Here is a 57,671-nt window from a genome sequence, read left to right on the forward strand (position 1 = left end):
AATATATAGACTATTATAATAATGATCGAATAAAACTTAATCTAAAAGGAATGAGCCCGATACAATATCGAGCTCATTATTATCAAATTTAATTATAAATTCGTCTAAACTTTTGGGTGCAGTCCAACTTGTCGGGTTTATTTTTTATGTTTTATCCTTACTTCAACTTTAAACAAATATTAAATTTCAATCAATCAATATTTTACATATAAAAATATAGTATTTTTAGTCTAGTTTTTATCCATTGATATCAGAAACTTGCATATTATTTCAATTAACAAAAAATTAACATGACATTTGTATGTACAACTATTAAAAGATATACATTTGTATATACAAATTAGACACTTACGACTATGACAATTGAAGAGGTTATAAAAAGTACAGTTAAGATGGATAATGCGAAAAAAGTTATTCTGAATATCATGTACACGCAAAATGTAATTCAGGATCATTTCAACGAGTTGATAAAACCGTATGATTTATCCGGAGAACAATATAATGTGTTACGAATATTAAGAGGACAAAAAGGAAATCCTGCTAATATGTGTGTAATACAGGAACGGATGCTGGCAAAAACAAGTAATACAACCCGATTAGTAGACAAATTATTACTAAAGGATTTTGTTACAAGAAATGTTTGTCCTGGTAATAGACGTAAAATTGAAGTATTGATCACCCAAAAGGGATTAAATATTTTAAAAGAGTTAGACCCGAAGGTCGATGAGCACGAGCGCAGATTTGCCGGAAATATAAGTCAGCAAGAATTAGAATTATTAAATCAATTATTAGAAAAATACCGAACCCAACAAAATTAATATTATGAGCACATTATTAGAAAATCTAAACTGGAGATATGCTACCAAGAAATTTGATGCAACTAAAAAAATCTCTTCAGAAGATTTAAATACTTTAAAAGAAGCTGTTAGATTAAGCGCTTCTTCATACGGTTTACAACCTTACAAAGTTGTTATTGTAGAAAATGCAGAAATCAGAGAGCAATTAAAAGCTGCTGCATACGGACAAACTCAAATTACGGATGCATCTCAATTGTTTATTTTTGCAAATGACTTAAATGTTGGAGCAGAATCTGTTGATGCTTATATCAAAAACATTAGCGAAACAAGAGGTGTTCCTGCTGATGCTCTTGCTGGATTCAGCGATATGATGAAGGGTACAATTGCTAATTTATCAAGCGAAAATAAAAACATCTGGACAGCAAAACAAACTTACATCGCTTTAGGAACTTTATTAAGTGCCGCATCCGAATTAAAAATCGATGCAACTCCAATGGAAGGATTTAATGCCGCTGCTTTCAACGAAATCTTAGGTTTCGATAAACTAGGTTTAAACGCGTCAGTTATTGCTACTGTTGGTTACAGACATGGTGAAGATGATACGCAACACTACAAAAAAGTTAGAAAATCTCACGAAGAATTATTTATCACTATATAATTATTATTAATCTAAAATCAATTTTTACAACATGAAAAATTTTAAAACAATTGCAATAGCATTATTCGTAGCAGTAGCTAGTATTTCAGTAAATGCTCAAACAAAAAAAATCGACGTAGCGTCAAGTACTATCAAATGGGTAGGTAAAAAAGTAACTGGAGAACACTCTGGAACTGTAAACTTTAAAGACGGATCTATTATTTTTAAAGGAAAAAAATTAACTGGAGGAAGCTTTGTAGTTGATATGACTTCATTAACTTCTACAGATTTAACTGGAGAATACCAAGGAAAATTAAACGGTCACTTAAAAGCTGATGACTTTTTTGGAACTGATAAATTCCCAACTGCAAAATTAGTTTTCAAAAAAATTGGTACTACTAAAACTGCTAATGTTTATGCTGTAACTGCTGATTTAACTATCAAAGGAATTACTAAACCTGTAACTTTTGATCTTACTGTTAACCCAAACAGTGCTACAACAGCTTTCAAAGTTGACAGAACTAAATATGATATCAAATACAACTCTGGTAACTTCTTTGAAAACTTAGGAGACAAAACTATCAATGACGATTTTGAATTAACTGTAGCTTTAAAATTCTAATATTTTAAAACATATTAATTCTTATAAGATAAACCCCAATAGTTCAGTAACTATTGGGGTTTCTTTATATAATATATTTCCAAAAAGATAACATACTTAATATTCACCTAACACTTTCGTAATATCATACAATGGTTTGATTAACATTCGGCTTCTAATTTTGGGATTATTTAAAAATCAAAAACTAGAAATCAAAATTATAGTTATGAAAACAAAAATACACATTGCGATTATTGCTCTTATAAGTACTTTATTGCTACAAGCCCAACAGCCAAAAGGAATTATTGGCAACAATAACTGGATGAACAACTGGACCAATTTTAAGCCTGCAAATACTGAATACGGCGAAGCTACTAATATCATTGCAGGCAATATCGATAAAGACACTAAATTAACTAAACGCAATACATATCAATTAGTTGGAGTAGTTTATGTAACTAATAATGCTGTTTTAACGATAGAACCCGGAACAGTTATTCGTGGCGACGACAAATCCTGCGGAACTCTTGTTATAACTAATGGTTCAAAAATTATGGCAGAAGGCTTAGAAACTGATCCAATCGTTTTTACTTCAAATAAAGAAATTTCAGAAAGAAAGCCTGGCGATTGGGGTGGAATTATCATTTTAGGAAAAGCTCCAATAAATACCATTGGCGGTATTCATACATTACCATTTGACTTAGAACCATTGTTAAACCATTATGGAGGTCAGGATTCAGAAGATAATTCAGGTATTTTAAAATATGTTCGAATTGAATATTCGGGAAGAAAATTAAGCGCTGCAAAGGAACTTAACGGACTTTCACTAGCCGGTGTTGGCAGAAAAACTATATTAAACAGCATTCAGATTAGTTTTTCAAACGATGATTCTTTTGAGTGTTACGGAGGGGATTTAAATATGACTAATCTTGTTTCGTACAGAACAACAGATGATGATTTTGATTTTACTCAAGGTGCTCAAATCAATATCAACAATAGTATTGCAATTCGTCATCCATTTTCGTCTGATGTTTCCGGTTCACGATGTTTTGAAGTAGATTCATATGACAAAATTGGAAATACGGATATGAGCAAAAAACTAACTAAAATAAATGCAAACAATATCACTTTAGTAAATTTAGAAGAAAACAATCAGGGACTTGTGAGAGAATCTGTTTATGTACGAGAAAATACTTTATTTAATTTAACGAACAGTATTATTTCTGGCTTTACTCCTTTTGCATTATTAGAAGGAAATATTGGAAATGGAGAAGTTAATTTAGCTAAAATTACATTCAAAAACTTAATCGTTAATAATTGTACTGGTGGCATTACGAGCGAAGCTGGAGGAGCTAATGCTATAATCGAAAAGTTCTACAGCAATCCTAATTTTGAAATTAATTTTACAAAAATAAAAAACAGTGAATTGTTTACAATCCCTAATATCAAAGGAAATCCCGACTTTAGAATTAACCAAAACAATACAATTGCGATTGGGAATTAAGTTATTAAAAATATGAATTTTAGCAAAATGTAACAAATTTCTATATTTAGAAAAGTTTTTTTTTAATTTTTATGTATTCTAATCCAAATTACATTTATATATTTGTGACATCAAAATAAGATATGAAAACAATAATGAACAATACTTGGTGGTGGAAGAATTTACGTCAAACGTCGTGAACTAAGCTTCCTATGGTATTTTCAAAACTATAAATATAAAAGGCTTGTCATCACGACAAGCCTTTTTTTTTGGTAAAAACTCAAGTGAAAAATTAAAATTTAAAAACTAAAACTTTGAAACCTTTTATACTCAACACACATTACAAACAAATTCTGGCAGATACTATTACGCCGGTTAGTATTTATTTTAAAATAAGAGATAAATTCCCCAATAGTTTATTACTTGAAAGTAGTGATTATCATGGAAATGATAACAGTTTCTCTTACATCTGCTGCAACCCTATTGCAACGATTAAAATCGAGAACGAAATCATTTCAAAAACTTTTCCTGATGGAACGACGGAACAAATTTCAATTGAGGCTTCAACGAATATCCCACAAGTAATTCAGGAATTTTCAAGTCAGTTTAAATCAGAAAAAAACGATTTTAAATTCATTAATAATGGTTTATTCGGATACATTTCTTATGATGCTGTTCGTTATTTCGAGAAAGTTTCAATTGCTAAAAAAGACAATGCAACTTCAATTCCTGATATATTTTATGCAGTTTATCAAAATATAATTGCAATTAATCACTTCAAAAATGAAGCTTATATTTTCTGCCATAGTCTAGATGGAAAAAATAATATTTCGGAAATCGAGCAATTATTACAATCCAGAAATATTGCCTCTTATAAATTTACCAAAGAAGGCGAAGGCTTCTCTAACTTAACTGATGAAGAATTCAAACACAATGTGGCTTTAGCCAAAAAACATTGTTTCCGTGGCGACGTTTTTCAATTGGTATTATCGCGTCGTTTTACACAGGGCTTCAAAGGTGATGAATTTAATGTTTATCGCGCTTTACGCAGCATTAATCCTTCTCCGTATCTGTTCTTTTTTGATTATGGGGATTTTAAAATATTTGGGTCTTCGCCCGAAGCACAAATTATCGTAAAAAACAGAAAAGCAGAAATTCACCCCATTGCAGGAACGTTTAAAAGAACGGGAAATGACGAACGAGATGCGGTTTTAGCCAAACAACTTTCTGAAGATAAAAAAGAAAACAGCGAACACGTAATGCTTGTTGATTTGGCCAGAAACGATTTAAGCCGAAATGGTCATGATGTAAATGTGGAGAAATACAGAGAAGTTCAGTTTTTCTCCCACGTGATTCACTTGGTTTCAAAAGTAACAGGACATTTACATGAAAAAGCGACCACTATGCAAGTTGTTGCAGATACTTTTCCTGCAGGAACTTTAAGCGGCGCACCAAAACACAGAGCGATGCAATTGATTGAAGATTACGAAAAAACAAACCGTAATTTTTACGGAGGCGCAATTGGTTTCATGGATTTTGAAGGAAACTTTAATCACGCGATTATGATTCGAACTTTCCTGAGTAAAAATCATCAGTTACATTGTCAGGCGGGTGCAGGAATTGTAGCAAGTTCAGATGAAGAAAGTGAAATGCAGGAAGTTTATAATAAACTAAGAGCTCTGAATACCGCGCTGGAAATGGCGGAGAAAATATAAATATAGTTTCACGTTTTCTTTGTTTCAGGTTTCAAGTTGGTTGGAACGTGAATTAAGAAAACTTGAAACCTGAAACTTGAAAAAAATTAACTAATCAAAAAACTTATGAAAAATTATATTTCCTTCATTATTGTTATCCTATTTTTCGCTTCATGCGAAAAGAAAGGTTCTGAGATTCTTCCGTTGGTTGGAACCTGGCGTTTGATATCAGCAGAAACGACAGAAAAAGATTCAACATTCTCGACTTTCAATCCAAAAACAAAAATGATTAAAATTATAAATGATACTCATTTTGCTTTTTTTAATCATGACTTGAATCATGGAAAAGACAGTTCGGCATTATTTTTCGGCGGAGCAGGGAAATATACTTTAAAAGATAGTGTTTATACAGAGCATTTAGAGTTTTTCAATAACAGGCAATGGGAGAATAATAAGTTTGAATTTATAGTAAAAATTAAAAATGACACTCTGATACAAAGAGGATTCGAAAAAATAGAAAAATTAGGCGTTGACCGAATTATTGTCGAAAAATATGTTCGAGAAAAATAGAAAAAAATTAGTTGCCAGTTTCAGTTTATAGTCTCAGTTTAAAAACTTAGTAACTCAGAAACTTAGTAACTTAGAAACTCAAAAAAAATGAAAAAAATATTAGTTATAGACAATTACGATAGTTTTACTTATAATTTAGTGCACTATTTAGAAGATTTAAATTGCGAAGTTACCGTTTATAGAAATGATGAATTTGAAATTGACGAAATCGCAATTTTCGATAAAATATTACTTTCGCCAGGACCCGGAATTCCGGATGAAGCAGGTTTATTAAAAGCAGTAATCGAAAAATATGCTCCAACAAAAAGTATTTTAGGAGTTTGTTTGGGACAACAAGCGATTGGTGAAGTTTTTGGCGGAACGCTTTCTAACCTTGACAAGGTGTATCACGGTGTTGCTACAAATGTAAAAAAAGTAGTTTCAGATGAGATTTTGTTTGAAGGTTTAGGAAACGAATTCGAAGTTGGAAGATACCATTCATGGGTTGTAGACGCAAATTTGCCAGACGTTCTTGAAGCGACTTCAATTGATGAAAATGGCCAAATTATGTCATTAAGACACAAAACGTTTGATGTAAGAGGTGTTCAGTTTCATCCCGAAAGTGTTTTGACTCCAAATGGGAAAAGGATATTGGAGAATTGGATTAAGAGTTAGTATAACTTTTAACAAAAATATTACCTTAAAAATCAATGCATATATTATAAATTTAACGTCAAGTATTAATTAAAACATTTAATCCTTGACGTTAAATCTAAAAACAAATAAAACAATGAAAAAAATTCTACTTATTTTACTGATTCTCTTATCAACTTATTCGTTTGCCGCTGATGTGAGCGGTAAAGTTTTTTTAGACAATACATCAAATTTTGAAAACTCTACAATTACTTTCACACCGGTTTCACCAAGTGCTGTACTAACTCAAACAACATCTCAAATAGATGGAGGTTTTACGGCTATTGTTGCTAATGGGATTTATAATATAAAATATGAAAAGAATGGCTACCAAACTTACGAACTATTAAATTATTTCATAAATGGTACTATTACATTAAATGATGTTACGTTATCGTCTAATAATTTAGTACTGGTAAATGGTAATGTTAGTGGAGCGTGGACCAAAGGAAATACTTATAAAGTAACAAGAGATATTATTGTCCCGTTTGGTCAAACATTAACTATCGAGAAAGGTGTTGAAATAAAATTTGATGGTTATTACTCACTAACTGTTAATGGGACTATAGTTGCAAATGGCTCTAAAGACAATTATATTAAATTCACATCTGCTAAAGCTATTCCAACAAATCAAGATTGGAACCAGATAACAATTAATAGTACAACAACATCAATAATGGACTATTGCATTATAGAATATGGTAAAATCTATGATATTAATAATAACAACGAATCCTTTATAAATATAAATGGTAACTTTAACTTGTCTAATTCTATTATTAGGAATTCAAATAAGGAAGCGATAAGAAATCTTAGTTCTTCTAATGGGAATGTTAATATAATTAACAATAAAATTTACAATTGCTCTTACGGAATTCTTTTTGGAGGGACTGGCAAAATAATAATTCGTAATAACGAAGTACATGATAATACATTATTCGGTATTTATATTGGGATGGATTCCAATTCTATAATTGTAGAAGGAAATACAGTTTATAATTGTAATTATATGGGAATATTAGTTCAATCTAATATAAGAGTGGAACGAAATATTGTATTTAATAATAAGTTTTATGGAATATTTGCTCAATATAGCAAACCAACTATTGTTAACAATACAGTAATGTTTAACCAAAATGGTATCGGGCTATATGATAATGAGACATTCAGGATAACAAATCCAATTATCAATTCCAACATTATAACTAATAATTTGTATTATGGAATTCATTCTCAAGGAGTAAACAAACCAGAATCCGTTTCCTATAATTTAATATATAATAATGGTTCGGGAGTTGGAAATGTTTTACCAGTTGGTGTTGGTCCGGTAATTACAGTAAATAAAAATAACACTCCATCTGATGCTTACTATAACATATTTGTTGACCCAGAATTTGAATCTACTATTCAAACAGAAAGCACTTTTTGCACTTTAAGAAGTGATTCACAAGCGGTTAATGCTGGGGATCCTTCAATAATTGTATCGAATGGAACAATCGCTGATATTGGCGCAAAAGAATTAGGAGGAAATTTATCTACAGGAGTAATTACAAAACCTAAAGTGACAAGTTTAAAAGTTTTCCCTAATCCAACTACCGATTATTTATCTTTTGAAACTAATGAAAATTCGCCATTTGATTCAATCAAATTTTTCGATATCAATGGTAAAAATATAGATCAAATTAAATTAAACGAATCAACATCATCTTATCAATGGAAAACACCTGCTTATCTTAATAAAGGAGCTTACTTCTATGTTATTATGAATGGTAAATCAGTTATAGATTCTGGAAAATTTATTAAAATCTAATTTGTATAACTAAATCTGGTAATTAATATTTCTAATCGAATTGAAGATGATTACAGACTGAAATTATTAATAGAATAAAAAAAATGAAAACTATATTAAACAAATTAATCAACCACGAAGTTCTTACAAAAGAAGAAGCAAAAAACGTATTGATTAATATTTCAAGCGGAAGTTATAATCCAAGTCAGATTTCGTCATTTTTGACCGTATTTATGATGCGAAGTATTACGATTGATGAACTTTCCGGATTTCGTGAGGCTTTATTAGAATTATGTGTTCGCGTTGATTTATCAGCTTATAACACCATCGATTTATGCGGAACCGGTGGTGACGGAAAAGACACTTTCAATATTTCAACTTTAGCTTCCTTTATATCAGCAGGGGCCGGAATAAAAGTGGCGAAACACGGAAATTATGGTGTTTCATCGATTTCAGGATCAAGCAACGTAATGGAAAAAATGGGAATCAAATTCAGCAATGATTCATCCTTTTTAGAAAAATGTATTGACAAAGCCGGAATTTGTGTTTTGCACGCTCCCCTATTTCACCCTGCGATGAAAAATGTTGGCCCAATTCGTAAAGAATTAGCTGTAAAAACGTTCTTTAATATGTTGGGACCAATGGTAAATCCATCGTTTCCCCAAAATCAATTGGTTGGAGTTTTCAATCTTGAATTAGCGAGAATGTATGCCTATTTATATCAAAATACCGATATAAATTTTACCATCTTACATTCGCTTGACGGCTATGACGAAATCTCCTTAACAGGTCCAACCAAAACGATTACATCCCACATGGAAGGTATGTTAAACCCTTCAGATTTTGGGGTTAGACTTTTATCACAAAGCGAAATCGAAGGCGGAAAAACCATCGAAGAATCAGCTGAAATGTTTACGAATATCATTTCCGGAAAAGGAACTGAAGCACAGAACAATGTAGTTTTAGCCAATGCCGCAATGGCAATTGCAACGGTTACAAAATGTTCTCCGTTAGAAGGATTTGAATTAGCAAAAGAAAGCCTGTTCTCTGGAAAAGGGCTAAAAGCATTAAATAAATTGAAAGATTTAATGATTTAAAAATTGAAGCATTATGACCAAATCTTTTGAAGAATTTGAAGTATACAAGAAAGGAATTCATCTTGCCAAATTAACTTTTGGATTAATGAATACTAAACCCTTTGAAAGAGAATTTGGATTCAAAGATCAAATAAAAAGAGCAGTTGTTACAATAACGAATAATATTGCTGAGGGATCAGAATACAACAATAACAAACAATTAATAAGATATCTAAAAATTTCAAAAGGAAGTTGTGCCGAAGTCAGAAGTATGCTGATTCTAGCAAGAGAACTTGAATTTTGCAGCCAATTAGAAATTCAAAAAAGTTATGATTTAAGTATTGAAATATCACAAAACTTATCAAACTTTATAAAATACTTAAATACCAAAATAGAAGCTTAATTTAATAGATTATTTTTTTAATCTTTAAATTTTTCAATCTTTAAATTATAATTAAATGAATATTTTAGACAAAATAATATTTGATAAACAACGAGAAGTCATCCTGAAAAAATCAATCATTCCGGTTTCGCAATTGGAAAGCTCCGTGTTTTTTGGAAGAGAAACCATTTCTTTAAGTCAAAAACTAAAAACAAGTTCAACTGGAATTATTGCAGAACACAAACGTCGCTCACCTTCAAAATCAGTAATTAATCATAATTTTACGGTTGAAGAAGTAGTAAAAGGATATGAAAACGCCGGTGCTTGCGGAATTTCTGTTTTAACGGATGGAAAATATTTTGGAGGTTCTCTTGATGATTTACTTTTGGCAAGAGCGAGCGTAAATATTCCGCTTTTGCGAAAAGAGTTTATTGTTGATGAATACCAAATTCTGGAAGCAAAAGCTTTTGGAGCTGATTTGATTTTATTAATAGCAGCGGTTTTAACGCGTGAAGAAATCAAATCATTATCCCAATTTGCTAAGAAATTAGGTTTAGAAGTTTTACTTGAAGTTCACAACCAGGAAGAATTAGAAAAATCGATTATGCCAACTTTAGATATGATTGGCGTGAATAACCGAAACCTAAAAAATTTTGAAGTAAGCCTTGATTTCAGTAAACAATTAGCATCGCGAATTCCGGATGATTTTGTAAAAGTTTCAGAAAGCGGAATCTCATCAATCGAAGCAATTTCTGAACTTAAACCTTACGGCTACAAAGGATTTTTAATTGGAGAAAACTTCATGAAAACCGACAACGCCGGAAAAGCAGCAACAGAATTTATTAAAAGCTTAGAATAAAACACGAATTTCACGAATTAACACGAATTGAATCAGTGTAATTAGTGGCAAAAAACTTAGTGTCTTTGTGCCTTTGTGGCAAACAAAAACACAAAGCTTTGTGAACTTTGTACTTTTAAGCGTAATCAATATAAAAAATCCTTAGCGCCCTTTGCGGTAAAAAAACAAAAACAAAATGAAACTCAAAATATGCGGCATGAAATATCCCGAAAACATTCTCGAAGTAGGCGCACTCCTACCCGATTATATGGGATTTATTTTTTATGAAAAATCCGCTCGATATTTTAACGGAACGATTCCGGAATTGATTAAAACAATTAAAAAAGCAGGTGTCTTTGTAAATGAATCGGTTGAAAATATAATAAACAAAATCAATGAACATAATTTACAAGCTGTCCAATTACACGGAGAAGAATCTGTAGCATTCTGTCAGGAATTAAAAAACAAGATGGATAATAAAATCGAAATCATAAAGGTATTTTCAGTTGGAGATGATTTTGATTTCGAAGTTGTAAAACCTTTTGAAAATGTTTGCAATTATTTTCTATTCGACACAAAAGGAAAATTACCTGGCGGAAACGGAACAACTTTCGACTGGAAAATATTAAAAAATTATAAATCCGACAAACCATTTTTCTTAAGTGGTGGCATCGGACTTGAAGAAATAGCAGCGATTAAAAATCTTAAATTGCCTGTTTATGCCATCGATGTAAACAGTAGGTTTGAAATTGAATCTGGATTAAAAAATAAAAATTTATTAACCAATTTCAAGCGAAAACTTGAAATTGTCAACCTTTAAAATTTCAACAAAATGAATTTTAACGTCAACGAAAAAGGATATTACGGAGAATTTGGAGGGGCTTACATTCCTGAAATGTTATATCCAAATGTAGAAGAATTACGCCAGAATTATTTAAAAATCACAAGCGAACCAGATTTTAAAGCCGAGTTTGATCAATTGCTAAAAGATTACGTTGGGCGACCAAGTCCGCTTTATTTTGCAAAGCGTTTATCTGAGAAATACAATACAAAAGTTTACTTAAAAAGAGAAGACTTAAACCATACCGGCGCACATAAAGTAAATAACACTATTGGGCAAATATTGGTTGCAAAACGTTTAGGCAAAAAGCGTATTATTGCCGAAACCGGAGCAGGTCAACACGGTGTTGCAACGGCAACAGTTTGCGCTCTCATGGGTATGGAATGTATCGTTTATATGGGCGAAATTGACATTGCCCGCCAAGCACCAAACGTAGCACGTATGAAAATGTTAGGTGCTGAGGTTCGTCCGGCACTTTCAGGTTCAAGAACTCTAAAAGATGCTACAAACGAAGCGATTAGAGACTGGATCAATAATCCGGTTGACACACATTATATTATTGGATCTGCAATTGGACCGCATCCTTATCCGGATATGGTGACACGTTTTCAAAGTGTAATTTCCGAAGAAATAAAATGGCAGTTAAAAGAAAAAGAAGGTCGCGAAAATCCTGATTATGTAGTCGCTTGCATTGGTGGCGGAAGTAACGCTGCCGGAACTTATTATCACTTTTTACACGAGCCTGACGTTGGAATTATTGCCGTTGAAGCTGCCGGAAAAGGCGTCGACAGCGGTCATAGCGCCGCAACCAGCAAACTAGGAAAAGTAGGCATTATTCATGGTTGCAAAACACTTTTGATGCAAACACCAGACGGACAAATTACGGAGCCATATTCGATTTCTGCAGGTTTGGATTATCCGGGAGTTGGTCCTATGCATGCACATTTAGCACAAACAGGTCGTGGGGAATTCTTTTCTGTAACTGATGATGACGCGATGAATGCAGGTTTACAATTGACTAAACTGGAAGGAATTATTCCGGCAATTGAGAGCGCACATGCCTTTGCCGTTTTGGATCAAAAGAAATTTAAACCAACAGATATTGTGGTTATAAGTCTTTCAGGTCGTGGCGATAAAGATTTAGACAATTATATCGATTATTTTAAATTATAAAAAGAGTAATTTGGGCGTTCCCTACGGTCGGGCTTTCGGCTATATCTTTTGCTTTGCTTCGCCAGCAAAAGGATACCGCCTCTATCCCTAACGCAAACAAATAACGAGAAAATAAGAATTATGGAAAAGTTATTCTCATACGGAACATTAAGGTCGAAACAAATTCAAATGCAGCTTTTTAATAAAATATTGACCGGAACTCCGGATCAACTTTTTGCTTATAAATTAAAAAGTCTACAAATTGAAGAAGAATTTGGAATGGCAGATTATGTTGTAGCTGTACCCAGCGCAGATTCTTCAGATCCTATACACGGTATTGCTTTTAATATTTCGACTACGGATTTAGCCAAAGTGGATATATTCGAATCTAATGCCTATAAAAGAGTTCAGGTCACTTTGAAGTCGGGAACAGTTGCCTGGGTTTATATAGAAAATTGATTTTCTGATAAAAACTGAATGTAAAATGTCAAAATATAATGCCCCAGATTAAAATTCTCACTGATTATTCTGGAGATTTATTTCACGCAGATTTAAATTGATTTAAGCCGATTAAAACAGATTTAATTTAAAAAAATCTGCCTGAATTTGCCAAATCTGCGTAAGATAAAAATTTAATAAAATCTTTTTAATCTGTGGCTCATAATAACATACCTAACAGGTTTTATCCCAAAGCTTCGGAACTGTTAGGAAAAAAAATAAAAACAATGAACAGAATAACTCAAAAATTACAAGAAGATAAAAAGATACTTTCTATTTATTTTTCGGCTGGATATCCTAACTTAACTGATACAGTCCAGATTATTCAGGATTTAGAAAAAAATGGTGTTGATTTAATCGAAATTGGTTTACCTTTTAGCGATCCTTTGGCTGACGGACCAACGATTCAGGCAAGTTCTACTCAAGCGCTTAAAAACGGAATGACAACTCAAATTCTATTCGATCAGCTGAAAAACATTCGCGAAAGTGTGAAAATTCCGTTGATTATTATGGGATATTTTAATCCAATGTTACAATACGGAATTGAAGAATTTTGTAAAAAATGTGCCGAAATTGGTATCGATGGATTAATAATTCCAGACCTTCCAGTTGATGTTTATGCAGACGAATACAAAGCAATTTTTGAAAAATACGGATTAATAAACGTATTCCTAATCACACCACAAACTTCTGATGAGCGCATTCGTTTTATCGACAGCGTTTCAAACGGATTTATTTATATGGTAAGTTCTGCAAGTGTTACGGGTTCTCAATCTGGTTTTGGAAATGTTCAGGAAGATTATTTTGAAAGAATCTCCAATATGAATCTTAAAAATCCACAAATTATCGGTTTCGGAATTTCGAATAAAGAAACGTTTAATCAGGCAACAAAATTTGCAAAAGGAGCTATTATTGGCAGCGCATTTATCAAACATTTAAGCGAAAGCGGTTCTGGAAAAATTAGTGAATTTGTTGGAGAGATTCGATAAAAATTCTATTTTTATTTTAAAATACGTCATTATTGTCACAACAAGCCCTACAGGTTTTAAAACCTGTAGGGTTTACTTTTAGGAACAAAATCACTAACTTGATTCTCCTTCAGAATAAACTAAGAAACACTAAGTTTAATTAATTATCTTAAATTATCAATTCAGTTTCTTATTCAAATACTGTCAAAAACAACTACACGGTTTTCTGTTAATATTGTGTTAAAATAAAATTAAACGACTGTTTAAATTAAACGCTTGTTTAATTTTGTACCCAATTAGAAAAAACATCATGTCACACGTCGAATTAAACGATAAAAAAATTCAGATTCTGGAAGTGGCTGAAAAGCTCTTTTCAGATAAAGGGTTTGAGGGTACATCGATACGGGATATCTCAAAACATGCCAAAATAAACATTGCCATGGTATCGTATTATTTTGGTTCCAAAGAAAGATTATTGGAATCATTGATTATCTACAAAACTTCTGATTTAAAATTACAACTCGAAAATTTATTAAACGAAAACCTGGAACCGCTTGAAAAAGTGAATAAACTAATCGAAATTTACATCAACAGAATTAGTTGTAACAAAGGTATTTTTAGAGTTTTACATTTTGAAATCAACTCAAAGAAGAGAGAAAAAAGTATGATTGCCTTTACAGAATTAAAAAAAGGAAATCTAAAATCTGTAGAAAGTATTATTGCACAAGGTCAGGCAAAGGGCGTTTTTAGAAAAGATATTATTATACCGCTTCTTACCCCTACAATCATTGGAACCTTTTTTCATTTTCATATGAATAAATCTTTCTTCGTAGAATTACTGAATCTTAATACAGAAGAAATGTATAACGATTATATTAAAAACAGTCTTACAAAGCACATTCAACAAACTATAAAAGCTCTACTTGTTTATGAAAATTAATCAATTAATGCTCTTTGGGATTTTCTTTATTGGAATATCATCAATAGAAGCGCAAGAAAAAACGAGTTTAACCTTAGATGAAGCCGTGAAAATGGCTTGGGAAAAAAGTAACGAAGTTACGCTTGCCAATACTAAGGTAAACACAAAAAGATACGAAACGCAAGAGGTTAGAAACAATCAGTATCCGGATTTAAAAATTTCCGGACAATATCAAAGATTGACAAAAGCTTCAATAGACTTGCACAATAACGGTGATACGGCAAGTTCTGACCCTATGCCATCTCCGGATCAGGCAATGTTAGGAATGGCAAATCTTAGTTTGCCAATTTTTGCAGGATTTAAAATTCAGAACAGCATCAAAGCATCTGATAACTTATACGAAGCTGAAAGTGCTTATGCTGCAAAAACTAAAGAGGATGTGACTTTACGTGTAATTACGTATTACAGCGCTTTATACAAGGCACAAAAAACGTTAGATCTTTTAAACGAAAATCAAAAACAAGCGAAACAACGTGTTACTGATTTTACGGAATTAGAGAAAAACGGAATCATCCCAAGAAACGATTTATTGAAAGCACAATTATTGGTTTCAAAAACGCAATTATCTATTGATGAAGCGAATAACAACATCAATAATATCAACTTTTATCTAACGACTTTATTAAAATTAGATCCAAATGTAAAACTTGAGGTTAACGAAACTGATTTCTTTAATCTAAAAACAAGTAATGCGCCAACATCTGATATATTGGCCTTAGAAAACAGAAAAGATTTAGAAGCGATTCGTTTTCAACAAAAAGCCAGCGAAGCAAATGTAAAAATAGCTAAATCAGGTTATTATCCTTCTCTTTCATTATTAGGGGGTTATACTGCTTTAGATCTTAAAGATTTTATTACTGTAAAATATGCCATGAACTTTGGAGTTGGTTTATCTTATGATTTATCAGGAATCTTAAAAAACAGTGCAAATGTAAAAGCTGCTGAAAGCAGAGTATTAGAAGTTAAAAATACAGAAGCCGTAATGACGGATCGTATTAAAGTTGAGGTTCAAAAATCTATTGAAGATTATGACTTAGCGATCAATCAAAGTGTTGTTTATGATGAAGCTCTTTTACAGGCTGCAGAAAACTACAGACTTGTAAAAGACAAATTTGACAATGGCTTATCAGACACTAACGATTTAGTTGAGGCTGATGTAGAACATTTAAATGCTAAAATCAACACGGCTTTGTCTAAAGCAACTATTATTCAAAAATACTACGAATTACTTTCAGTATCAGGACAATTATCACAATCATTCAATCTTTCTAAAATATAATCGATAGCTCTCATGGAAAAGAAAAAAACAAATACTAAATTCATCATTATACTAACCGTATTGATTTTAGTGGGTGGAACTTACGGAATAACAAAATACATGCACTCTTTAGCTCACGAAGAAACAGATGATGCTCAGATTGAGAAAAAAATGAATCCAATTATTCCCAGAGTATCTGGATATATTAGCAAAGTGTATGTAAAAGATAATGATTTTGTAAAAAAAGGAGATACTTTATTTACTATCGACAAAAGAGATTACCAATTGAAGATTGATGAAGCTAATGCTGCATTATTAGGTGCTGAAGGTCAATACGAAGCTGCTAAAGCTGATATTGGAAGTGCATATGCAAGCATTTCAGTTTCTGATGCAAATATGAGATCAGCAGGTGGTTCTATCGAAAGTGCAAAAATCAGATTGAGACAGCTTACAAATGATTTCAATCGTTACAATAATTTGTATAAAACACATACTATTACAAAACAACAATTTGAGCAGGCTCAAAGTGCAAAAGATGAAGCCGAAAATCAAGTTCGTGTTTTAGAACAACAACAAAGAGCAAGTTCTTACCAAAAATCAGTAATTCAATCGAAATCAAAAGTTTCTGATAAACAAACTGAAGTTGCTGCTGCAAATATTAAAAGAGCTAAAACGATGCTTGATGTAGCACATTTAAACCTAACTTATACTGTAGTAACTGCTGCAATTGACGGACAGGTTTCTAAAGTTGATATTCAGCCTGGACAATTAGTTCAGCCGGGACAATCTTTATTTTACATCATCAATAATACTGAAGCTTGGGTTGTAGCCAACTTTAAAGAAACTCAATTAAACAAAATGATTGTGGGTCAAAAAGTAAGCTTAAAAGTTGATGCTTATCCTAACTATGAATTCAAAGGAACTTTAACTTCATTTTCTCCAGCAACAGGATCTCGTTTTTCATTATTACCTCCTGATAACGCAACAGGTAACTTCGTAAAAACAATTCAGAGATTACCGGTAAAAATTAGTTTAGACGAATCAAACGATCCTGAAAAAGTAAAATTACTAAGACCAGGAATGAATGTTGACGTAGACGTACATTTAAAATAATATAATGACAGCAGTACAAGGAGATGACGATTTAGTAGAATACGGTTACAGACGTGTGATTATTACAATTACTGCAGTACTTTGTGCACTGCTGGAAATTGTAGATACCACGATTGTAAACGTAGCACTAACTGACATGCGAGGTAGCCTTGGTGCTACTTTGACTGATGTGGCTTGGGTAATTACAGCATACGCAATTGCGAATGTTATTGTAATACCGATGACGAGTTGGCTTTCACAACAATTTGGAAGACGTAATTATTTTGTGGCCTCTATCATATTATTTACAGTCTGTTCCTTTTTATGCGGAAATGCCAGTAATATTTGGGAATTAGTTGCTTTTAGGTTTGTACAAGGTATGGGTGGTGGAGCTTTATTAGTAACAGCTCAAACTATTATCACCGAGAGTTATCCTATCGCTAAACGTGGTATGGCGCAGGCTATCTACGGAATGGGTGTAATTGTTGGTCCAACTTTAGGTCCGCCTTTAGGAGGATATTTAGTAGATAATTATTCTTGGCCTTATATTTTTTATATCAATATTCCGTTAGGAATTATTGCAACTATTTTGGCACTTACTTTCGTAAGAAGTCCGAAATATGGAGAAAAATTAAAAGCCAATCAGGTTGACTGGTGGGGAATTATATTATTAGCCTCTTTTATTGGATCATTACAATTCGTATTAGAGCACGGACAACAAGACGATTGGTTCAACGATTCGCTTATTGTAACCTTAAGTGTTGTAACTGTTCTGGGATTAGTATTATTTATCTGGCGAGAGCTGACGTATAAACATCCTATTGTAAACTTAAGTGTTTTAAAAGATGGAAATTTAAGAATTGGAACCGTAATGTGTTTTATTCTTGGTTTCGGTTTATACGGATCAACTTTGATTATTCCAATTTATACGCAATCTGTTTTAGGATGGACAGCAACTGATGCTGGATTACTATTGATTCCGGGTTCGATTACCACAGCGATCATGATGCCATTTGTGGGTAATATGATTCAAAAAGGAGTTCCGCAAGGATATATGGTTGGAGTTGGATTTTTAGTATTCTTCTTCTTTACATTTATGATGCAAACCCGCATGACGCCTGATACCGGTGTTGAACATATGTATTGGCCTTTGATTTTAAGAGGAATTGGTTTAGGATTACTTTTTGTACCTATTACTACACTTTCGCTTTCTACATTAAAAGGAAAACATATTGGTGAAGGAGCTGCTTTTACAGGAATGATGAGACAATTGGGTGGTTCATTTGGTATTGCAATTATTACCACTTTTATCACTCGTTTCAGTCAGGAACACCGAGTAGACTTATTGACTAATTTAGATCCTGCAAAATTCGATGTTCAACAACGTATTGCAGGAATGCAAAGAGCATTTGAAGCTAAAGGCTATAGTGCCGATGTCGCTCTTAAAAAAACCTATCAGGCTTTAGAATATTCTGTAATGAAACAAAGTACAGTAATGTCATACATAGATATTTTTATGTATCTGGGAATTATGTTCTTATGCTGTATTCCTATTATATTTTTCATTAAAAAAGGAAAAAACAAAATTAATCCTGCTGATGCAATGCATTAATAATAATTGATTTATAATACGAAAAAGCCGGGCTATTTATTTAGCCCAGCTTTTTGGTTTATAATTCTAACATCCGATGATTGTGGCGAAGGGATTGAAATCCGTACCCAGAATATATTCTAAATTTGAAGGGATTAAAATCCCTACCTACAATATGTTCCGAGTCTCCGACTCTCTATTGAAAACTTAGAAACTTAGTGTCTCAGATTCTTAGCCTCTTTAAAAAAACCTTTGTCCCTCTGAACCTTTACCTCTTTGAACCTTCCTAAAAAAAATTATCTCGTAAAAACCAAATGATTTCCTTCTGAAAGATTGGCATCAAAATGATAGCCTTCATAATCGAAGCCTTTTAAATCATCAACAGTTTCAGCATTTGTATCAATGATATAACGAACCATCATTCCCCTGGCCTTTTTGGCGAAGAAGCTGATTATCTTTAATTTCCCATCTTTATAATCTTTAAAATCAGGAGTAATTACGGGAACTTTTAAAGCTTTTACATCAACTGCTGAGAAATATTCGTTACTGGCTAAATTCACGAATAATTCTCCTTTTTCAAGTTCTTTATTTAAAGATTTTGTTACAGTTGGTTTCCAGAATTCATGAAGGTTTTTATATTCACCAACAGGTAATTTAGTTCCCATTTCTAAACGGTAAGCCTGCATTAAATCCAGCGGTTTTAAAACTCCGTAAAGTCCGGATAAAATTCGAAGTTTGCTTTGTAAAACCTCCAATTTTTCAAGCGGAATTGTATAGGCATCTAAACCTGTATAGACATCACCATCAAAAGTATAAATTGCCGGACGTGCATTTTCTGGTGTAAATGGTGTCTTCCAATCCTGGTTTCTTTTCCAGTTTAGGTCTGATAATTTATCTGAAATGGACATTAGTTCAGATAATTCAGCTGGTTTTTTATCTTTTAGAATTTTATGAACCTGACGTGCTTCTTTTAAAAAAGCTGATTCTGTATATTGTGTAGTTGGTAATTCTTTTTCGAAATTTAAGGACTTTGCCGGCGATATAACAATTTTCATGTGTGCGTTTTTATATGATTCAAAAATACAAATTGAAATCTTAAAAATAAGATATCGGAATTGATTTGTTCGATAGTGATATAAATACTTTTTAACCACAAATTTTACAAATTTTCGCAAATTATATTTAAAATTAAAAATAGAAATTTGCGAAAATTTGTGCAATTTGTGGTTGCTCTTTGCACTTTGACAAAATTCCACACTGAAAATTTTCAATTTCAATAAAAAAGTCAACAATACATTATAATAGGCATTTTCTATGTTGTAAATTTGCACACGTTTCATTCTTCTTAAAGAATAGAAATATATTATTTTAAATTAGTGAATTCGTGGCTATACAAACAAACTATAAAACAGCATTAGAACATAAAATCTTCGGAGTAATTTCGAAAGCATCTCAGGAACTTAACGTCGATAGTTATGTAATTGGCGGCTTTGTTAGGGATTTACTTTTAAACCGGGGTTCTAAAAAAGACATTGATGTTGTTGCCGTTGGTAGCGGAATCGAATTGGCACTAAAGGTTTCTGAACTACTTCCTAAAAGACCAAAAGTACAGGTTTTTAAAACTTACGGAACTGCAATGTTGCGTTTTGAAGATACTGACATAGAATTTGTTGGTGCCCGAAAAGAATCTTATAACTTCGACAGCAGAAATCCTATTGTTGAAAATGGAACGCTGGAAGATGATCAAAATCGTCGTGATTTTACCATCAATGCTTTGGCTTTATCTTTAAATGAAAAAACATTTGGAGATCTTTCTGATCCGTTTAACGGATTGGCTGATTTGGAAAATAAAACTATCAAAACACCTTTAGATCCAAGTATTACTTATTCTGATGATCCATTGCGAATGCTTCGTGCAATTCGTTTTGCAAATCAATTGGATTTCGAAATCGAAAAAAACTCACTTGACGCGATCACTAAAAACGCCGAAAGAATAAATATTATTTCCGGAGAACGCATTGTTGATGAATTGAATAAAATTCTTTCGACAGCTAAACCTTCTGTTGGATTTTTACTTTTATACCAGACTGGACTTTTAGATATTATTTTACCTGAATTAACTGCTTTGAATCAGGTGGAGGAAATTGAAGGTCATACACATAAAAACAATTTTTATCACACATTAGAAGTTGTCGATAATATTTGTCCAAACACAGATGATGTTTGGTTACGTTGGTCCGCATTATTGCATGATATTGGGAAAGCACCAACAAAACGTTTCAATAAAAAACAAGGCTGGACTTTTCACGGACATGAATTTCTTGGCGGAAAAATGGCGAAGAAAATATTTGAACGTTTACACATGCCTTTGAATCACAAAATGAAATTTGTTCAGAAAATGGTCATTATGAGTTCTCGTCCTATTGTTTTGGCGCAGGATATCGTCACAGACAGTGCAGTTCGTCGTTTGGTTTTTGATGCCGGAGAAGATGTTGAGGATTTAATGATTTTATGTGAAGCTGATATCACAACCAAAAACCCTTCGAAGTTTAAGAAATATCATAAAAACTTTGAAATCGTTCGCAAGAAAATTGTTGAGGTAGAAGAACGCGATCATGTTCGTAATTTTCAACCGCCAATTTCAGGCGAAGAAATTATGGCAATTTTTGATTTGAAGCCTTCCCGTGAAATCGGAATGTTGAAAGAAGCGGTCAAAGAAGCTATTTTAGAAGGTGATATTCCAAATGAATATCAGGCTGCTTATGATTTTATTATTAAAAGAGCAGAAAAATTGAATTTAACGCCTAAAAAATAATGAATCATGTAGTGCTGATTTACTGGATTATAATTGCCACAATAGTTATATATTCAAACTATATGTTTTTTAAAAAACTGAAAAATATTCAAACAAAACATTTAGCACATACATCAATCTATTTTTTGATTAGCATTATTTCACCTGTTTTAATTATGCTGTTTTTTATGCTAGTGGTAAAAAGTCCACGTTTAATTCAAATTTTGAACTTAAAAATTGATTACTATGACTACCCTTTTAGAATTATTTATGGTTGTGTAGTATTTCCTCTTGGCTTTTTTGCAAATATATATTTCGCGAAGTTCTATTTAAAAAGAATTTCCAAAACAAAAAATGAAATCGAATTAATTGGAAAAGAATGAAAAAAGAGAATAAATCAGTAATTATTTGGTTACTATCAGGTTGTGTTTTATTGTTTTTAATGGTTGTAGTTGGGGGAATTACCCGCTTAACAAATTCAGGTTTATCAATGACGGACTGGCATTTGGTAACCGATACTTTCCCGCCTTTGACGGATGCAAAATGGAACGAAGCTTTTGAGCAATACAAGAAATTTCCTGAATATCAAAAAATCAATATTCACAACGATTTTCAACTTTCAGATTATAAATTTATTTATTTCTGGGAATGGTTTCACCGTTTTATTGGTCGTATCATCGGGTTAGTTTTCTTTGTGCCGTTTGTTTATTTCTTAATGAGAAAAAAACTGGATCGTCCAACAATCAAAAAATGTATTGTTTTATTGGCAATGGGAGGATTTCAAGGTTTTCTTGGATGGTTTATGGTTCGCAGCGGATTAATCGACAATCCTGATGTAAGTCATTTTAGACTTTCACTACATCTTACTTTTGCTTTTATCACTTTTGCTTATACTTTATGGGTGGCGCTGGATTTAATTTATCCTGAAAGAACGATTACTAAAGTGATTCCTCTTCGAAATATTGCACGATTTGCTCTGGTTGCTTTATTGATTCAAATTATTTACGGTGGTTTTGTAGCAGGTTTAAATGCAGGATTGATTCATAATCACTGGCCTTTAATGAGCGACGGACAATTTATTCATGATTCTGTTTTTATCGAACAGCCAACATTGGTTAAAAACTTAATCGAAGGAAAAAGCGGCGTTCAGTTCGTTCACAGAACTTTTGCTTATGTCGTTGTAGCTTTTATTCTGTTTTTATATTATAAAAGCACCAAATTCTCGCTTACAAGAACGCAAAGTAACGGAATCAAAACTTTGGTTGTTTTTGTTTTTATCCAATTTGCTTTAGGAGTTTTTACTCTTTTATATAGTGTTCCATTGGCTTTAGGATTAATTCACCAAATTATGGCTTTCTTCCTTTTAAGTGCCATGACTTTTACTTTGCATAGATTGAGCAAATAAAACAAAATTTATAGAAACAAAAAAAATCCTTCGCTGAAGGATTTTTTTGTTTCTATTACGAACCTAAATCGTATTGAACATAAACCGGATTAAAATCCGGCCCTACAAAATAGATCGAGCCGATGGCTCTTTAATATTGGATTGAATTCCGTAGGAATGGTTTATATTGTAGGGCTGGATTTTAATCCAGTTTACATATAGTGAAAATATTATTTTTTACCCAAGCCAATTCTTAAAATCCTGCACCTTTTCGCGGCTTACAATTACTTCATCTTCTTTATATGTAGGTAAAATTACTTTAAGACGAGAGTTGGTATACACCTGAATTTCTTTTATTGCTGTAAGCGGAACAATGAATTTTCGGCTTACGCGAAAGAAATCTTTTTTATCTAATTCATGCTCTAAAATTTCAAGAGTCGAATCGATTAAATAATTTCTATTATCAAAAGTATGAATGTACGTTCCTTTGTTTTCACTAAAAAAACATTCGATTTCTTCTGTAGTAATTACTTTTAAATGTTGACCAATTTTAACTGTAAATCGCTTTTTATAGCTCTTTTCAAAAGGATTGGATAACATTTGGCGTATTTGTTCAAAATCAAGCTGAAGATTTTGATTTCCTGAATCTGCTTTAGGCAATCTTGTTTTAAATTTAGTAACAGCCACTTCAAGATCATCTTCGTCAATGGGTTTTAAAAGATAATCGATGCTATTAAGTTTGAAGGCTTTTAATGCATATTCATCGTAAGCGGTTGTGAAAATAATGGCGCTTTGAATGTCTATTTTTTCGAAAATTTCAAACGATAAGCCATCTGATAACTGAATATCAAGAAAAATCAAATCCGGATGTTGATTGTTGGAAAACCAATGAATTGATTCTTCTACCGAGTGCAACATAGTAGATACTGAGATATTTAACTTTTCGAGTTTTCGCTGCAATAACCTTGCAGCCGGTTTTTCGTCTTCTATAATTAATGTGGTCATTTAGCAGGATCCAAAAATTGAAAATTTAGTTTAAAATTACTCCCATTTATTTTTATTCTGAGCATCTTTATCCATATATTTTTGAATTTTCTTTTGCTCCCAATCTCTATTGAAAAAAATATCCGGTCCAAATACTGTAAATGCATGAATCAGTAAAGCAATTCCCCAGTAAAATAAGGTCGAATAACTTTGCCAGTTTTCAAAACCTCGCACTTCAATATGACTCCAGGTAAAATTTCTGCTAAAATTTGAGATTAGAATTATAGCATTTACAATGACAAAAATTCTCAAATGCGAATAAAATCCTTTAATTCGTTTCACTTTTTTGAATGCAATTTCATAACTTTCTTCTGTACTAAATTTGTGTGCATGTTCATCATACATCTGTTTTCTAAATCGTCCCATTTTATTTTGATTTAATTATTGCCATTTATTTTTTCCTTCTCTTTCTTTTTCCATCAGTTCTCTGATTTTTCGTTCTTCCCAATCTTTTCCAAGAACAGGGAATATTTCAAAAACTTTTAATCCATGAAAAACAACACCAACTCCCCACCACATTAATGGCCAATAAAACCACAAATGATCTGGCGATGTATATAGATTTACAAAGATCAAGACAATATTTACACCAATATATGATGTCAGGTTGGCATAAAATGCTTTGATATTTTCCACTTTCTTTTTTGCCAGGTAATATCTGTCTTCGTCATTTAAATTTGTATCCATTATTTCCAGGTTTGTTTGCTATTTTCTCTTTCTAAAATCTCTCTTATTTTTCGTTCTTCCCAGTCTGAGCTGTAACCATAAACTTTAAAAGCATGCATTACTACTCCAAATCCCCAACCTAAAGCCGAAAACCAAAACCATTGAAATCCTGGCGAAAACCTAAGGTTAATAAATATTAAAAACGGAATTATACAACAATATGATATTACATTAGCATAAAATCCTTTTAATTCTTCAACTCTTTTTTTAGCTCTGAAATAGGCTTTATTCTCATCGCTATATTCTGCATTTGTTTCCATAACTGATATTTGTTTGGTTAAAATTGGAATTTTAACTGTGAAATTTTGTTCGTTTTGTTCAATAACTACCTTTCGGTCTGTAATAATTCCATATCTATTCACGATATTTTGCAATCCTACTCCTTGCCTGTCCTGTAAAACTTCTTTTTTCTGAAAATCATTTTGAATCGCTAAATAATCTCCATCAACAAAAATTCTTATATGCAATGGTTTTTGTTCACTTACTACATTATGTTTAACCGTATTTTCAAGCAAAAGCTGTAACGATAACGGAACCACTTTTGCATCCGTATTTATGCTTGTTGTTGGCAATTCATAAAACAAACTATTCTCGAAACGCATCTTCAACAGATTCATATAGGTTTTGGCAAAAGCCAATTCATCTTCAACCGAAACCAACTCTTTGTCTTTTTGCTCTAAAACGTAGCGGTAAATTTTAGATAATGAAGTGGTAAATCGTTGTGCATTATCCGGATTTTCTTCGATTAAAGAGCTTAAAACATTTAGGCTATTAAAAAGAAAATGCGGATCGATTTGATTTTTTAAACTTTCAAATTTAGCATTTGCGGTTCCTGCGATAATCTTTTGTTGAGTTATTTCAAATTTTGATGCCTGTTTCCATTTTACCATAAAACTTCTGGCTTGCATAAAAGTCGAAACTCCTAAAGATAAAATGATGTAAAAAAGATGCACCCAAATCATTCTCTCGTTAAAAAACTTTTCTAATGGTAGGTTTTGGACTATTACAAAAATGATATAATTGATTCCTAAAACAGCTGGAACGGTATACAAAACAGTTACCAAAATCCCGTAATAGACTCTCAAATTTGTTTGTTCCAGCCAATCCCATTTTTTGTCTAAGAGAACATTCAGAAACCCATTTCCAAAACCGAGCCCAAACGAATACAGACAGCTCAAAAGAAATGTGAGTGCTACATTTTTTACATTTAAGTCGGCTCCTAAAAAAGCTGAAAATATAATCGTAAAAACCATAGAAATCTTGAAACAAATTATTGTTCCGCTTTTTAAACTAGAAAATGAGTTTCTATAATCTTTCATTATAATCTCCTTAAATTTATTTTATTTTTCACAATTTTTTTGAGTTTCTAAAGCTCTGTCTAATCCCCATTTTGGAGAAAAAGAAGTTTCAGGTTTAAAAGTAGCAAAAAGTTCAACAGCTTTATCAACCTGCGCACAAAGTGGTTTTGTATCAACTCCTGTCCATTTTGCGCCACCTAATTGATAATCAGCCTCGCCAAAAACAATTCTTGGATTATTTGGATCGATCGCTTTTCCTTTTGCGTAAGCTTCCATTACTTTAGCCGAATATTTCATTCCGTTTGTCATAGGATCTGCTACAACATAAGCTGTATATATCAACGCCTGAAGCGCATATAATTCAGCATTATTTTGATCTTTTATTAATTCAACATCAAGTGCTTCTTGTGCTTTTGTCAGTAACAAATCAATTTTTGTTTTATCTTTTTCGTTAAACGAAGATGTAGCGTTGATTAAAGCTACATAGTAATTGGGCAGATAACTCGTTTTTTCTGCAGCAGCAATTCTTTCAAATAATGCCGAAGCTTCTGTGTTTTTTCCTTCTTTCCAAAGTCCGAAAGCTTTTCCCATTCCCTGTTCAAATTGTGTTTGTGCAGAACTTATTACTACTACAAGGAATGCAGCCAAAGTGATGATTTTTTTCATTTTTTAAGTAATTTAATTGGTTATTTTTTAAGTGGATTAGTTACTAGTTATATTGTAATTTCAATTTTTGAATCTTTGCTAACAACAAATTTAGCATCTTGATAAGCAGGAGGCCCCATAAATCCTTTTGCATTGTTTGAAGCGGCATAATCTTCAGAAGGGATTCCCATCATATTTTTATCCAGTTTTCCGTTATTGTTTTCATCGTGATACGTTGAAATTGCATATTCTCCGGCAGGAATACCTTCAAATGTTACGGTAGCTTCGTTATTTTTAATTTTTGAAGCAACACTTTTGTAAATCGTTTTAAGAAATGTTCCATCTGAATTGTACAAACCTACTCTAACCATTCCGGTATTGTTTTTTAAGCCTGAAACCGAAACGGTAAGATTTACATTTTGAGCAGAGATCAAACTGCAGATAAATAAGGTGATTATTGTAATAATTTTTGTCATGATTTTCTTTTTTAAGGTTCTGAGGTTCTGAGTTGCTAGGTTCTAAGTTTTTTTGTTGATGATTAAAACTCTGATTGTTATTTTGAGTTTCTAAGTTTTTTTTCTTAGTTTCTTATAGTCTTAGCAACTTATTATTTATACTTCAAAAGTATGTTGGTTTTTATTGTTTTAAAACTAAATGATACTGAGTTGTTGAATTTGATGACTGAATTGTTTCTTTTTGAGGAGCAAAGGTTCAGAGTAACAAAGGTTCAAAGGTTTTCTTTTTAGTTACAAAGGCTCAAAGCGACAAAGGTTCAAAGCTTACAAACAAGTTATTTAATTCTAAAGCTTTGTTAAGTACTTATATATTTGTTTTTTTTAAACTCAATCCTGGAAAACCTTTGTCGCTTTGAACCTTTGCCTCTTTGAACCTTCCTCCTATAAATTCTTCAATTGATTCTCATTTTTATTATCACTAATCGTCCAGAAGAAACCTACGAAGAAAAATCGATCTGCGGTTGGTAAAACGGGTTGTCTGTTGTAAACTCCGTTTGCGTCTGGTAATTTTGCATAATCGTATCCAAAAACATTTTGAGTTCCTAATACATTCGAAACTGAGAAATACAGGATTTTTTGAGTAGTTAATAAATACGCCCAATTAAAACTCAGACTATTATATGATTTGGTTTTGCCGTTCATGAATTGCGTTTGGTTTGGATCATTATAAGGACGACCAGAACTATAACTGTTTGTGAAACCAATTTGCGATTTCCAATCCGTAATAAAATATTTAGTTACAATTGACAAACTGTGATTTGCGACGAAATTTGGAGTTGCCATGTTTGGAAAATTCTTGTATTGTCTTTCTGAATCGATATAAGAATATGAAATCCAATATTCTAAGTTTTTATACAAATTGTTGTCTCTCCAAAACAAATCCAATCCTTTTGCATATCCTGAACCGTTATTATTGAAAACCGAATTGTACTGAATGTCTCTGGTATTATATTGAACTAAATTACTGTAATCTTTGTAATAAGCTTCGGCTCTAAAAGTCTGACCCGGTTTTGTAAATTGATAATTTAAGATATAATGACTTGCTTTTTCACTTTCGAATTGATGGTATTTAGAATATTTAATATAATCAACAACGGGAGTTTGAGAAAAATCTCCGTAAGCAAATGAAAATTGACTGTTTTTAGATACTTTATATGCCATCGAAGCTCTTGGCGCAAAATTAGTTTCGTCTAATAAACTATTATTCGAAAGCCTTACTCCTACTTTCATTGCCAGCTTTTTCGAGAATAAAATATCTCCTTCGGTATAAAAAGCTGCGATATTAGAGTCGTAACCATTAGATGTTTTTATTGAAATATTATCATCAAAATTTTCATTGAATTTGGTAATAAAATAATCCGCTCCAAAAGACAATTTAAAATAATTTGAAATGTTTTTTCTCAATTTCAATTTCAACTGCGCTGCATTTTCATTAGAATCAACATCATTAATATCATATTTGACTTTATTTTTGCTGTAACCATAACTAATTCCTGATGTAAGTTGCCAGCCGGTTCCAAAATCTCCTTTGTAAGACGCATTCAGATAAAAATTATTATTGTTTAAATCAGTTCTTACCGGATCAACAAAATTCACATTTTTTTGATTTAAATCGAATTTTTCAGCGTCAAAAGCGGCATAAAATTTAAAAATTCCTCTTTCAAAATGATATCTGTAAACCGCCTCGCCACCTATTGATTGATATGGATTATTCCAATCTACATTTTGAGGAATTACCGCCTGATAAGGTGCCAAATTAATATAATTAGTATTGATACTGAACGAACTTTTTTTCCATTTTTGCGTATTTCCTATTCCTAAACCTACTGTCATTAAAGCAATATCGGTTTTATTCTGGTCAGGTTCATCTTGCGTATTCAAAAGTAAAACACTGGATAAAGCTTCGCCATATTCAGCAGAATATCCCCCGGTTGAAAATGCAATTCCACTAAACAAGAAAGGCGAAAACCTGCTTCGGGTTGGCAAATTGTTAGTAGATGCGCCATAAGGCTGCGCCACACGAAGTCCGTCAACAAAAGTTTGTGTCTCGCTGGCTTCTCCTCCACGAACAAATAAACGCCCGTCTTCGCCCACAGTTTGTGTTCCCGGTAAAGTTTGCAAAGCAGCGATAATATTTCCGGCAGAACCTGCTGTAGTCACAATATCTAAAGGTTTTAACACCGAAACTCTTGCTTTATCGCCAGATTCTAATGTTCCCGCAGTGATTACAACTGCATCAAGCGCATTGACATTTTCTCTCAATTTTAAGCTTTGGTCTTTGAAATTTGTAACATCAATTTCTTTCTTGAAAGTTTCAAAAAGTAAAAAACTAATCACTAAAGTCTGGTTTCCTGTTGCAGTAGTTTCAAAAGAAAAATCTCCTGTTTCAGAACTTGTTGCTCCATCATAAGTTCCATCAATGTAAATATTAGCGCCTGGAACTGGTTTTCCTTTTTGATCTAATACTTTGCCCGAAATTGTATTTTGAGCAAAAATGAAAGCTGTAAAAAGTAAAAAGGCAATTGTAAAAATTTTGGTTTTCATACCTGTTGGTTTAAATATTATTTTGTTTTGGTGAGACAAATGTATTTTAACAGTTTTAGTTAAAAAATATTAAATAACCCAATTGTAGAATTTCGAGGATGAGTTGTAAATTACTTATTTGTATCTTAGCTTTCGAGTTTTAAAACCATTCATTATGTCAGAAAGTAAAAGAATTTCGAATCTATACCAATCCATTTATAATGGAAATCCATGGCTGGAAGTCAACTTGACAAATACATTAGAAAATGTAACCGCAGAACAGGCTTACAGAAAAATTAATCCAAATTTAAACACTATTTGGGAAATTGTCAATCACCTTATTCAATGGAGAAGAAATATTTTAAGACGCGTTGAAGGAGAAGTAGTTAATCCGCCGGATCATAATTATTTTGTTCCTGTTTTAGATCCTTCAGAAGCTGCCTGGGAACAATCTCTACAAAATCTGGCAAAATCACAGGAATCATGGAATGTGTTTTTTGAAGATTTTAATGATGCCGATTTAGAGAAAATATACGTGAATAATGAACATACTTATTATGAACATATTCACGGAATCATTCAGCACGATGTTTACCATTTAGGTCAGATTGTTATTTTGAAGAAAATGCTATAAATAATTAATATTCATGACAGAAAAAGAAAAAATGATTGCCGGAGAATATTATATCGCTACGGATCCTGTTTTAATAAAAGAACGCCGAAAAGCTAAAAACTTATTGCATCGTTTGAATGTAACGGAATATCGTTTGACTAAAAAAGCAAAAGAAATTTTAGCCGAATTAATTCCAAATACAGGAAAAGGTTTTTATATAGAACCTCCCTTTCATTGTGATTACGGCTACAATATTACTTGTGGAGAAAACGTTTATTTTAATGTGAATTGCGTGGTTTTAGATTGTGCGCCTGTAAATATAGGATCAAATGTATTTTTTGCACCAAATGTTCAAATTTATACCGCAACTCATCCGCTTGACGCCGAATTAAGAAAATCTCTCGAAAATGCATTGCCAATTTCTATTGGAGATGATTGTTGGATTGGCGGAAACACTGTAATTTGTCCAGGAGTAACCATCGGGAAAGGATGTGTGATTGGCGCAGGATCTGTAGTTACAAAAGACATTCCCGACAATTCACTTGCCGTTGGAAATCCGGCAAAAGTAATTCGAAAATTAAATCAGGAACCCCAATAAATTCAAAATGCTTACCTTAAATAAAGTTCATCATATCGCCATTTTATGTTCTGATTATCAGAAATCTAAAACTTTTTATACCGAGGTTTTGGGATTGACTATTATAAGAGAAATATATCGTGAAGAACGCCAATCGTATAAACTTGATTTGGCTTTGAATGGTTCTTATGTTGTTGAATTGTTTTCATTTCCAAATCCGCCCAAACGTCCTTCACGTCCGGAAGCCGTTGGTTTACGTCATTTGGCTTTTGAAGTAATTAATTTAGAAGAAACAATTGCTTTTTTGAATACAAAAAACATAGAATCTGAAGCTATCAGAATTGATGAAACCACCGAAAAGCGATTTACTTTTATCGCCGATCCTGATGAACTGCCAATTGAGTTTTATGAGCGATAAGTTTTTAAGGTTATTATAAAAAATAAAATAATCTCGCAAAGGCGCAAAGAAAAATTAACTTAAAAAACTTGGCGGCTTTGAGACTTTGCGTGAGATTCATTCATTATCCGCAAATAACTTTTCTTAAATATTAATTTTAACATAATATAAGGAGCGATTTTTATTAAAAAACCAATATGATTTTTTAATTTTGTGAAATCGCAAACAAAATCCTGCGATCTACAAATCCACATCTGATGAACAAAACGGCGAAAATCAAAAAAAATCATCAATTCATTGTCCTTCAAAAATTAGTTATCGTTTCTGTATTAATTGGCTTTCTTTCTGCCTTTTTAGGAATCTCACTAAAAAAAATTACCGAATATTACGAGGAAATCTTCTTTCATGAAGTAACGGTAAATCCTATTTTTTATATCATTTTTCCGGTTTTCGGACTATCTGTAATTTATTTTCTTAGACAATATCTTTTTAAGAAAAAAGAAAACAAAGGGATTAAAGAAGTTTTTGAAAGTACAAAATCAAGTACAAAAAACTTACCTTCATATAAAATCCCATCTCACTTTATCAACGGATTATTAACTATTGTTTTTGGAGGTTCAACCGGAATCGAAGTTTCGACGGTTGTGGCAACCGCTACAATTGGATCTGTTGCCCAACAAAAAGAAAACGTATTTCGTAAATACAAAACCGAATTAATTTGTGCAGGAGTTGCAGCGGGAGTTACGGCTTTATTCAGTAGCCCAATTGCAGGAATTTTATTTGCGCTTGAAGTTATCTCCAGAAAAGTAACCCGCGCTTTTATAATTTCTAATATAATTGCGGTTACTGTTGCTTTTGGATTGCTTTCGATATTAAAAGAGGAACCTTTATTTGCAGTTTCAATTACAACCTGGCATCTAAAAGCGATTCCGTATTTTATTCTTTTAGGAATTTTAGCCGGAATAAATTCGGTTTACTTGACGCGTTGTGTATTATTTTTTAAATCTCAATTTGGAAAAATCGACACTCACTATTATAAAATATTAATAGGTTCAGTAGTTTTAAGCGTTTCGCTATTTATTTTTCCGCAATTATATGGAGAAGGATATCACGCTATAAAGGGAATTTTTGGTAACTCAGCAGAGATTCCGTTAACGCTGACTTTGGCTTTTACCTTTGTTGGAGTTTTATTGCTCAAACCTATTGTAACTTCAATAACATTAGCATCCGGAGGCGATGGAGGAGTTTTTGCCCCAAATTTATTTATTGGTGCATTTTTAGGATTATTACTGGCCTCGGTTTTAAATACATTTTTTCATGTGCATGTAATTCCCGTCAATTTTATGATTATAGGAATGGCTGCTGTTTTAAGTGCCAGTATTCATGCACCTTTTACAGCAATATTTTTAGTTTGCGGGTTAACAAATGACTATACTTTATTTCTACCCATTTTAGTTGTTTGCTTAATTTCAAAGTACACAGCAAAAATGATTTATCCTTATACGGTTTATTCTTATTCACCAAGTTTAATAAAATAATTTTTTTTTGCCAAAGATTCTCACAGATTATTAATCATTAAATCTGTGGCAAAAAACATCAAAGTTTTAAAATAAAATACCACATAAATGCCCACTCAAAAAATAAAAAGAAGCTATCGCAAAACACGTTATATTCTTTATAAAGAAACTTTAATTGATTTTAAAGAACATTTTTGGTCTTTTATAGGATCATTTGTCGGAATTGGCGTTTTGGCTTACGTTCAATCGATTCATTTTTCAGGAAATGATGCTATTTATTTGATTGGTTCTTTTGGAGCTTCTAGTGTTTTGGTTTACGGCATCATTCAAAGCCCGTTTTCACAACCTCGTAACTTAGTTGGCGGTCACGTAATCTCTGCTTTTATTGGCGTTACTGTTCATAAATTAGCACCGGATATTATCTGGATAGCCGCTCCACTAGCTGTTTCCCTTGCCATTATTTCAATGCAAATTACAAAAACACTACATCCGCCCGGAGGTGCAACCGCTTTGATTGCAATTATTGGAACTGAAAAAGTAAAAGCTTTGGGATATATGTATGTAATTTCGCCTGTTTTAGTTGGTACTCTAATATTACTTTTGACCGCATTGATTTTTAATAATATGACTTCAACAAGAAGTTATCCAAGTCATAGTACATATCACAAACATTATCACAAGATCAGGAAACGATTGGTTGGGAGGTAGACAATTCTTTTGAATCCGAATTTAATCCTGAGCGAAGTCGCAGTCCTGCCTATTGGAATCGGGCTTCTCCCGAAGTCTCGGGACGCTCAGCCTGACAAATCTATTTTGCATAGTCTGACAAATAAAAATCTTTTCAACAAATCGTAATTCACAATTCGTATTTCGTTTTTTATATTTTACCTTTGACCTTTCAATAAAAACAAAGATTATGGTTTATAAATTTAGAGTAATTCTAGACGCCGAAGAAGATATTTTTAGAGACATTGCAATTCTTGAAGATGATACTCTTGAAGATTTCCATAATGCAATCTTCAACGCTTTTGGTTTTGACGGAATGGAAGTAGCTTCGTTTTATACCTGCGATGAAACTTGGAATCAGGAAGATGAAATAGCTCTTTTTGATACTGGCGATGTTCCGGGAGAACAAAGAACCATGAGCGATTATAAATTATCAGATCTCTTAGATGAACAAAATACTAAAATCATCTATGTATATGATTTCATCAATATGTGGACTTTTTTAGTTGAATTAGCCGCTATTGAAGATCAGATTGCCGGAGCTCCTTATCCTAAAACTTTATTTTCTCACGGAGAAATGCCTGACGAAGCCGGTGAAAAAAGCTTTGAAGCAGATATGCACGACGATATTTACGGAGAATTTGAAGACGACCTGGACGAAGATGATCTTGATATGTTCGAAGGTGATGACAGCTTTGAAGATTTTGGATTTGAGGAGAATTGGAATTAGAGGAAAGGTCCAAAGGTTCAGAGTTGCAAAGGTTCAGAGGTTTTCTTTAAAACCTGCGGTTTTACAATGTAATATTATTCCTATTTTTGTGTTTAGTTTTTTAAATATAAATTATGAATACTTTTCGAGACCTTTTAATTTGGCAGAAATCAATGAGCTTGGTAACTTCAATTTATCAAATAACGAATTCATTTCCTAAAGAAGAAATATATGGACTATCTTCACAAATCAGAAGAAGTTCAGTATCAATACCCAGTAATATCGCGGAAGGTTATGGCAGAGATGGAAATAACGATTATTTGAGATTTTTAAACATTTCAATTTCATCACTATTCGAAATGCAAACCCAACTTGAAATCTCATTCAATTTAAAATATTTAAACGAGAATCAATTCAATAAAATAAATGGAGAAAGCAGAGAAATAGAACGAATGTTAAGTTCTTTTATTCGAAAGATAAAAGACAGAAAATAACCTTTGTGCCTCTGAACCTTTGCCTCTCTGAACCTAAATAAAACATGATCAACTTATTCAACACCCACATCGAGACGCTTGCGATACACCGCGTAGGAAACAAAAGCAGAAACGAAGCGATTTTTTTATCGGAACAGCCTTTTAACTTAAATGATGAAATTGTGCCTTTGATAAAAGAGTACTTTTTTAAACCTTTTAGAGAGAAAGAAGAAAACTATTATCAGTTTGCGCACGAAGTCGATTTGGATTATAATGACATGTTTAAATATGCCACAGAGATTTTTGACAATCCGAATAATTTACAGGAGATTTCAAAAAGAATCACTACACATTTATTCGAGCAGTCAAATCATCCGCACATTAAAAACGGAGAGGTTTATGTAACTTATTTAACGAATTTGAGTATTGACAATAATGTTGTTGACGCTATCGGAATTTTTAAAAGTGAGTTACAAGCTGACTTTTTACAGTTTGAAGAAAAAAACAGTAATCTTGAAATGATCTTGCAACAAGGTATCAACCTGAGCAAATTAGACAAAGGTTGTTTGATTTTTAATTATAAAAAAGACGAAGGATATAAAATTCTAACTGTTGATAGTAACCGTTATGACGCGCGTTATTGGTTAGAGCATTTTTTATCTGTTGATGCTTTTGAAGATGAAAATTTCATCACTAAAAAATACTTGAAATTTTGTCAAAGCTTCGCAAAAGATGTTGTTTTACCGGCAGAAGACAAAAAAGAAGAAGTGATGTTTATGAACCGTTCTGTGAACTATTTCGCAAAAAACGATCAGTTCGAAGAGCAAAGTTTCTTAAACGAAGTATTAGACAATCCTGACTTAATTCCTGAATTCAAAAATTATAAAGTTGATAAAGGAGAAAAATATAGCATCGAAGATGTAACCTCATTCCCTATTGCGAACGCAGCAGTTTCTGACGCCAGAAAATCGATTAAAAACGTTATTAATCTGGACACTCATATTCAGATTAAAATGGATTTTATTAATCCTGAAAGCGCAGAGAAATTTGTTGAAAAAGGCTGGGATGAAGAAAAACAAATGTATTACTATCTGGTTTACTTCAACAAAGAAGAAAAAAGCTAGTAGTTATTCATTTTCTATTACTTACTTAAAACAAAAAACGGCAGCTACATTCATTTGTAATTGCCGTTTTTTATTTTAAAAAGGGAATCAATTGAAAAATTTAGTAGATTTGATAATGAAGGAAAATTACAGCTTTATATTTCACAAAACATTTCACTAAAAAATAATGGCAGATTTTAAAAAAACAGAACTTACATTAGAAGAACGGGCGTTTGAAACAGCAAAAATATTGCTTCAAAAATATCAAAATCCAAATGATCTCAAACTGGAAGAAAATGCAAATTTAGATGATTCTTACACTATTTTAATTACTCTTTTATATACTGAAGAACTGGCTGAGGAAGAACAATTAGCCATTTTATCAATCATAGATGAAATGAAACTACTCGACGGAAACAGATGAAAACAAAATATTCATTTTCAATTCATAAAACAAAAAAACGACAACTACATATCTGTAATTGCCGTTTTTTATTAAAGTATTTTAATTTATAATATTGAAAATACTGCTTTTACAATATCATCATAAACTTGTTTATCTCTTTCACCGGCACGAGCCAAAACACGGATTCCGGAATAATTATTAAAAATAAATCGAGCTAAAGTTCTTGCATCTAAATTGTTAGATATCTGACCTAAATCCTGCCCTTTTTTCATCGCTTTTGTAAAAACCTCTTCCATTATCCGGCTATTATTTTTTACAATTTTTGCAATTTCTTCATCGTGCATGGCAAGTTCAACAGAAGAATTGACCATAAAACAGCCTTTTGTAATTCTGTCTTCCAAACTTTCCAAAACTGCTTGTTTAAAAACATCCTGCAGCGTTTCTTTTATATTATCCGACTTGTCGAAAAGTTCTACGATTTGATCTTGCGTATTTTTTTGATAACGCTGTAATGATTGTGTAAATAATTTTTGTTTGTCTCCAAAAGTATCATATAAGCTAGAGCGGCTTAATCCTAAATGCGTCACTAAATCCTGAGCCGAAGTTCCGTTGTATCCTTTGTGCCAAAAAATTTCAATCGCTTTATCTAAAGCCTGATCTTCATTAAATTCTTTTGTTCTTGCCATAATCTATGAAATTAAATTAACCCGTTTGGGAGTAATTTTTAACACATAGAAACATAGGTTTTGAATCTAAAAGAAGGCGTTCACTTATTTAAAATACACAAAGCTAACTATGTGAAAGAAATATGTTTCTTTTTTTGATTCCCTTTTAATTATAAAATCTATGTTTCTATGTGTTTAATTTAGTTATTATTAATTATACCCAATGGATTAAATTACTTTACAAAGATACAAAAATACGGAACAATCATTCCTGAATTGTAGTAAAAAAAAATTAAACTACTGCATTAACAATAAGTCCGCCATCAACAACAATTTCAGATCCTGTAATAAATGAGGCGTCGTCTGAAGCAAGGAAACTAACCGTTTTTGCAATTTCTGAAGCCTGCCCGAAACGTTTCAATAAAATTTTCTCTCCTAAAATAGTTCCAAAACCTTCTACTTCTTCTTTTTCTAAACCTAATTTTCCATATAACGGAGTTTCAACAGGTCCAGGAGAAACTGCATTAACTCTGATTTTTCTTGGAGCTAACTCTGTAGCAAAAACTTTGTTTAAAGATAATACGGCAGCTTTACTTGAAGCATAAACACTTGAATTTGGCATACCAACGTGTGCATTTATAGAAGTATTGAAAATAATAGATCCGCCATCGTTTAAAATGGGCAATACTTTTTGAACTGTAAAATAAACTCCTTTTACATTTACATTCATAATGCTGTCATAATGTTCTTCTGATGCTGAATCTACCGGAGCAAAAGCTGCAATTCCTGCATTCAAAAATAAAATATCGACTTTCCCAAATTGAGATTTTACTTGTTCAACCAAACTATCAATTGATTTTAAATCAGATTGGTCTGATACAATTCCGGTGACATTTAATTCTGTTTCGGCTTTAGCCAAAGATTCTTTGTTTCTTCCTGTTACAATTACTTTTGCGCCTCTTGCTATAAATTCGGCAGCTGTTGCATACCCTATTCCGCTATTTCCGCCAGTTATAATAGCGACTTTGTTTTCTAAATTTTTCATTTTTATTTGTTTTACATTATTGATTATTCAATTATTATGGTACAAAGATATCATAACGGAACGATCGTTCCGTTATAATTAAAGTTAATATTTAGTTAAAATAAATAATTGAGCTAAAAACACTGATATTCAGGGATTAAAATATATAGAACTATAAACGAAAGAAATAATAAAATGAACAAAGATTCTTAATATTTGCTTAATTTTGCATTCTAAAATAAACTAAGATGGATAATCTTGTAGAATACGAAAGTCCTTTTACCACAATAATCTCATTTCATAAACTAATTGAATCATTTGAGGAAATTGCTTTATCGAATGTTGATTACCGTTCAAATTATGCAAAAGCTATTTTAAAAGAGATAGATTCTATTCCGCAATTAAGGACAGGAATTCAGGATTATAGTATCATAAAAAAAAATGAAGGATTAATCAAGAATATACTGGCAGACTTATTTCCTACTGCTTTGACTAATAATGAAGTAAAAGCGGTTACAATTCCTTTTCAGAATATATCATTCAACTACACGGAACGTTTTAAGAAAATTCTTAAAAATGCCGGAGATGAATTTTACATGGAAATTAGAAATTTTGATGATCATCAATTCTATATCAATAACTGCTGCTTAATTTTAAGTAGTTATTACAAACAAAAATTTGCTTTTAATAAACCATTCTTCTACGATATCCCTGACGAAGAAGGAGTTGAAAAACATTATAGAATTCTATATAATGCTGATTTTATGGAAATTACCCCTTCAGAAAATGCAATACCTCTCACCCCGGATGATATTGATTTATTGATGGATAATTACAATGATCTAGCTTTATGGAAATCTAAATTTCCTCCTGGAAGCTGGACTTTAAAAGGTTTTGGAATTGTTTCTTTATTTGATGCAACTACAGAAAGTGCTATTTCTAATTTGAAAAGTAATTTGCTGAAACCTGATGCGCAATCGGCAACATCTGATGAAATTTTAACGAATATCTTCAGATCTATTTTTATGATTGCCGATTTACAAGTTGGTTTCATAATTTACAATCAGGAAGAGGAAAAATTTATAAGACCAATAAAATTTGACAATAAAATACAAAGTTTTTTACTTTCTACAGATCAGGAGGTAGATTGTAAAAATGCTTTTTTTGGATGTTCATTCGAAAATTTACTGGATAATCAAGAACCTTTCGTTATTTCAAATGTTCAAAAATTCACTGAACATTCAACAAATAAAAGACTCGGCGAGCATTTGCTGAAACAAAATATTCATAGCTGTATTTTTGCACCGGTTATAAAAGACGGTCATTTATTAGGTGTTGTTGAATTAGTTTCTTCAAAAGCCAGAGATTTAAATACTGTAAATGCAACAAAACTTGAATTGGTTCTTCCTTATTTAACTGATACAATTGACCGTTATAATACAGACATGCAACATCAAATTGAGGCAATTATTCAGCGTGAGTATACTACGATTCATCCAAGTGTTTATTGGAAATTTAAAAAAGAATCACAAAATTATTTCCAGAATATAAATCATACTAAGGATTATATTTTTAAGGAAATTGTATTTAAAAATGTGTATCCGTTATACGGTCAAATCGATATTAAAGGTTCATCGGAACATAGAAATGAGACAGTAAAAAAAGATCTTAGAAATCAATTAACAGCAATTTTACAAATATTTGAATCTCAGGATCCAAATACGAATCTTGTTTTATTGGAGCAAAGAAAATTTGAATTAGATTCGTTTCGAAATGAATTAAATTTTCCTTTAAAAGCAGATACAGAGCAACACATTCAGCGTTATATTGAGGAAGAAATTCATCCTTTATTAAAAAACACGAAAGAAACGGCAAAAAGTCAAAAACTGGAACGTTTGTATTTTGAAAGTCTGGATGAAAAAAGCGGTTTATTTTATCAGGAACGAAAGAAATTTGATAATGCAATGTCGATTATCAATAAAAGGTTAGCAACTGTTTTAGACAAAAAACAAATTGAAGCGCAACAAATCTATCCTCATTATTATGAGCGTTTTAAAACAGATGGTGTTGAACACAATTTGTATATTGGAGCTTCGATTTCGCCAACAAAACCTTTTGATATTATGTATTTGCACAACTTGCGCTTATGGCAATTGCAAACGTTGTGCGAAATGGAATTGGAACATCATCAGCTAAAGGAATCATTGCCTTATGAATTAGATGTAACTTCGTTAATTTTGGTTTTTAGTGCTCCGCTTTCTATCCGTTTTAGAATGGACGAAAAACGTTTTGATGTTGACGGAACGTATAATGCAAGATATGAAGTAGTCAAAAAACGTATCGATAAATCGAATATTAAAGGCACAAAAGAAAGAATTACAGAAAAAGAGAAAATCACAATTGTCTATTCTCAAAATAGTGAAGAGGCTGAATATTTGAAGTATATCAAGTATTTGCAGCATAAAAAAATCCTTGAACCTTCAATAGAACAATTTGAGGTTGAGGATCTTCAGGGAGTTTCCGGTTTGAGAGCGATTCGCGTAAAAGTCATTAATAATAATGCAATTTCTGTTGCTCAAAAAATTACTTATCAGGATTTATTAGATGAACTCAACTAATTTTAGTTGAGTTCATTTATAGGAATACACATCATGCAATTAATTTTAACACATAGAAACATAGCTTTTGAAACTTAAAAAAAAGGCGTTTCACTTATCTAAATACACATAGCTATGTTTAAGAAACTCGTTTCTTTTACAATTCTTTTACATCTTTAAAACCTATGTTTCTATGTGTTGAAATTAAATCAACTAAAAGTTTAAATTGATTTAAAAGCAATTACAAATGCGATTACGGTAATAATTATTCCTATCATAAAAAAGTTATAGGCAATTCTTAATAAGTTGTATTTGCGCTGTAAAACTAATCCCAGATAATATAAATCTTTAATCATTGTAGAATATAAGTAATCACGATCTTTCATCATTTCATTCATCGCCCAATCATATTCTTCTAGAGGCATTTTATAGAAATTTCCGAAAAACAATAAGTTGATTTTTTTATTCTCAATATCTTCTCTGGTAAAAACTCCCGTAGTGACTTTTGGTCTTGTTGAAAGAATGGCGAAGATTATTGTAATCACACTCGATATCAACATTATAAAAGTTGGAATTACTAAGTGCGCATTTTTTGGACTGTCTAATTTTGGTATAATCGATGAAAGTGCAATTGAGATAATAATAGCATTTACAGATAATAAAATATTGGCCTTACTATCAGCAATTCCGCTTAAGCGGGTATGATTTCCTAAAGTTACCCGAAATAAAGTATCAACTCCACGATCCGGTTTTTCGATTTTTTCTTTCTTTTTAATGTCATCTTCAAGCTTATCGGCTTCCTTTTTTTTCTGCTTCTCAATTTTCTTTTGAACCATCAACAAGTTTTTCTCTTTTAAAGGCTGCCATTTTTTCAGGGCGTGATCAGTATAAAAACGATGTTTATTCATTAAAAAATTCAGATTTTCTTTTGCCCATTCTGTATTTGAAAAATCTAAATTCCATGTGTTTTTTAATTCAATTCGCAACAATTCACAAGTAGTTTCATATTCAGTTCCCACAAGATGAGCGAAATCGGCATCTTTGATTATTTTTTCTAAATGTGTTTTCGGAATATACTCTTTTACGGTCGCCATAATCAAGCTTGAAACAACTGAGATAAATTCATCTGTCTGTTCTTTTTCTTTCAAAAAAGTAGTAGCGATTTTCACACTTTCTGCTTCATGATTTTCATAGCCTACAATATAACCCGTATCGTGAAACCACGCCGCCACTAATAAAACTTCTTTATCATCGCCTTTAACATCTTCTTTTTTACAGAGCTCTTTTACCGCATTTACTACCGTTAAAGTATGGTTAAAATTATGATACGAATATAAATTAGAAAGTTTATCTTTGAGTAAATTACTGACGAAATCTTCGGATTGCTCTATTAAATTCATGGAGATTTATTTTATACCACTAAATTATGAAATTGTTTTTGGATAACCATTTTATTACTAAAATTAAAAACTATTCTTTAGTAATAGTTGTTTTGTCACTGCTCTATTCCTGTGCGACGCATAAAGCGCAATATGGGAAAAATGTTAGTGCTAACGAAACGGAAAACGCAACTGATACTATAAAAATTGCACACACTATTTATTTAGTTGGTGATGCAGGAAATGCTGACGAAGAACAAGCGCAGCAAACACTTGAACTATTGCACCAAAAGCTAAAGAAATCGAATAAAAAAGCCACATTATTATTTTTAGGAGATAATATTTATCCTAAGGGTTTTCCTAGTGATGATAATGCTTCAGAGAAGGCTTTAGCCGAAACAAAACTTACTAATCAATTAAAACTTACTAAAGGTTTTAAAGGAAAAACAATTATGATTCCCGGAAATCACGATTGGTATAATGGGATTAAAGGTCTTGAACGCCAGGCAGATTTTGTTACGAAATATATGAATGATAAAAAATCATTTTTACCAAGAAAAAGTTGTGCAATCGAAGATGTGAAAATCGACAGCACTGCAACTTTAATTACAATTGACAGCGAATGGTTTCTTGAAGATTGGGACAATCATCCAACAATCAATGATAATTGTGACATTAAAACCAGAGAAGACTTTTTTGATGAGCTGGAAAATCTTTTAAATAAAAACCAGGAAAAAACTGTTGTCATCGCCATTCACCATCCTTTGATGAGTAACGGAACGCATGGAGGACAATTTTCGTTAGAGAAACAATTGTTTCCTCTTGAGAAAAAAATACCATTGCCAATAATTGGTTCTTTCATCAATTTATTGCGAAAAACATCTGGCGCAAGTCCGCAAGATATTCAAAACAAACAATATACTGTTTATGCAAAGAGAATTAAAACACTCTTACAAAAACAGAAAAATGTAATTGTAGTTTCCGGACACGATCATAATCTTCAGTATGTTAACAAGGAAAATATCAAGCAAATTATTAGCGGTGCCGGATCAAAATCTGAAGCTGCAAGAGCAATAAATCCTACTGAATTCTCTTATGGAGGAAATGGTTATGCCACTTTGACTTTATTTAAAAGCGGTGATGCAAAAGTTGCTTTCTTCGGGAATGAAAACAATAAAGAAAAGCTTCTTTTTGAGCATGAGATCATAAAAGCAAAAGAAATTAATTGGGCTGCAGGTGTTGACAATAAATTTCCAGCAACTGTAAAGACTTCTATCTATTCTGAAAAAATGACTCAGAAAAGTTTATTCCATAAATTCTTATTCGGAAATCATTATAGAAAATATTATAGTTTACCAATTGAGGCTCGCACAGCAACTTTAGATACTTTAATGGGCGGTTTAAAACCAATTCGCGAAGGCGGAGGACATCAATCGGTTTCTTTAAGAATGTCTGATCCTAAAGGTCGTGAATACGTAATGCGTGCCTTGAAAAAAAGTGCTACCGTATTTTTACAATCGGTTGCTTTTAAGGATCAATATGTTGTGAATGATTTTGAAGATACGTATGCGGAGAATTTCCTGCTGGATTTTTACACAACTTCGCATCCTTATACTCCATTTGCTGTTGGTAATATGGCAGACAAAATAGGATTGGCGCATACAAATCCAGTTTTATATTATATCCCAAAACAGAATGGCTTGAGGGAATTCAACTCTAATTTTGGAGATGAATTATATATGGTGGAAGAAAGACCGGCGGACAATCATTTAGACGGTAAAAATTTTGGAAATCCGTCTAATATTATCAGTACCGAGGATATGATGGCAAATCTTCATAAAGATGAAAAATATTCCGTGGATGAAAATGAATATATAAAAGCGCGTTTGTTTGACATGCTTATTGGTGATTGGGACAGACACAGCGATCAATGGCGTTGGGCAGAATATAAAAAAGATGGCAAGGTTACTTATAAGCCAATTCCGCGTGATCGTGATCAGGCTTTTGTTAAATACGACGGAACTTTACTTTCTATTTTAATGAATATTCCGGCGTTACGTCATATGCGAACTTTCAAAAATAAAATTGATAACGTAAAATGGCTGAACAGAGAACCATATCCAATGGATCTGGCTTTTTTAAGAACTGCAAATGAAAAAGACTGGCTGGCTCAGGCAAAATATATTCAGGAAAACTTATCTGATAATGATATTGACAATGCTTTTAAAAGTTTACCAGAAGAAGTTCAGGATGCAACAATTGCAGATATCCGACAAAAATTAAAGAACAGAAAAAAGGATCTTCAAAAATATGCTTCGGACTATTTTGATGTTTTAAGCCATACCGTTATGATTGCCGGAACTGATAAAAAAGACAAATTCGTGATCAATCATAAATCTAAAAAAAGTATCGAAATTCAGGTTTACCGAGTTAAAAAAGAAGGGGATGAGTTAGTTTATACCAAAAATGTTACGGATGATAAAACTAGTAATCTTTGGATTTATGGTTTAGATGATAATGATATTTTTCAGGTAACCGGAAATGAGAAATCAAAAATCAAAATTAGGTTGATTGGTGGTCAAAACAATGATACTTATAATATTGAAAACGGAAAACGAGTAATTGTTTATGATTTTAAATCAAAAGAAAACACATATAATCTAGATTCTAAAACTCAGACGCAATTAACGGATGATTATGATGTGAATTTATACAATTACGAAAAACCTAAATATAATGTTATTTCAGGATTGCCAAACATTGGATTTAATCCGGACGATGGTGTAAAAGTGGGTATTAATTTAAATTATACGGTTAACAATTTCAAACAAAATCCTTATACGCAAAGACACGTTTTAAATGCGTTTTATTACTTTGCAACCGGTGGTTTAGAGTTTAATTATGTGGCACATTTTCCGGGATTATTGGGTAAATGGATTATTGATGCTGAATCGCAATATACTACGCCAAATTTTGCCATAAATTATTTTGGATACGGAAATGAATCTGTAAACAATACTGAAGATTTAGGAATGGATTATAATCGTGTTCGTATTCAGAAATTTAATATTTTGGGAGCGATCAGACACGTTGGACGATACGGAAGTGAATTTAGTATCCAGCCGATGTTACAGCAAATGAGGGTTGAAGAAACTGAAAATAGATTTATCGATACTCCAAATATTATAAATCCAAATGTTTTTGACAGTCAGGTTTATGGTGGAGCAAAAATTAAGTATCATTTCAAAAATGCTGATTTTGCTGCAAAACCAACTTTAGGAATCGCTTTTATGGTTTCGGCTGCATGGATGACTAATCTGGACGATACTAAGAAAAATTTTCCAACTATTGAAAGTTTATTAGGTTTTACACATAAAATTGATCACAACGGGAAACTTGTTTTAGCGACTCTTTTTAAAGGAAAAGCAATTTTGAATAATAACTATGAGTTTTATCAAGGGGCAACTTTAGGTGGAGATACTGATTTACGCGGTTATAGAAATGAGCGTTTTTTAGGAAGTTCATATTTCTCCCAAAGTAGTGATTTAAGATTAAGCCTGGGTAAAATTAGAAAAACAATTGCGCCTTTGACTTATGGAGTTTTGGGTGGTTTTGATTATGGAAGAATTTGGCTTGATGGCGAAAGTTCAAAAAAATGGCACCAGGATTATGGCGGCGGACTTTGGTTAAATGCAATAAATGTTCTAACAGCAAGAATCTCTTATTTCAAATCTCCGGACGAAGAAGGAAGGGTTATTTTTGGAGCGGCATATAGTTTTTAAGGAAAGGTTCTGAGGTTCTGAGTTGCTAAGGTTCTAAGTTTTTAGTCTTAGGTTCAAAGTTGCAGGGGCTCAAAGTAACAAAGGTTTTTTGCCACGAATTTCACAAATTTCACAAATTATATATTCGTGGAAATTTGTAAAATTCGTGGCAAACTTTTTTATTCTTGTTCTTATTGAGTTTAATTTTCAATTTTTTAAGCCTAAAAACTTAGCAACTTAGCAACTTAGAGACTAAGTAACTTTTTTTTTCACAACTTAAACTCATAAACATTCCCTCCTACTTTATTTGTCTTTTCATCGGCAATTAATAAAGTATTATTGTCTTTGAAAACTATGGCTTCTTTTTGTGAAAAGTGATTTAGTTTTATTTCGGTTTGCGTTCCTTTATGGAATAAATCGCCTTTGTAACCTTTGAACAAAACAATTTTATCGTGACTTAACAAAACTACTTTTTTTCCGTCAGGACTAATTGTTGCGCTTGTTAGAACGCAATGATTGTAATTATCACAGGTTTTAAATTCTCCTATTTTAGTTGCTTTTTGAGTTCCCGGAGCATTTAATATCTTGTAGATAAAAGCTGTTCCGTCAAAACCTTTGCTTCGGTTTTTTGTGAAAAGATAAAAGTAATTTCCGTGTTCAAAAAAACCTTCTACATCATAAAATAATTCTTTTTTCTTTGGAGGAAATTCTGTTTGTTCAGGATATGAGAATGAAACTTTATATTCGGCTACAGCCAAATCTTTATTCAGCTGATTTTTATTGACCTTATAAATACACAAATCTTTGCGTTCGTTATCATTATTTCCAAAATCTCCAATATAAAGATTACCGCTTTTATCTTTTGTAATATCTTCCCAATCAACATTTGTTGCATTTGAGATTGTGATTGTTTTGGCTATTTTACCATTTGAATTTATGGCATAAATGGCATTTTTATTTCCGCTGTCTTCTAATGTATAAATCAAATTACTTTCAGGAAAATAGGTAATCCCCGAAACTTCTTTTAACTTTTTTGGCAGTGAATAAAGTGTTTTCAAATCATCATTTGATTGTTGCTGACATGCCAATAAAGCGATAGAAATTCCAAGTAAAAAAAACTTTTTCATAATAATATTTTTTTGTTTTAAACTCAATTTTAAAACATAGAAGTTATATAAATTCATGTAAACACAAAATCTTAGATTATCTTAAATAACTTATATGGTAAAAAAAATTAAATTAAATTAAATGTGTGTTTTTAAAATTGCGTGTGATGAACTCAAACGCCGCAAACATAATATGTCCCATTGATATGGCGTTTTTAAATTTCATATCATTGGTATAACGGTACAATTCCATTTTTAGTTGATTCAAATGTTCATCGGTCGAAATAGTATCGTGACACATTATATTCAATAATTTTTTGATTCTGTTTTCGGCAGAGTGAATCCGTTTTGCTAGAATTGCCCTTTCTTCATCTTTATACTGAATAATAGATCGTTCTTCCAGTTTATCTTTAATCAGTTTAATCATGGGATAATTCTCTTTGAAAAACTGCGGACGATATACTTTAAAATTCCCCTCGTAACATTGCTGATCAAAATCAATTGGACGAATTTTATAAACAACCTGATCAAAATCGTGAATAGGTACAATTACATAATTATACGCCCTCATATCGCCTAAAAGCCTTATCATACAACGTTCGTTGAACTTTACAAACTCTTTTGCAATTTGCGATTTTTCCATTTCGGTACATTTATCTAATAATGTATCCATAAAAACATCGCCTGGAATGCCAATAATATGTTCTTCGATTAAAGTGTCTTTATAAACCAGAAAGTTAATTTTATCCGGCGATAAAATATCTTCTAATTCCAGCCCGTAAATTCTGGAAGCATCTGCTTTTTTGATATAAAAATGGACATAATTATCATTAAGGATATTTCGAACTTTTATTCTGAAAGGTTTCGAATTTCCGAAAGTACAATAATCAATTGCATCCACATTTAAAAACTGAATGATCTCGCTATTACCATCAGAATGTAAAAGCGAATATATTTTTTTTAGATTTAAATCAATTTCATTTCTTTCAAATTCCCCATAATAAACCCGAATCCATAAAGTATCGGTTTCATTTTTATCGTACACATTTACAGAACCTGAAAACCGCAATAAATCATCATAGAACACAGATACTTTCGAAATACGTTCGTATCGTTCTAAATAATTTAAAAGAGATTGCGTTAAAGGGTATGACGGTTTTTTTAAAACCATTAAAGGTTCGCTCATTTTGAATATCTTTATTACAAATTTACATTAAATAAAATTTAGCGTAACAATATCGAAGTTGAATCGTCATACTTAAAACTAAAACCGAAATAATTTGGAAACCATACTTACTATTGAAAATCTTCACAAAAGATACGGGCGAATTCAAGCCTTAAAAAATGTTTCTTTTGAAATACAAAAAGGCCGCGTTTATGGAATTCTAGGTCCCAACGGAAGCGGAAAATCAACCACTTTAGGTATTGTACTGAATGTTGTAAACCGTACATCAGGAAATTATAGTTGGTTTGGCGGAAAAGTTCAAACTCACGAAGCTTTGAAAAAAGTAGGCGCTATTATAGAAAGACCAAACTTTTATCCTTACATGACTGCCGAAGAAAACCTGAAATTGGTTTGTAAAATAAAAAGCATCGATTATTCTAAAATCAACGAGAAACTTAATTTAGTTGGTTTAACCGAAAGAAAAGACAGCAAATTCAGTACTTTTTCGTTAGGAATGAAACAGCGTTTAGCCATTGCATCAGCGCTTTTAAACGATCCTGAAATACTGATTTTAGATGAACCTACAAATGGTTTAGACCCGCAGGGAATTCACCAGATTCGTGATATTATCAAAAAAATTGCTTCGCAGGGAACCACTATTTTATTGGCTTCGCATTTATTAGATGAAGTTGAAAAAGTTTGTTCTCATGTAATTGTTTTAAGAAAAGGAGAAATTCTTTATTCAGGTGCAGTGGATTCAATGTCAGCAAATGAAGGTTTTTTTGAAGTTATGTCCGATGATAATGTTACGCTAAAAAATGTTTTGGCAACCCATTCAGCAATTGACAAAATTACCGAAGAAGATGGTAAACTTTTGGTTTACTTAAAATCAGAATTATCAGCTTCAGAACTAAATCAGTTTTTATTTTCTAAAAACATTGCTTTGAGCCATTTGGTAAAACGCAAAAACAGTTTAGAAGCTCAATTTTTAGAATTAACAAAAAACGCCACCATCCAAAACAACTAAACAATGAACAGACTTATCTCTATAGAATTACAAAAAATCTGGAAAAACAAAGCCAGTCGTGTCCTTACTTTAACTTATTTTATTTTACTTTCCTTCATTGCATTAATTGCTTCTATAAAATTTGATATTGGTCCTTTTAAATTTCATTTTGCCGAAATGGGGATTTTCAATTTTCCGTATATATGGCATTTTAATACTTATGTTGCGGCTTTACTGAAATTTTTCCTCGCTATTGTTATTGTTTCCATGATGGCAAACGAATATAGTTATGGTACTTTGAAACAAAATTTAATTGATGGCTTAAGCAAGCAAGAATTTATATTATCTAAATTTCTTACGGTCGTATTATTTGCTTTAATCTCAACCATTTTCGTTTTTGTAATGAGTTTAATTCTCGGATATAGCTTTTCGTCTTATACAGAATTCGATGTTGTATTTATGGATTTAGATTATCTTCTGGCATTTTTTGTAAAACTTACGGCTTTCTTTTCTTTCTGTTTATTTTTAGGAATTTTAGTAAAACGTTCTGCATTTGCATTAGGATTTCTTTTGGTATGGAGTATTGCTGAAGGCATTATAAAAGGACTTTTAGTTTTTAAAATTTTTCCAAATAGTAATATTGGCAATTACATTACACAATTCCTTCCTCTGGAAGCCATGTCTAATTTAATCGTTGAACCTATTACAAGATTATCAGTTATAAAAAGTATTGGAACGCAAATGGGTGTAGAAAACACCAAAGATTACGGTGTTCATTATCTTTCAATTCTGATCGTTTTAGTATGGACATTTTTATTCATATACTTTTCTTACAACCTATTAAAAAATCGAGATTTATAGTATATTTGTCAGGCTATGAATTATTTTAAAAGTTTTTTGTTTTTCTTGTTTATCTGCTGTTTGTCTTTGAAGATGAATGCGCAAAACATTACTGTAGATGCCTCGAAAACGGCTGAGGAATTAGTAAAAAATATATTGATAAATAGTTCTTGTATAGATATAGGATCGGTTAATGCGACCGGAAATCCGGCGAGTAGCGGAAACAGTTATGCCTATTTTAGCTCAGCTACAAGCAGTTTTCCATTTCCGGGAGGAATTGTATTAAGCACTTCTCCCAGTAGTAGTGCTGCAGGACCTTTTAATCAATCAAAATCTGAAGGACAAACAAATAAAGACTGGATAGGTGATCCTGATCTGGAAAAAGCTTTAAATACATCTAAAAGCACACAGGCAACAGTTTTAGAGTTTGATTTTGTTGCCTTGACTAACTCTATTAGTTTCAACTATATTTTTGCTTCTAATGAATATCAAACTTACTTTCCTTGTAAATATTCAGATGGATTTGCTTTTTTAATAAAAGAAGCCGGAACCTCAGAAGAATATAAGAATCTTGCTGTTTTGCCTAATACCACAACATCGGTTTCTTCTACAACGGTTCATTCAATAATAAGCACTGTTACTTCTGGTGGTCAAACTTTTGAAGGTTGTGCTGCAATAAATGAAGAATATTTCAATGGTTATAATAATGGAAATAGTCCAATAAATTATGCAGGACAAACTGTGGTAATGAATGCTCAAACTACAGTTGTTCCTAATAAAACCTACCATCTAAAATTGGTCATTGCAGATGATGCAACCGGACAATATAATTCTGCCGTTTTTATTGAAGCCGGAAGTTTTGCTTCTAAGATAGATTTTGGAAGAGATAAAACAATTGCAAATAATAATCCCGCCTGTTTTAGCGAAATTACACCTTTAGACACTCAGTTAGATAATACCAAATATACTTTTAAATGGTCTAAAGAAGATGCATCTAATAATTTTGTTGCAATCACATCAGAAACCGGTTCTGTCTTAAATGTTACCGCAACAGGTAATTATAAGGTAGAAGCCACTTTAACCGGTACAACTTGCATATCTACAGGTCAAATAATGATTGAATATGCGCCGGAGATAATGTCAACCAATACCAACTTATTGCAATGTGACGATGATACAGACGGAATTACTATCTTTAACTTAACCAAAGTTGATAATATTATCAAAAATAATGTATCATCGATTTTAAATAAGGGTTATTATGAATCCCTTACGGATGCTCAAACAAAAGCAAATCCTATTCTAAATCCCGAAAAATACAGCAATAAAGTTCCTGATCAAATTGTTTATGCTAGAATTGAAAACCAATACGACTGTTTTACAATCGTTGAAGTAACATTAAAAGTTTCAAATTCAACAATTCCTGATCAAAATCCAATTGCGACTTGCGATGCAGATGAAAACCAAGATGGTTTATATCAATTTAATCTAAGTACAGAAGTAACTCCACAAATTTCTGCAGGTTTGCCAACCGGATTAGTTTTTAATTATTATATAAATACTAATGATGCCTTGAGTGAAGCAAATGCATTACCAAACATCTTTAAAAATACAACCGCTTTTAGCCAAATTATTTATGTTAAAGCTACAAACGGAGCAGATTGTTTTGATATTACTCCAATTACACTTATTGTGAATACTTTTGATCCTCCTAATTTTCAGGATGAAATAAAATATTTATGCAAAGGAGAAGAAATAACATTAAGTGTGGAGACAGGTTTTGCGAGTTATTTATGGAATACAGGAAGCACGGATAGTTCTATAACGGTAAATACATCAGGTGATTATTCTGTAGTTGTAACAGATACAAATGGTTGTGAAAAAACCAAGAAGTTTAAAGTAATTTTATCTGAACCAGCTTTTATAACAGAAGCCGTTATTAAAGATTTCTCCGGAATTGATAATTCGGTTTTAATCAAATATACAGGAGTTGGAAGTTATGAATTTTCATTAGACGGAACTATTTTTCAAGAAGATCCTTTATTCAACAATGTAAAACCGGGAATATATAATGCAATTGCAAGAGATAAAAATGGTTGTGGATTATCTAATTCATATCTTCTTTATGTTTTAGATTATCCAAGGTTTTTTACTCCAAACGGAGATGGATATAATGATTTATGGTTAATTACAAACATAGATCAACTTCCGGATTGCCGAATTTTTATTTTTGATCGTTATGGTAAACTACTGAAACAAATGAACCAGAATAGCGATGGATGGAATGGTGTTTTTAATGGTCAGCAACTGCCGGCAGATGATTATTGGTTTACTTTAGAATTTGCAGATGGCAGAACTATTAAAGGTCATTTTAGTTTAAAAAGATAAGCTAAAGAAATTATAATTTTTAAATTACAAATCCCAATACTTTTAAGTCAAAAAAATACTAAACTCCTTGATTGGAATTTGGGAAAAGTTATTTTAGTCTAAATCACTAAGAAATTACAATTTTTAAATTTCAAATCTCAATAATTATAAATCAAAAAAAATCCCAAACTCCTGATGGAATTTGGGATTTTTATATTGAAATTTAAATGTATTAGAATTTAAATCTTTTTCTATCAGTTTCTGTCAAATAGATTTTTCTCAAACGAATAGATTTTGGTGTAACCTCTACATATTCATCTTTTTGAATATACTCTAAAGCTTCTTCTAGAGAGAAAATGATTGGAGGAATAATCCTTGCTTTTTCATCATTTCCAGAAGAACGAACGTTAGATTGTTTTTTCTCTTTAGTTACGTTTACACACATATCATCAGCACGAGAGTTTTCACCAATTACCTGTCCTTCGTAAATTTCAGCATTTGGTTCAACAAAAAACTTACCACGATCTTGCAATTTATCGATAGAATAAGGAATTGCTTTTCCTTTTTCCATAGAAATCAATGACCCTTTGTTACGTCCGGAAATTTCTCCTTTGTATGGCTCATATCCTATAAAACGGTGTGCCATAATAGCCTCACCAGCAGTTGCAGTAAGTAATTGATTACGCAATCCAATAATTCCACGTGATGGAATATTAAATTTCACAATCATACGTTCTCCTTTAGTTTCCATAGAAAGCATTTCTCCTTTACGTAATGTAACGAATTCAACTGCTCTTCCTGAAAGATTTTCTGGTAAATCGATTGTTAATTCCTCAATTGGCTCACATTTTTTACCATCAATTTCTTTGATAATAACTTGTGGTTGACCAATTTGTAACTCATAACCTTCTCTTCTCATTGTTTCAATAAGAACAGATAAGTGAAGTACACCACGACCAAAAACCATGAATTTATCAGCAGAATCAGTTTCACCTAACTTCATAGCTAAGTTTTTCTCTAATTCTTTTGTCAATCTTTCTCTAATATGACGAGAAGTTACAAATTTACCTTCTTTACCAAAGAAAGGTGAATCGTTAATTGTAAACAACATACTCATTGTAGGCTCATCAATAGCAATTGTTTGCAAAGCTTCAGGATTTTCAGAATCAGCGATTGTATCTCCAATTTCAAAACCTTCAACTCCAATAATTGCACAAATATCTCCAGCAATTACTTGTTGTACTTTTTTACGGCCTAGACCTTCAAAAGTATGTAATTCTTTAATACGTGATTTTATAACTTTACCATCTCTTTTTACCAAAGAAATTGGCATTCCTTCATTCAACACACCTCTTTCAAGACGACCGATAGCGATACGACCTGTAAAAGCAGAGAAATCCAAAGATGTAATTAACATTTGTGGCGTTCCTTCAGATACTTTAGGAGCTGGTACATTTTTGATTACCATATCCAATAATGCTTCAACATTATCAGTTACGTTTTCCCAATGATCAGACATCCAGTTGTTTTTAGCAGAACCATAAACAGTTGGGAAATCTAATTGCTCTTCTGAAGCACCTAATTCAAACATCAAGTCAAAAACTTTTTCATGAACTTCTTCAGGAGTACAGTTTTCTTTATCAACTTTATTGATAACTACACAAGGTTTTAAACCAAGGTCAATCGCTTTTTGCAATACAAAACGCGTTTGAGGCATTGGACCTTCAAAAGCATCGACTAGCAAACATACACCATCGGCCATGTTTAATACACGTTCTACTTCACCTCCAAAATCGGCGTGACCAGGAGTATCGATAATATTGATTTTTGTTCCTTTATATTGAACTGATACGTTTTTTGAAGTAATAGTAATACCTCTCTCACGCTCTAAATCGTTATTATCAAGAATTAAATCACCTGTGTTTTCGTTGTCACGAAATAATTGACAGTGATACATAATTTTATCAACCAAAGTGGTTTTACCGTGATCGACGTGGGCAATAATTGCAATGTTTCTAATAGATTCCATCTGAGATTTTTAATGGGTGCAAAGGTACACTTTATTTTGATATAAAAAACGTTTCTGCGATAGTTTGCGTGTATACAAGTAATTAGTTCGTTAAAATAACGTAAATTTTACATTCTAAATGAACTTCGCTTGTTGTTAAGTTATATTTAATTTAACTATATTTGAGTAATGAAAAGTAAAACTCTCCCAATTACTCTAATTTACGTTATCATATCGCTAATTATGGCAATCCTATGTCATAAACTACTAACTACATACTTTTCCAAAATTGAATATTTTTATTTATTTTTAATAAAGGATCTCTTTTTCATAGTCACTACGGGCTTTATTTTCAACTATATACTCTCGAAAAACGAAAAGAAAAATATTTCTATTTTCGAAAAATTAAAAAGCACTAACGAAGAAATAAAAGAATCAAACGAAAAATATGATATTGTTGCAAAAGCGACAAGTGATACCATTTGGGATTGGAAAATTCAGGAAGACAGCATTAATTGGAACAAAGGTATTGAAGCCGTTTTTGGCTATAATCAGTCAGAAGTAGGAAAAACATCAAAATGGTGGTTTGACAAAATACATCCGGAAGACAGCATTAGAATGTCTATTAAATTATATTCTTTTATTGAGCAAAAAACTGAAAAATGGCAAGATCAATATCGTTTCAAATGTGCTGACGGAACCTATAAATATGTCCTGGACAGAGGTTTTTTATTGAAAGATGAAAATGGAAGAGCCATTAGAATGATCGGGGCCATTCAGGATATTACCAAACAAAAAGAAGAAGAACAGAGATTAAAATTACTGGAAACTGTAATCACACAATCTAAAGACTCAATTTTAATCACTGAAGCAAATTCAGCAGATAAAAAAATTCCAAAAATAGTATATGTAAATCCTGCATTTTCTCATATGTCAGGATATCTGTCACACGAAATAATAGGGAAATCACCCAATATTTTCAAAGGACCAAAATCTGATTCTGAAGAATTAAAAAAACTTTTAAGAGCAATAAAAAATGAAGAAGAATGTTTAATCGAAACCATTAGTTATACTAAAAACAAAGAAGAATTTTGGGTTCGGTTTTCAATGATTCCAATTTTTAGCAATGAAGGTGTAATTTCACATTGGATTTCTATTCAAAGAGATATAACTGATGAAAAAAAACTAGAAACCGAAAAAGAACATCTTATCAGAGAACTAACCCAAAATAACAAGGATTTAAAACAATTTTCATATATTACATCCCATAATTTAAGGGCGCCCTTATCTAATTTAATTGGACTTTTAAATCTTATTGAAAGCATTCCAATTGAAAATCCTGAATTAGAAGAAATTCTTGCAGGTTTTACAAAATCCACGCATTTATTGAACGAAACAATAAATGATTTAGTTAAAGTAATCATTATCAAAGACAATCCTTCTATGCAAAAAGAAGAAGTATCTTTAAAAGAAATTTTCGAAAATGTTTTTAGTCAATTGTCTTTTCAAATTGAATTACACAAACCAATTATTAAACTTAAATTTGACAGAGTTCCGTTATTAAACACAAATAAAGCCTATATTGAAAGCATTTTGCTTAATTTACTTACCAACTCAATAAAATACAAATCCGAAAACAGAAAACTAAAAATTGCTATTACTGCAGAACATATAGACAATCATACAATTTTAACTTTTAAAGATAACGGCATTGGAATTGATCTGGAAAGAAACGGTGACAAAGTATTTGGCTTATATCAAAGATTCCATAATTATCCTGACAGCAAAGGGTTGGGCTTATATCTTGTAAAATCACAAGTTGAAACAATGGGTGGCACAATTAGTATTGAAAGTGAAGTCAACAAAGGAACAACATTTATAATAACCTTCAAAAATTAACAAATATGCTGGAGCAAATTTTATGCATTGATGACGACCCAATCACGCTAATGTTATGCAAGAAAGTAATTTCAAAATCATCTTTTTCTAAAGAAATCATCACTGCCCCAAATGGCGAGGAAGCATTACACCATTTCAACACTTTAAAATACAATAAAAACAAAGCCAATAAACCCCAATTAATTTTTCTGGATTTAAATATGCCTGTCATGGGCGGTTGGGAATTTTTAGACTATTTTACTTCTCCTGACTACAATGAATTTAATACTGCAAAAGTAATTGTATTATCCTCTACAATTGATCCAGAAGATCTGGCAAAGGCAAAAAAGTACCCCATAATAATTGATTTTCTCTCAAAGCCAATCACACAACCAATGCTTGAATATCTAAAAAAGAAAATGAATCTTTAATAGCTCTATATTTATCAAGCATTTTATATTTAATAATTAGAATAATGGCGTTACCCTCCGGGCCGGGCTGTCTACTAAATCTTTTGTTCCAGTTTATTTAGGAATAAACTAGATATTTTATCTTGTCACAAAAGGATATCGTTCCCATCCCTAACGCAATACATACTTATCCACAAAATTCAAACTTAAATTGAATTCCAAATTTCAATAGATATAACCATAATAAAAAACCAATAAAAAAAATCCAAATTCCAATACACATAGCAGTATTTACAGCGTGTAAGTTGAATATTTATACTTAAATCTTCCTGCTCCACAGGTTTTCGTGTTGATCCAAAAAAAAATCCAAATTCCAATATACATCACAGTATTTGCCGGTGTAAGTTGGAATTTGGATTTTTTTTATTTGAATTTTCTCATTGTTTAGTTCAAACAAAAAAAGTCCTCTAAAAGAGGACTTTTTATATATTTAGGAAATTGTAGTTAATTACAATTTAGCAACATGCTTAGTTAATTTAGACTTCAAGTTAGAAGCTTTATTATCATGAATGATGTTCTTTTTAGCTAATTTATCAATCATAGAAATTACAGTTGATAATTTTGAAGCTGCATCAGATTTATCAGTAGCTAATCTTAATGCTTTAATAGCGTTACGAGTAGTTTTATGTTGGTATCTGTTAAGAACTCTTCTTTTTTCGTTACTTCTGATTCTTTTTAATGCTGACTTATGATTTGCCATTTTGTTTTAATTTTAGATGTAATAATTATTATATATACTAGTTAAAAAAGAAAAACCTCCCACAATTGCAAAACAATCACTTTGGTTTTAACTAATAAAACAAAGACCGAGACACCAGTTTTTATTTTACAAAACTTATTCACAACTAATTTTAGTAGTCTGTAAGGGAATCGAACCCCTGTTACCAGGACGAAAGCCTGGAGTCCTAACCCCTAGACGAACAGACCAGTATCCTCTAAGTTTTCTCCAATTTTAATAAATTGAAATTTTGTAGCCCGTAGCGGAATCGAACCGCTCTTACATGGATGAAAACCATGCGTCCTAACCGATAGACGAA

At 31.9% G+C, this 57,671-nt stretch carries 53 protein-coding genes and 2 tRNA genes (1 of these 55 running past the window's edge); 38 read left to right on the forward strand and 17 right to left on the reverse strand.

All coding sequences use genetic code 11. The features are described from left to right. The 20 genes from KHA90_RS18730 to KHA90_RS18825 form a co-directional block, all read left to right on the forward strand. The coding region (locus KHA90_RS18730; protein WP_210667439.1) for an IS3 family transposase at positions 1–92 on the forward strand (92 nt) is incomplete at its 5' end. Positions 93–356: 264 nt separating this feature from the next. Then, positions 357–818: a MarR family winged helix-turn-helix transcriptional regulator gene (locus KHA90_RS18735; protein WP_213304571.1), complete on the forward strand. Its 462-nt coding sequence runs from the start codon at positions 357–359 to the stop codon at positions 816–818. Positions 819–822: 4 nt separating this feature from the next. Next, a complete protein-coding gene (locus tag KHA90_RS18740; RefSeq protein ID WP_213304574.1) occupies positions 823–1,455 on the forward strand; it encodes an NAD(P)H-dependent oxidoreductase in 633 nt (210 codons plus the stop codon). A gap of 31 nt (positions 1,456–1,486) precedes the next feature. Beyond that, positions 1,487–2,056 (forward strand): YceI family protein, encoded by a 570-nt coding sequence (locus tag KHA90_RS18745; RefSeq protein ID WP_213304577.1) that lies wholly within the window; start codon positions 1,487–1,489, stop codon positions 2,054–2,056. Between the two features lie 205 nt (positions 2,057–2,261). Beyond that, a complete protein-coding gene (locus KHA90_RS18750) occupies positions 2,262–3,539 on the forward strand; it encodes a hypothetical protein (RefSeq protein ID WP_213304580.1) in 1,278 nt (425 codons plus the stop codon). Positions 3,540–3,832: 293 nt separating this feature from the next. Further along, positions 3,833–5,233, forward strand: coding sequence for an anthranilate synthase component I family protein (locus KHA90_RS18755; protein WP_213304583.1), 1,401 nt, complete (start codon positions 3,833–3,835; stop codon positions 5,231–5,233). Between the two features lie 105 nt (positions 5,234–5,338). After that, positions 5,339–5,782 carry a lipocalin family protein gene (locus tag KHA90_RS18760; RefSeq protein WP_213304586.1) on the forward strand — a complete coding sequence of 148 codons (444 nt, stop codon included), beginning with the start codon at positions 5,339–5,341 and terminating at the stop codon, positions 5,780–5,782. Positions 5,783–5,869: 87 nt separating this feature from the next. After that, the gene (locus tag KHA90_RS18765) at positions 5,870–6,436 is read left to right on the forward strand and encodes an anthranilate synthase component II (protein ID WP_213304589.1); all 567 of its coding nucleotides are present in this window, start codon (positions 5,870–5,872) and stop codon (positions 6,434–6,436) included. 115 nt (positions 6,437–6,551) lie between these two features. After that, positions 6,552–8,264 carry a right-handed parallel beta-helix repeat-containing protein gene (locus KHA90_RS18770; protein WP_213304591.1) on the forward strand — a complete coding sequence of 571 codons (1,713 nt, stop codon included), beginning with the start codon at positions 6,552–6,554 and terminating at the stop codon, positions 8,262–8,264. A gap of 83 nt (positions 8,265–8,347) precedes the next feature. Further along, positions 8,348–9,340 carry an anthranilate phosphoribosyltransferase gene (gene trpD / locus KHA90_RS18775; protein ID WP_213304594.1) on the forward strand — a complete coding sequence of 331 codons (993 nt, stop codon included), beginning with the start codon at positions 8,348–8,350 and terminating at the stop codon, positions 9,338–9,340. A 13-nt stretch (positions 9,341–9,353) separates the two neighbouring features. Further along, positions 9,354–9,722, forward strand: a complete 369-nt coding sequence (locus KHA90_RS18780; protein WP_213304597.1) for a four helix bundle protein — start codon at positions 9,354–9,356, stop codon at positions 9,720–9,722. Between the two features lie 55 nt (positions 9,723–9,777). Next, positions 9,778–10,560, forward strand: coding sequence for an indole-3-glycerol phosphate synthase TrpC (gene trpC, locus KHA90_RS18785; protein WP_213304600.1), 783 nt, complete (start codon positions 9,778–9,780; stop codon positions 10,558–10,560). 175 nt (positions 10,561–10,735) lie between these two features. Further along, a complete protein-coding gene (locus KHA90_RS18790) occupies positions 10,736–11,359 on the forward strand; it encodes a phosphoribosylanthranilate isomerase (protein WP_213304603.1) in 624 nt (207 codons plus the stop codon). Between the two features lie 12 nt (positions 11,360–11,371). After that, positions 11,372–12,553: a tryptophan synthase subunit beta gene (gene trpB / locus KHA90_RS18795; RefSeq protein ID WP_213304606.1), complete on the forward strand. Its 1,182-nt coding sequence runs from the start codon at positions 11,372–11,374 to the stop codon at positions 12,551–12,553. A gap of 120 nt (positions 12,554–12,673) precedes the next feature. Further along, the gene (locus KHA90_RS18800; RefSeq protein WP_213304609.1) at positions 12,674–12,991 is read left to right on the forward strand and encodes a gamma-glutamylcyclotransferase family protein; all 318 of its coding nucleotides are present in this window, start codon (positions 12,674–12,676) and stop codon (positions 12,989–12,991) included. A gap of 266 nt (positions 12,992–13,257) precedes the next feature. Further along, entirely contained in the window at positions 13,258–14,019 is a 762-nt protein-coding gene (trpA, locus tag KHA90_RS18805; protein ID WP_213304611.1) for a tryptophan synthase subunit alpha, read from the forward strand. A 289-nt stretch (positions 14,020–14,308) separates the two neighbouring features. Beyond that, positions 14,309–14,938, forward strand: a complete 630-nt coding sequence (locus KHA90_RS18810) for a TetR/AcrR family transcriptional regulator (RefSeq protein ID WP_213304614.1) — start codon at positions 14,309–14,311, stop codon at positions 14,936–14,938. Then, the gene (locus KHA90_RS18815; RefSeq protein WP_213304617.1) at positions 14,928–16,256 is read left to right on the forward strand and encodes a TolC family protein; all 1,329 of its coding nucleotides are present in this window, start codon (positions 14,928–14,930) and stop codon (positions 16,254–16,256) included. Before KHA90_RS18810 ends, KHA90_RS18815 begins: the two co-directional genes overlap by 11 nt. A gap of 12 nt (positions 16,257–16,268) precedes the next feature. Then, positions 16,269–17,348 (forward strand): HlyD family secretion protein, encoded by a 1,080-nt coding sequence (locus KHA90_RS18820; protein ID WP_213304619.1) that lies wholly within the window; start codon positions 16,269–16,271, stop codon positions 17,346–17,348. Positions 17,349–17,352: 4 nt separating this feature from the next. Beyond that, complete coding sequence (locus KHA90_RS18825; RefSeq protein WP_213304622.1) at positions 17,353–18,939, forward strand: MDR family MFS transporter; 1,587 nt, start codon at positions 17,353–17,355, stop codon at positions 18,937–18,939. 275 nt (positions 18,940–19,214) lie between these two features. Here KHA90_RS18825 and yaaA read toward each other — a convergent pair whose 3' ends face one another. Continuing rightward, a complete protein-coding gene (gene yaaA, locus KHA90_RS18830) occupies positions 19,215–19,973 on the reverse strand; it encodes a peroxide stress protein YaaA (protein WP_213304625.1) in 759 nt (252 codons plus the stop codon). Positions 19,974–20,302: 329 nt separating this feature from the next. Here yaaA and KHA90_RS18835 point away from each other — a divergent pair, with 329 nt between their 5' ends. Next, positions 20,303–21,733 (forward strand): CCA tRNA nucleotidyltransferase, encoded by a 1,431-nt coding sequence (locus KHA90_RS18835; protein WP_213304628.1) that lies wholly within the window; start codon positions 20,303–20,305, stop codon positions 21,731–21,733. 358 nt (positions 21,734–22,091) lie between these two features. Beyond that, complete coding sequence (locus KHA90_RS18840) at positions 22,092–23,117, forward strand: COX15/CtaA family protein (RefSeq protein ID WP_213304631.1); 1,026 nt, start codon at positions 22,092–22,094, stop codon at positions 23,115–23,117. A 216-nt stretch (positions 23,118–23,333) separates the two neighbouring features. Here the strand turns inward: KHA90_RS18840 and KHA90_RS18845 are convergent, their stop codons facing one another. The 7 genes from KHA90_RS18845 to KHA90_RS18875 all read right to left on the reverse strand — a co-directional run bounded on the left by KHA90_RS18845 (position 23,334) and on the right by KHA90_RS18875 (position 29,868). Beyond that, a complete protein-coding gene (locus KHA90_RS18845) occupies positions 23,334–24,101 on the reverse strand; it encodes a LytR/AlgR family response regulator transcription factor (protein WP_213304633.1) in 768 nt (255 codons plus the stop codon). 36 nt (positions 24,102–24,137) lie between these two features. Next, positions 24,138–24,506: a 2TM domain-containing protein gene (locus KHA90_RS18850; protein WP_213304636.1), complete on the reverse strand. Its 369-nt coding sequence runs from the start codon at positions 24,504–24,506 to the stop codon at positions 24,138–24,140. A gap of 15 nt (positions 24,507–24,521) precedes the next feature. Then, the gene (locus tag KHA90_RS18855) at positions 24,522–24,827 is read right to left on the reverse strand and encodes a 2TM domain-containing protein (protein WP_213304639.1); all 306 of its coding nucleotides are present in this window, start codon (positions 24,825–24,827) and stop codon (positions 24,522–24,524) included. Further along, the gene (locus KHA90_RS18860) at positions 24,827–26,185 is read right to left on the reverse strand and encodes a histidine kinase (RefSeq protein ID WP_213304642.1); all 1,359 of its coding nucleotides are present in this window, start codon (positions 26,183–26,185) and stop codon (positions 24,827–24,829) included. The genes KHA90_RS18855 and KHA90_RS18860 overlap by 1 nt, the downstream gene beginning before the upstream one ends. A gap of 21 nt (positions 26,186–26,206) precedes the next feature. Further along, the gene (locus tag KHA90_RS18865) at positions 26,207–26,830 is read right to left on the reverse strand and encodes a hypothetical protein (protein ID WP_213304644.1); all 624 of its coding nucleotides are present in this window, start codon (positions 26,828–26,830) and stop codon (positions 26,207–26,209) included. Between the two features lie 47 nt (positions 26,831–26,877). Then, entirely contained in the window at positions 26,878–27,285 is a 408-nt protein-coding gene (locus tag KHA90_RS18870; RefSeq protein ID WP_213304647.1) for a DUF2141 domain-containing protein, read from the reverse strand. A 420-nt stretch (positions 27,286–27,705) separates the two neighbouring features. Beyond that, on the reverse strand, positions 27,706–29,868 hold the full coding sequence (locus KHA90_RS18875) for a TonB-dependent receptor (RefSeq protein ID WP_213304650.1): 2,163 nt from the start codon (positions 29,866–29,868) through the stop codon (positions 27,706–27,708). A 154-nt stretch (positions 29,869–30,022) separates the two neighbouring features. Between KHA90_RS18875 and KHA90_RS18880 the strand changes: the two genes are divergently transcribed. The 9 genes from KHA90_RS18880 (at position 30,023) to KHA90_RS18920 (ending at position 36,386) form a co-directional block, all read left to right on the forward strand. Next, on the forward strand, positions 30,023–30,481 hold the full coding sequence (locus tag KHA90_RS18880; protein ID WP_213304653.1) for a DinB family protein: 459 nt from the start codon (positions 30,023–30,025) through the stop codon (positions 30,479–30,481). 13 nt (positions 30,482–30,494) lie between these two features. Continuing rightward, a complete protein-coding gene (locus KHA90_RS18885) occupies positions 30,495–31,058 on the forward strand; it encodes a sugar O-acetyltransferase (protein WP_213304656.1) in 564 nt (187 codons plus the stop codon). A gap of 7 nt (positions 31,059–31,065) precedes the next feature. Further along, entirely contained in the window at positions 31,066–31,455 is a 390-nt protein-coding gene (gloA2, locus tag KHA90_RS18890; protein WP_213304658.1) for an SMU1112c/YaeR family gloxylase I-like metalloprotein, read from the forward strand. 236 nt (positions 31,456–31,691) lie between these two features. Next, positions 31,692–32,972 (forward strand): chloride channel protein, encoded by a 1,281-nt coding sequence (locus tag KHA90_RS18895; protein WP_213304661.1) that lies wholly within the window; start codon positions 31,692–31,694, stop codon positions 32,970–32,972. Between the two features lie 87 nt (positions 32,973–33,059). After that, a complete protein-coding gene (locus tag KHA90_RS18900; protein WP_213304664.1) occupies positions 33,060–33,659 on the forward strand; it encodes an HPP family protein in 600 nt (199 codons plus the stop codon). Between the two features lie 208 nt (positions 33,660–33,867). Continuing rightward, complete coding sequence (locus KHA90_RS18905; protein WP_213304667.1) at positions 33,868–34,407, forward strand: IS1096 element passenger TnpR family protein; 540 nt, start codon at positions 33,868–33,870, stop codon at positions 34,405–34,407. Between the two features lie 113 nt (positions 34,408–34,520). Beyond that, complete coding sequence (locus tag KHA90_RS18910) at positions 34,521–34,880, forward strand: four helix bundle protein (RefSeq protein ID WP_213304670.1); 360 nt, start codon at positions 34,521–34,523, stop codon at positions 34,878–34,880. A 44-nt stretch (positions 34,881–34,924) separates the two neighbouring features. Continuing rightward, the gene (locus KHA90_RS18915; RefSeq protein ID WP_213304673.1) at positions 34,925–35,983 is read left to right on the forward strand and encodes a nucleoid-associated protein; all 1,059 of its coding nucleotides are present in this window, start codon (positions 34,925–34,927) and stop codon (positions 35,981–35,983) included. Positions 35,984–36,149: 166 nt separating this feature from the next. After that, the gene (locus KHA90_RS18920; RefSeq protein WP_213304676.1) at positions 36,150–36,386 is read left to right on the forward strand and encodes a hypothetical protein; all 237 of its coding nucleotides are present in this window, start codon (positions 36,150–36,152) and stop codon (positions 36,384–36,386) included. An 86-nt stretch (positions 36,387–36,472) separates the two neighbouring features. Here KHA90_RS18920 and KHA90_RS18925 read toward each other — a convergent pair whose 3' ends face one another. Together KHA90_RS18925 and KHA90_RS18930 are read right to left on the reverse strand one after the other, a co-directional pair. Next, entirely contained in the window at positions 36,473–37,054 is a 582-nt protein-coding gene (locus tag KHA90_RS18925) for a TetR/AcrR family transcriptional regulator (protein ID WP_213304679.1), read from the reverse strand. Between the two features lie 271 nt (positions 37,055–37,325). Next, entirely contained in the window at positions 37,326–38,078 is a 753-nt protein-coding gene (locus tag KHA90_RS18930; RefSeq protein ID WP_213304682.1) for a glucose 1-dehydrogenase, read from the reverse strand. A gap of 227 nt (positions 38,079–38,305) precedes the next feature. Between KHA90_RS18930 and KHA90_RS18935 the strand changes: the two genes are divergently transcribed. Next, positions 38,306–40,675 (forward strand): GAF domain-containing protein, encoded by a 2,370-nt coding sequence (locus KHA90_RS18935; protein WP_213304685.1) that lies wholly within the window; start codon positions 38,306–38,308, stop codon positions 40,673–40,675. A 200-nt stretch (positions 40,676–40,875) separates the two neighbouring features. Here the strand turns inward: KHA90_RS18935 and KHA90_RS18940 are convergent, their stop codons facing one another. Then, positions 40,876–42,054: a Pycsar system effector family protein gene (locus KHA90_RS18940; protein WP_213304688.1), complete on the reverse strand. Its 1,179-nt coding sequence runs from the start codon at positions 42,052–42,054 to the stop codon at positions 40,876–40,878. A 26-nt stretch (positions 42,055–42,080) separates the two neighbouring features. Here KHA90_RS18940 and KHA90_RS18945 point away from each other — a divergent pair, with 26 nt between their 5' ends. Next, complete coding sequence (locus tag KHA90_RS18945) at positions 42,081–45,815, forward strand: metallophosphoesterase (protein WP_213304691.1); 3,735 nt, start codon at positions 42,081–42,083, stop codon at positions 45,813–45,815. Between the two features lie 248 nt (positions 45,816–46,063). On the opposite strand, the gene KHA90_RS18950 is transcribed toward KHA90_RS18945, so the two are convergent. Both KHA90_RS18950 and KHA90_RS18955 read right to left on the reverse strand, forming a co-directional pair. Further along, complete coding sequence (locus tag KHA90_RS18950; protein WP_213304694.1) at positions 46,064–46,921, reverse strand: SdiA-regulated/phytase-like domain-containing protein; 858 nt, start codon at positions 46,919–46,921, stop codon at positions 46,064–46,066. Positions 46,922–47,033: 112 nt separating this feature from the next. After that, entirely contained in the window at positions 47,034–48,086 is a 1,053-nt protein-coding gene (locus KHA90_RS18955) for a hypothetical protein (protein WP_213304697.1), read from the reverse strand. Positions 48,087–48,180: 94 nt separating this feature from the next. On the opposite strand from KHA90_RS18955, the gene KHA90_RS18960 reads away from it, so the two are divergent. The 3 genes from KHA90_RS18960 to KHA90_RS18970 all read left to right on the forward strand — a co-directional run bounded on the left by KHA90_RS18960 (position 48,181) and on the right by KHA90_RS18970 (position 52,299). Further along, positions 48,181–49,092: an ABC transporter ATP-binding protein gene (locus KHA90_RS18960; RefSeq protein ID WP_213304712.1), complete on the forward strand. Its 912-nt coding sequence runs from the start codon at positions 48,181–48,183 to the stop codon at positions 49,090–49,092. Positions 49,093–49,095: 3 nt separating this feature from the next. Then, the gene (locus KHA90_RS18965; protein ID WP_213304716.1) at positions 49,096–49,932 is read left to right on the forward strand and encodes an ABC transporter permease; all 837 of its coding nucleotides are present in this window, start codon (positions 49,096–49,098) and stop codon (positions 49,930–49,932) included. A gap of 72 nt (positions 49,933–50,004) precedes the next feature. Beyond that, positions 50,005–52,299, forward strand: a complete 2,295-nt coding sequence (locus KHA90_RS18970; RefSeq protein ID WP_244860431.1) for a T9SS type B sorting domain-containing protein — start codon at positions 50,005–50,007, stop codon at positions 52,297–52,299. Between the two features lie 211 nt (positions 52,300–52,510). Here KHA90_RS18970 and typA read toward each other — a convergent pair whose 3' ends face one another. Further along, entirely contained in the window at positions 52,511–54,307 is a 1,797-nt protein-coding gene (gene typA / locus KHA90_RS18975; RefSeq protein WP_213304733.1) for a translational GTPase TypA, read from the reverse strand. Between the two features lie 222 nt (positions 54,308–54,529). Here typA and KHA90_RS18980 point away from each other — a divergent pair, with 222 nt between their 5' ends. Continuing rightward, positions 54,530–56,185, forward strand: coding sequence for a PAS domain-containing sensor histidine kinase (locus KHA90_RS18980; protein WP_244860433.1), 1,656 nt, complete (start codon positions 54,530–54,532; stop codon positions 56,183–56,185). Between the two features lie 5 nt (positions 56,186–56,190). Then, positions 56,191–56,595 (forward strand): response regulator, encoded by a 405-nt coding sequence (locus tag KHA90_RS18985; protein ID WP_213304739.1) that lies wholly within the window; start codon positions 56,191–56,193, stop codon positions 56,593–56,595. Positions 56,596–57,082: 487 nt separating this feature from the next. Here KHA90_RS18985 and rpsT read toward each other — a convergent pair whose 3' ends face one another. The 3 genes from rpsT to KHA90_RS19000 all read right to left on the reverse strand — a co-directional run. Further along, the gene (gene rpsT, locus KHA90_RS18990; RefSeq protein WP_041517133.1) at positions 57,083–57,334 is read right to left on the reverse strand and encodes a 30S ribosomal protein S20; all 252 of its coding nucleotides are present in this window, start codon (positions 57,332–57,334) and stop codon (positions 57,083–57,085) included. Between the two features lie 155 nt (positions 57,335–57,489). Then, positions 57,490–57,561 (reverse strand) — tRNA-Glu (locus KHA90_RS18995). A 44-nt stretch (positions 57,562–57,605) separates the two neighbouring features. Next, positions 57,606–57,671: transfer RNA gene (locus tag KHA90_RS19000), tRNA-Glu, on the reverse strand; it runs 6 nt beyond the window's last position.

This window comes from Flavobacterium psychroterrae (assembly GCF_018380615.1).
Lineage (GTDB): Bacteria > Bacteroidota > Bacteroidia > Flavobacteriales > Flavobacteriaceae > Flavobacterium > Flavobacterium psychroterrae.

Excerpts from the sequence above, each read along its gene's own strand:
- trpD (WP_213304594.1), top strand. The coding sequence starts at position 8,348 with ATGAAAACTATATTAAACAAATTAATCAACCACGAAGTTCTTACAAAA.
- KHA90_RS18950 (WP_213304694.1), bottom strand. The coding sequence starts at position 46,921 with ATGAAAAAGTTTTTTTTACTTGGAATTTCTATCGCTTTATTGGCATGT.
- KHA90_RS18740 (WP_213304574.1), top strand. The coding sequence starts at position 823 with ATGAGCACATTATTAGAAAATCTAAACTGGAGATATGCTACCAAGAAA.
- KHA90_RS18735 (WP_213304571.1), top strand. The coding sequence starts at position 357 with ATGACAATTGAAGAGGTTATAAAAAGTACAGTTAAGATGGATAATGCG.
- gloA2 (WP_213304658.1), top strand. The coding sequence starts at position 31,066 with ATGCTTACCTTAAATAAAGTTCATCATATCGCCATTTTATGTTCTGAT.
- KHA90_RS18790 (WP_213304603.1), top strand. The coding sequence starts at position 10,736 with ATGAAACTCAAAATATGCGGCATGAAATATCCCGAAAACATTCTCGAA.
- KHA90_RS18895 (WP_213304661.1), top strand. The coding sequence starts at position 31,692 with ATGAACAAAACGGCGAAAATCAAAAAAAATCATCAATTCATTGTCCTT.
- KHA90_RS18825 (WP_213304622.1), top strand. The coding sequence starts at position 17,353 with ATGACAGCAGTACAAGGAGATGACGATTTAGTAGAATACGGTTACAGA.
- KHA90_RS18875 (WP_213304650.1), bottom strand. The coding sequence starts at position 29,868 with ATGAAAACCAAAATTTTTACAATTGCCTTTTTACTTTTTACAGCTTTC.
- KHA90_RS18765 (WP_213304589.1), top strand. The coding sequence starts at position 5,870 with ATGAAAAAAATATTAGTTATAGACAATTACGATAGTTTTACTTATAAT.
- KHA90_RS18780 (WP_213304597.1), top strand. The coding sequence starts at position 9,354 with ATGACCAAATCTTTTGAAGAATTTGAAGTATACAAGAAAGGAATTCAT.
- KHA90_RS18820 (WP_213304619.1), top strand. The coding sequence starts at position 16,269 with ATGGAAAAGAAAAAAACAAATACTAAATTCATCATTATACTAACCGTA.
- KHA90_RS18970 (WP_244860431.1), top strand. The coding sequence starts at position 50,005 with ATGAATGCGCAAAACATTACTGTAGATGCCTCGAAAACGGCTGAGGAA.
- KHA90_RS18870 (WP_213304647.1), bottom strand. The coding sequence starts at position 27,285 with ATGACAAAAATTATTACAATAATCACCTTATTTATCTGCAGTTTGATC.
- KHA90_RS18810 (WP_213304614.1), top strand. The coding sequence starts at position 14,309 with ATGTCACACGTCGAATTAAACGATAAAAAAATTCAGATTCTGGAAGTG.
- KHA90_RS18800 (WP_213304609.1), top strand. The coding sequence starts at position 12,674 with ATGGAAAAGTTATTCTCATACGGAACATTAAGGTCGAAACAAATTCAA.
- KHA90_RS18865 (WP_213304644.1), bottom strand. The coding sequence starts at position 26,830 with ATGAAAAAAATCATCACTTTGGCTGCATTCCTTGTAGTAGTAATAAGT.
- KHA90_RS18980 (WP_244860433.1), top strand. The coding sequence starts at position 54,530 with ATGGCAATCCTATGTCATAAACTACTAACTACATACTTTTCCAAAATT.
- KHA90_RS18915 (WP_213304673.1), top strand. The coding sequence starts at position 34,925 with ATGATCAACTTATTCAACACCCACATCGAGACGCTTGCGATACACCGC.
- yaaA (WP_213304625.1), bottom strand. The coding sequence starts at position 19,973 with ATGAAAATTGTTATATCGCCGGCAAAGTCCTTAAATTTCGAAAAAGAA.
- trpB (WP_213304606.1), top strand. The coding sequence starts at position 11,372 with ATGAATTTTAACGTCAACGAAAAAGGATATTACGGAGAATTTGGAGGG.
- KHA90_RS18935 (WP_213304685.1), top strand. The coding sequence starts at position 38,306 with ATGGATAATCTTGTAGAATACGAAAGTCCTTTTACCACAATAATCTCA.
- KHA90_RS18840 (WP_213304631.1), top strand. The coding sequence starts at position 22,092 with ATGAAAAAAGAGAATAAATCAGTAATTATTTGGTTACTATCAGGTTGT.
- KHA90_RS18885 (WP_213304656.1), top strand. The coding sequence starts at position 30,495 with ATGACAGAAAAAGAAAAAATGATTGCCGGAGAATATTATATCGCTACG.
- KHA90_RS18985 (WP_213304739.1), top strand. The coding sequence starts at position 56,191 with ATGCTGGAGCAAATTTTATGCATTGATGACGACCCAATCACGCTAATG.
- KHA90_RS18880 (WP_213304653.1), top strand. The coding sequence starts at position 30,023 with ATGTCAGAAAGTAAAAGAATTTCGAATCTATACCAATCCATTTATAAT.
- KHA90_RS18910 (WP_213304670.1), top strand. The coding sequence starts at position 34,521 with ATGAATACTTTTCGAGACCTTTTAATTTGGCAGAAATCAATGAGCTTG.
- KHA90_RS18955 (WP_213304697.1), bottom strand. The coding sequence starts at position 48,086 with ATGAGCGAACCTTTAATGGTTTTAAAAAAACCGTCATACCCTTTAACG.
- KHA90_RS18745 (WP_213304577.1), top strand. The coding sequence starts at position 1,487 with ATGAAAAATTTTAAAACAATTGCAATAGCATTATTCGTAGCAGTAGCT.
- KHA90_RS18770 (WP_213304591.1), top strand. The coding sequence starts at position 6,552 with ATGAAAAAAATTCTACTTATTTTACTGATTCTCTTATCAACTTATTCG.
- KHA90_RS18940 (WP_213304688.1), bottom strand. The coding sequence starts at position 42,054 with ATGAATTTAATAGAGCAATCCGAAGATTTCGTCAGTAATTTACTCAAA.
- KHA90_RS18855 (WP_213304639.1), bottom strand. The coding sequence starts at position 24,827 with ATGGATACAAATTTAAATGACGAAGACAGATATTACCTGGCAAAAAAG.
- trpC (WP_213304600.1), top strand. The coding sequence starts at position 9,778 with ATGAATATTTTAGACAAAATAATATTTGATAAACAACGAGAAGTCATC.
- KHA90_RS18860 (WP_213304642.1), bottom strand. The coding sequence starts at position 26,185 with ATGAAAGATTATAGAAACTCATTTTCTAGTTTAAAAAGCGGAACAATA.
- KHA90_RS18815 (WP_213304617.1), top strand. The coding sequence starts at position 14,928 with ATGAAAATTAATCAATTAATGCTCTTTGGGATTTTCTTTATTGGAATA.
- KHA90_RS18930 (WP_213304682.1), bottom strand. The coding sequence starts at position 38,078 with ATGAAAAATTTAGAAAACAAAGTCGCTATTATAACTGGCGGAAATAGC.
- KHA90_RS18905 (WP_213304667.1), top strand. The coding sequence starts at position 33,868 with ATGGTTTATAAATTTAGAGTAATTCTAGACGCCGAAGAAGATATTTTT.
- KHA90_RS18920 (WP_213304676.1), top strand. The coding sequence starts at position 36,150 with ATGGCAGATTTTAAAAAAACAGAACTTACATTAGAAGAACGGGCGTTT.
- KHA90_RS18965 (WP_213304716.1), top strand. The coding sequence starts at position 49,096 with ATGAACAGACTTATCTCTATAGAATTACAAAAAATCTGGAAAAACAAA.
- KHA90_RS18925 (WP_213304679.1), bottom strand. The coding sequence starts at position 37,054 with ATGGCAAGAACAAAAGAATTTAATGAAGATCAGGCTTTAGATAAAGCG.
- KHA90_RS18850 (WP_213304636.1), bottom strand. The coding sequence starts at position 24,506 with ATGGGACGATTTAGAAAACAGATGTATGATGAACATGCACACAAATTT.
- KHA90_RS18760 (WP_213304586.1), top strand. The coding sequence starts at position 5,339 with ATGAAAAATTATATTTCCTTCATTATTGTTATCCTATTTTTCGCTTCA.
- trpA (WP_213304611.1), top strand. The coding sequence starts at position 13,258 with ATGAACAGAATAACTCAAAAATTACAAGAAGATAAAAAGATACTTTCT.
- KHA90_RS18900 (WP_213304664.1), top strand. The coding sequence starts at position 33,060 with ATGCCCACTCAAAAAATAAAAAGAAGCTATCGCAAAACACGTTATATT.
- typA (WP_213304733.1), bottom strand. The coding sequence starts at position 54,307 with ATGGAATCTATTAGAAACATTGCAATTATTGCCCACGTCGATCACGGT.
- rpsT (WP_041517133.1), bottom strand. The coding sequence starts at position 57,334 with ATGGCAAATCATAAGTCAGCATTAAAAAGAATCAGAAGTAACGAAAAA.
- KHA90_RS18845 (WP_213304633.1), bottom strand. The coding sequence starts at position 24,101 with ATGACCACATTAATTATAGAAGACGAAAAACCGGCTGCAAGGTTATTG.
- KHA90_RS18750 (WP_213304580.1), top strand. The coding sequence starts at position 2,262 with ATGAAAACAAAAATACACATTGCGATTATTGCTCTTATAAGTACTTTA.
- KHA90_RS18945 (WP_213304691.1), top strand. The coding sequence starts at position 42,081 with ATGAAATTGTTTTTGGATAACCATTTTATTACTAAAATTAAAAACTAT.